The organism is Nocardioides acrostichi (assembly GCF_015319165.1).
GTDB classification, from domain to species: domain Bacteria; phylum Actinomycetota; class Actinomycetes; order Propionibacteriales; family Nocardioidaceae; genus Nocardioides; species Nocardioides acrostichi.
The window spans coordinates 56,532-113,057 of record NZ_JADIVZ010000007.1 but is presented as its reverse complement, the minus strand read 5'-3'; the positions used below and the strand labels follow the sequence as shown (position 1 = coordinate 113,057).

Annotated in this window: 51 protein-coding genes (1 of these 51 cut by a window edge); 30 read left to right on the top strand and 21 right to left on the bottom strand. The window is 71.9% G+C overall.

The annotated features are described in order from the left end of the window. On the top strand, window positions 1–1,466 hold the 3' portion of the coding sequence (locus ISG29_RS13955; protein WP_194504059.1) for an HNH endonuclease signature motif containing protein. Its footprint begins 484 nt before the window's first position; only the last 1,466 of its 1,950 coding nucleotides appear in the window; its start codon lies beyond the left edge, outside the window; the stop codon is at window positions 1,464–1,466. A 54-nt stretch (window positions 1,467–1,520) separates the two neighbouring features. Here the strand turns inward: ISG29_RS13955 and nucS are convergent, their stop codons facing one another. Then, window positions 1,521–2,264, bottom strand: coding sequence for an endonuclease NucS (nucS, locus tag ISG29_RS13950; RefSeq protein WP_207793127.1), 744 nt, complete (start codon window positions 2,262–2,264; stop codon window positions 1,521–1,523). 51 nt (window positions 2,265–2,315) lie between these two features. Between nucS and ISG29_RS13945 the strand changes: the two genes are divergently transcribed. From ISG29_RS13945 to ISG29_RS13875, 15 genes are all read left to right on the top strand, one after another. Further along, window positions 2,316–3,887: an alanine/glycine:cation symporter family protein gene (locus tag ISG29_RS13945; RefSeq protein ID WP_207793126.1), complete on the top strand. Its 1,572-nt coding sequence runs from the start codon at window positions 2,316–2,318 to the stop codon at window positions 3,885–3,887. 41 nt (window positions 3,888–3,928) lie between these two features. After that, on the top strand, window positions 3,929–4,453 hold the full coding sequence (locus tag ISG29_RS13940) for a GNAT family N-acetyltransferase (protein ID WP_194504056.1): 525 nt from the start codon (window positions 3,929–3,931) through the stop codon (window positions 4,451–4,453). A gap of 33 nt (window positions 4,454–4,486) precedes the next feature. Next, window positions 4,487–6,301: a 3-hydroxyacyl-CoA dehydrogenase family protein gene (locus tag ISG29_RS13935; protein ID WP_194504055.1), complete on the top strand. Its 1,815-nt coding sequence runs from the start codon at window positions 4,487–4,489 to the stop codon at window positions 6,299–6,301. 92 nt (window positions 6,302–6,393) lie between these two features. Then, window positions 6,394–7,884, top strand: a complete 1,491-nt coding sequence (locus ISG29_RS13930; RefSeq protein ID WP_194504054.1) for an MFS transporter — start codon at window positions 6,394–6,396, stop codon at window positions 7,882–7,884. 29 nt (window positions 7,885–7,913) lie between these two features. Continuing rightward, on the top strand, window positions 7,914–9,254 hold the full coding sequence (locus ISG29_RS13925; protein ID WP_194504053.1) for a glutamine synthetase family protein: 1,341 nt from the start codon (window positions 7,914–7,916) through the stop codon (window positions 9,252–9,254). Between the two features lie 23 nt (window positions 9,255–9,277). Then, window positions 9,278–9,976, top strand: coding sequence for a type 1 glutamine amidotransferase (locus ISG29_RS13920; protein ID WP_194504052.1), 699 nt, complete (start codon window positions 9,278–9,280; stop codon window positions 9,974–9,976). Then, a complete protein-coding gene (locus ISG29_RS13915) occupies window positions 9,973–12,945 on the top strand; it encodes a bifunctional [glutamine synthetase] adenylyltransferase/[glutamine synthetase]-adenylyl-L-tyrosine phosphorylase (RefSeq protein WP_194504051.1) in 2,973 nt (990 codons plus the stop codon). Before ISG29_RS13920 ends, ISG29_RS13915 begins: the two co-directional genes overlap by 4 nt. A 3-nt stretch (window positions 12,946–12,948) precedes the next feature. After that, window positions 12,949–15,726: a DEAD/DEAH box helicase family protein gene (locus ISG29_RS13910; RefSeq protein WP_194504136.1), complete on the top strand. Its 2,778-nt coding sequence runs from the start codon at window positions 12,949–12,951 to the stop codon at window positions 15,724–15,726. Window positions 15,727–15,806: 80 nt separating this feature from the next. Beyond that, complete coding sequence (locus tag ISG29_RS13905) at window positions 15,807–16,322, top strand: hypothetical protein (protein WP_194504050.1); 516 nt, start codon at window positions 15,807–15,809, stop codon at window positions 16,320–16,322. A gap of 79 nt (window positions 16,323–16,401) precedes the next feature. Continuing rightward, window positions 16,402–17,034 carry a hypothetical protein gene (locus ISG29_RS13900; protein WP_194504049.1) on the top strand — a complete coding sequence of 211 codons (633 nt, stop codon included), beginning with the start codon at window positions 16,402–16,404 and terminating at the stop codon, window positions 17,032–17,034. Further along, on the top strand, window positions 17,031–18,473 hold the full coding sequence (locus ISG29_RS13895) for a ferredoxin reductase family protein (RefSeq protein ID WP_328829168.1): 1,443 nt from the start codon (window positions 17,031–17,033) through the stop codon (window positions 18,471–18,473). Before ISG29_RS13900 ends, ISG29_RS13895 begins: the two co-directional genes overlap by 4 nt. Window positions 18,474–18,481: 8 nt before the next feature. Beyond that, window positions 18,482–18,922 carry an FMN-binding protein gene (locus ISG29_RS13890; RefSeq protein ID WP_194504048.1) on the top strand — a complete coding sequence of 147 codons (441 nt, stop codon included), beginning with the start codon at window positions 18,482–18,484 and terminating at the stop codon, window positions 18,920–18,922. A 10-nt stretch (window positions 18,923–18,932) separates the two neighbouring features. After that, window positions 18,933–19,682, top strand: coding sequence for an FAD:protein FMN transferase (locus ISG29_RS13885; RefSeq protein ID WP_328829165.1), 750 nt, complete (start codon window positions 18,933–18,935; stop codon window positions 19,680–19,682). Window positions 19,683–20,056: 374 nt separating this feature from the next. Continuing rightward, the gene (locus ISG29_RS13880) at window positions 20,057–20,332 is read left to right on the top strand and encodes a hypothetical protein (RefSeq protein ID WP_194504047.1); all 276 of its coding nucleotides are present in this window, start codon (window positions 20,057–20,059) and stop codon (window positions 20,330–20,332) included. After that, window positions 20,325–20,759, top strand: a complete 435-nt coding sequence (locus tag ISG29_RS13875) for an Hpt domain-containing protein (RefSeq protein ID WP_194504046.1) — start codon at window positions 20,325–20,327, stop codon at window positions 20,757–20,759. The genes ISG29_RS13880 and ISG29_RS13875 overlap by 8 nt, the downstream gene beginning before the upstream one ends. Here ISG29_RS13875 and ISG29_RS13870 read toward each other — a convergent pair. After that, complete coding sequence (locus ISG29_RS13870) at window positions 20,735–21,466, bottom strand: response regulator transcription factor (protein ID WP_194504045.1); 732 nt, start codon at window positions 21,464–21,466, stop codon at window positions 20,735–20,737. The two genes, ISG29_RS13875 and ISG29_RS13870, sit on opposite strands and share 25 nt — an antisense overlap. A gap of 136 nt (window positions 21,467–21,602) precedes the next feature. Between ISG29_RS13870 and ISG29_RS13865 the strand changes: the two genes are divergently transcribed. After that, on the top strand, window positions 21,603–21,764 hold the full coding sequence (locus tag ISG29_RS13865) for a hypothetical protein (RefSeq protein ID WP_194504044.1): 162 nt from the start codon (window positions 21,603–21,605) through the stop codon (window positions 21,762–21,764). Between the two features lie 3 nt (window positions 21,765–21,767). Here ISG29_RS13865 and ISG29_RS13860 read toward each other — a convergent pair whose 3' ends face one another. Beyond that, on the bottom strand, window positions 21,768–22,637 hold the full coding sequence (locus ISG29_RS13860) for an SDR family NAD(P)-dependent oxidoreductase (protein WP_194504043.1): 870 nt from the start codon (window positions 22,635–22,637) through the stop codon (window positions 21,768–21,770). Beyond that, the gene (locus ISG29_RS13855; protein WP_194504042.1) at window positions 22,634–23,782 is read right to left on the bottom strand and encodes an acyl-CoA dehydrogenase family protein; all 1,149 of its coding nucleotides are present in this window, start codon (window positions 23,780–23,782) and stop codon (window positions 22,634–22,636) included. The genes ISG29_RS13860 and ISG29_RS13855 overlap by 4 nt, the downstream gene beginning before the upstream one ends. A gap of 62 nt (window positions 23,783–23,844) precedes the next feature. Between ISG29_RS13855 and ISG29_RS13850 the strand changes: the two genes are divergently transcribed. After that, a complete protein-coding gene (locus tag ISG29_RS13850) occupies window positions 23,845–24,585 on the top strand; it encodes a MerR family transcriptional regulator (protein WP_194504041.1) in 741 nt (246 codons plus the stop codon). 23 nt (window positions 24,586–24,608) lie between these two features. Here ISG29_RS13850 and ISG29_RS13845 read toward each other — a convergent pair whose 3' ends face one another. After that, complete coding sequence (locus ISG29_RS13845; protein WP_194504040.1) at window positions 24,609–25,637, bottom strand: alpha/beta fold hydrolase; 1,029 nt, start codon at window positions 25,635–25,637, stop codon at window positions 24,609–24,611. A 233-nt stretch (window positions 25,638–25,870) separates the two neighbouring features. Between ISG29_RS13845 and ISG29_RS13840 the strand changes: the two genes are divergently transcribed. Next, entirely contained in the window at window positions 25,871–26,635 is a 765-nt protein-coding gene (locus tag ISG29_RS13840; protein ID WP_328829158.1) for an ABC transporter permease, read from the top strand. Here ISG29_RS13840 and ISG29_RS13835 read toward each other — a convergent pair. From ISG29_RS13835 to ISG29_RS13815, 5 genes are all read right to left on the bottom strand, one after another. After that, the gene (locus ISG29_RS13835) at window positions 26,613–27,941 is read right to left on the bottom strand and encodes a sensor histidine kinase (protein WP_194504039.1); all 1,329 of its coding nucleotides are present in this window, start codon (window positions 27,939–27,941) and stop codon (window positions 26,613–26,615) included. The two genes, ISG29_RS13840 and ISG29_RS13835, sit on opposite strands and share 23 nt — an antisense overlap. Further along, entirely contained in the window at window positions 27,938–28,603 is a 666-nt protein-coding gene (locus ISG29_RS13830; RefSeq protein WP_194504038.1) for a response regulator transcription factor, read from the bottom strand. Before ISG29_RS13830 ends, ISG29_RS13835 begins: the two co-directional genes overlap by 4 nt. Before the next feature lie 17 nt (window positions 28,604–28,620). Beyond that, complete coding sequence (locus ISG29_RS13825; RefSeq protein WP_194504037.1) at window positions 28,621–29,121, bottom strand: DUF2231 domain-containing protein; 501 nt, start codon at window positions 29,119–29,121, stop codon at window positions 28,621–28,623. A 48-nt stretch (window positions 29,122–29,169) separates the two neighbouring features. Next, a complete protein-coding gene (locus ISG29_RS13820) occupies window positions 29,170–30,678 on the bottom strand; it encodes a hypothetical protein (protein WP_194504036.1) in 1,509 nt (502 codons plus the stop codon). A 147-nt stretch (window positions 30,679–30,825) separates the two neighbouring features. Then, the gene (locus ISG29_RS13815; RefSeq protein WP_194504035.1) at window positions 30,826–31,119 is read right to left on the bottom strand and encodes a putative quinol monooxygenase; all 294 of its coding nucleotides are present in this window, start codon (window positions 31,117–31,119) and stop codon (window positions 30,826–30,828) included. Window positions 31,120–31,185: 66 nt separating this feature from the next. On the opposite strand from ISG29_RS13815, the gene ISG29_RS13810 reads away from it, so the two are divergent. Together ISG29_RS13810 and ISG29_RS13805 are read left to right on the top strand one after the other, a co-directional pair. Next, window positions 31,186–31,704, top strand: coding sequence for a SigE family RNA polymerase sigma factor (locus ISG29_RS13810; protein WP_194504034.1), 519 nt, complete (start codon window positions 31,186–31,188; stop codon window positions 31,702–31,704). Next, window positions 31,701–33,752 (top strand): beta-propeller domain-containing protein, encoded by a 2,052-nt coding sequence (locus ISG29_RS13805; RefSeq protein ID WP_194504033.1) that lies wholly within the window; start codon window positions 31,701–31,703, stop codon window positions 33,750–33,752. Before ISG29_RS13810 ends, ISG29_RS13805 begins: the two co-directional genes overlap by 4 nt. 10 nt (window positions 33,753–33,762) lie before the next feature. Here ISG29_RS13805 and ISG29_RS13800 read toward each other — a convergent pair whose 3' ends face one another. Then, window positions 33,763–34,266 (bottom strand): DUF4232 domain-containing protein, encoded by a 504-nt coding sequence (locus tag ISG29_RS13800; protein ID WP_235959849.1) that lies wholly within the window; start codon window positions 34,264–34,266, stop codon window positions 33,763–33,765. A 142-nt stretch (window positions 34,267–34,408) separates the two neighbouring features. On the opposite strand from ISG29_RS13800, the gene ISG29_RS13795 reads away from it, so the two are divergent. Then, window positions 34,409–35,440, top strand: a complete 1,032-nt coding sequence (locus ISG29_RS13795) for an intradiol ring-cleavage dioxygenase (protein ID WP_194504031.1) — start codon at window positions 34,409–34,411, stop codon at window positions 35,438–35,440. Here the strand turns inward: ISG29_RS13795 and ISG29_RS13790 are convergent. Beyond that, entirely contained in the window at window positions 35,434–35,850 is a 417-nt protein-coding gene (locus ISG29_RS13790; RefSeq protein WP_194504030.1) for a Fur family transcriptional regulator, read from the bottom strand. The two genes, ISG29_RS13795 and ISG29_RS13790, sit on opposite strands and share 7 nt — an antisense overlap. A 198-nt stretch (window positions 35,851–36,048) precedes the next feature. Here ISG29_RS13790 and ISG29_RS13785 point away from each other — a divergent pair, with 198 nt between their 5' ends. After that, complete coding sequence (locus tag ISG29_RS13785; protein WP_194504029.1) at window positions 36,049–37,563, top strand: DEAD/DEAH box helicase; 1,515 nt, start codon at window positions 36,049–36,051, stop codon at window positions 37,561–37,563. A 415-nt stretch (window positions 37,564–37,978) separates the two neighbouring features. Further along, window positions 37,979–40,840, top strand: a complete 2,862-nt coding sequence (locus ISG29_RS13780; protein ID WP_194504028.1) for an AAA family ATPase — start codon at window positions 37,979–37,981, stop codon at window positions 40,838–40,840. Here ISG29_RS13780 and ISG29_RS13775 read toward each other — a convergent pair. Beyond that, entirely contained in the window at window positions 40,804–41,400 is a 597-nt protein-coding gene (locus ISG29_RS13775; RefSeq protein ID WP_194504027.1) for a hypothetical protein, read from the bottom strand. The two genes, ISG29_RS13780 and ISG29_RS13775, sit on opposite strands and share 37 nt — an antisense overlap. A gap of 463 nt (window positions 41,401–41,863) precedes the next feature. Here ISG29_RS13775 and ISG29_RS13770 point away from each other — a divergent pair, with 463 nt between their 5' ends. From ISG29_RS13770 to ISG29_RS13760, 3 genes are all read left to right on the top strand, one after another. After that, window positions 41,864–42,319, top strand: a complete 456-nt coding sequence (locus ISG29_RS13770; protein ID WP_207793125.1) for a hypothetical protein — start codon at window positions 41,864–41,866, stop codon at window positions 42,317–42,319. After that, entirely contained in the window at window positions 42,309–42,746 is a 438-nt protein-coding gene (locus tag ISG29_RS13765) for a nucleotidyl transferase AbiEii/AbiGii toxin family protein (protein WP_194504026.1), read from the top strand. Before ISG29_RS13770 ends, ISG29_RS13765 begins: the two co-directional genes overlap by 11 nt. 70 nt (window positions 42,747–42,816) lie before the next feature. Next, window positions 42,817–42,981 (top strand): hypothetical protein, encoded by a 165-nt coding sequence (locus ISG29_RS13760; RefSeq protein WP_207793124.1) that lies wholly within the window; start codon window positions 42,817–42,819, stop codon window positions 42,979–42,981. A gap of 337 nt (window positions 42,982–43,318) precedes the next feature. Here ISG29_RS13760 and ISG29_RS13755 read toward each other — a convergent pair whose 3' ends face one another. Then, a complete protein-coding gene (locus ISG29_RS13755; protein WP_194504024.1) occupies window positions 43,319–44,560 on the bottom strand; it encodes a DUF6880 family protein in 1,242 nt (413 codons plus the stop codon). Between the two features lie 549 nt (window positions 44,561–45,109). Here ISG29_RS13755 and ISG29_RS13750 point away from each other — a divergent pair. Beyond that, window positions 45,110–46,495 (top strand): FAD-binding oxidoreductase, encoded by a 1,386-nt coding sequence (locus ISG29_RS13750; protein WP_194504023.1) that lies wholly within the window; start codon window positions 45,110–45,112, stop codon window positions 46,493–46,495. Between the two features lie 32 nt (window positions 46,496–46,527). On the opposite strand, the gene ISG29_RS13745 is transcribed toward ISG29_RS13750, so the two are convergent. From ISG29_RS13745 to ISG29_RS13735, 3 genes are all read right to left on the bottom strand, one after another. Further along, the gene (locus ISG29_RS13745; protein WP_194504022.1) at window positions 46,528–48,165 is read right to left on the bottom strand and encodes a dihydroxyacetone kinase subunit DhaK; all 1,638 of its coding nucleotides are present in this window, start codon (window positions 48,163–48,165) and stop codon (window positions 46,528–46,530) included. A gap of 21 nt (window positions 48,166–48,186) precedes the next feature. Next, window positions 48,187–48,702 (bottom strand): VOC family protein, encoded by a 516-nt coding sequence (locus ISG29_RS13740; protein ID WP_194504021.1) that lies wholly within the window; start codon window positions 48,700–48,702, stop codon window positions 48,187–48,189. Window positions 48,703–48,837: 135 nt separating this feature from the next. Then, window positions 48,838–49,401 carry a TetR/AcrR family transcriptional regulator gene (locus tag ISG29_RS13735; RefSeq protein WP_194504020.1) on the bottom strand — a complete coding sequence of 188 codons (564 nt, stop codon included), beginning with the start codon at window positions 49,399–49,401 and terminating at the stop codon, window positions 48,838–48,840. A gap of 52 nt (window positions 49,402–49,453) precedes the next feature. On the opposite strand from ISG29_RS13735, the gene ISG29_RS13730 reads away from it, so the two are divergent. Beyond that, window positions 49,454–50,458, top strand: coding sequence for an ABC-2 transporter permease (locus ISG29_RS13730; RefSeq protein ID WP_194504019.1), 1,005 nt, complete (start codon window positions 49,454–49,456; stop codon window positions 50,456–50,458). 125 nt (window positions 50,459–50,583) lie between these two features. Here the strand turns inward: ISG29_RS13730 and ISG29_RS13725 are convergent, their stop codons facing one another. Together ISG29_RS13725 and ISG29_RS13720 are read right to left on the bottom strand one after the other, a co-directional pair. Continuing rightward, window positions 50,584–51,573: a hypothetical protein gene (locus tag ISG29_RS13725; protein WP_194504018.1), complete on the bottom strand. Its 990-nt coding sequence runs from the start codon at window positions 51,571–51,573 to the stop codon at window positions 50,584–50,586. 50 nt (window positions 51,574–51,623) lie between these two features. Then, window positions 51,624–53,135: an MFS transporter gene (locus tag ISG29_RS13720; protein WP_194504017.1), complete on the bottom strand. Its 1,512-nt coding sequence runs from the start codon at window positions 53,133–53,135 to the stop codon at window positions 51,624–51,626. A 318-nt stretch (window positions 53,136–53,453) separates the two neighbouring features. Between ISG29_RS13720 and ISG29_RS13715 the strand changes: the two genes are divergently transcribed. Further along, entirely contained in the window at window positions 53,454–55,631 is a 2,178-nt protein-coding gene (locus ISG29_RS13715) for a glutamine synthetase III family protein (RefSeq protein WP_194504016.1), read from the top strand. On the opposite strand, the gene ISG29_RS13710 is transcribed toward ISG29_RS13715, so the two are convergent. Both ISG29_RS13710 and ISG29_RS13705 read right to left on the bottom strand, forming a co-directional pair. After that, window positions 55,619–56,083, bottom strand: coding sequence for a PIN domain-containing protein (locus ISG29_RS13710; protein ID WP_194504015.1), 465 nt, complete (start codon window positions 56,081–56,083; stop codon window positions 55,619–55,621). The two genes, ISG29_RS13715 and ISG29_RS13710, sit on opposite strands and share 13 nt — an antisense overlap. After that, entirely contained in the window at window positions 56,080–56,313 is a 234-nt protein-coding gene (locus ISG29_RS13705) for a ribbon-helix-helix domain-containing protein (RefSeq protein WP_194504014.1), read from the bottom strand. The genes ISG29_RS13710 and ISG29_RS13705 overlap by 4 nt, the downstream gene beginning before the upstream one ends. Between the last annotated feature and the right edge of the window lie 213 nt (window positions 56,314–56,526).

Sequence of the window (56,526 nt, the reverse complement as noted above, 5' to 3'; positions counted from 1 at the left end):
ACAAGACCGGCCTGCGCGCCCTGGACGGTCTCGTCGCGGACGCGATCGCCCGCTACGAACCCGAAACGCACGAGGCCGAGATCGCCGACGCCCACGCCGCCAAGCACGTGACGATCGAGCTCGACCAGTCCGGGCGATCGACTATCCAGGGGGCCATCTGCGCGTTCGACGGCCTCGTGCGGCTCGACGGGCTCCTGGACCGTGCCGATGCCGAAGACCTCGACCACGCCCTACGCCACCTCGCCGCCGAGCAGTCCGCGCTCGGCTCACCGCTGGACCTCGGCGAACGACGTGCCGCCGCCCTGGGCCAGCTCGCCCGGAACCAGACCATGCTCGACCTCGCTGGTCAGGTCACCGGCGGCGTGGTTTCGACGCGCTCGGCCGTGGACGGCCTCACGGCTCAACCACCAGGCTCGGTGGTGGTTTCGACGCGCTCGGCCGTGGACGGCCTCACGGCTCAACCACCAGCCCCGCCGGTGGTTTCGACGCGCTCGGCCGTGGACGGCCTCACGGCTCAACCACCAGCCTCACCGGTGGTTTCGACGCGCTCGGCCGTGGACGGCCTCACGGCTCAACCACCAGCCTCACCGGTGGTTTCGACGCGCTCGGCCGTGGACGGCCTCACGGCTCAACCACCAGGCTCGGCGGTGGTTTCGACGCGCTCGGCCGTGGACGGCCTCACGGCTCAACCACCAGGCTCGGCGGTGGTTTCGACGCGCTCGGCCGTGGACGGCCTCACGGCTCAACCACCAGGCTTGCCGGTGATGGACGGCCTCACGGCTCAACCACCGGGCTTGCTGGTGGTTGAGCCGCCGGATGCCGAAGGCGAAGGCGTGTCGAAACCACCCCAACCCACCACGCTCCCCACCACGGTCCCCGCAAGCGTGCCCGCCCGCCAACTCGTGCTCCACGTGCGCCTCTCCAGCGAAGCCATCACCAGCACACCTGGCATCGACCCCGCGACCGGTGCCCTGGGCATCCACCTCGCCCGCGTGTCCACCGCCACCGGTGCACACCGGGCGACGGTGACCGCCGCCCAGGTCGCGACCTGGGCCGGCAACCCCGACACGAAGGTCATCGTCAAGCCCGTCGTAGACCTCGCCGAGACCGTGAGCGTGGATGCCTACGAGATCCCCGACCGCATCGCCTACCGAGTCACCGAGCAGCGCCAGACCTGCGCCTTCCCCCTCTGTCCCAGGTCGGCGATGCGCGCCGATCTGGACCACATCGACGAATACGTCTCACCATCAGAAGGCGGGCCGCCCGGCCAGACCGGCACCGACACCCTCGCCCCGCTGTGCCGCACCCACCACCGCGCCAAGACCCACCCCAGCCCCAGCCACCAGGCAGGCCGATCCGAGAGACGCTGGCGCTACCGCCGCATCCGCCCCGGGCTCTACCTCTGGACCAGCCCCCACGGCCGGCACTTCCTGGTCGACCCCGACGGCACCGAACACCTCACCTGACCCACCACCCCGGTGAACGAGCGGGTGACGCGCGCTGCCCGCCCACCGGGGCGGTCAGAACAGCCGTTCCGTCGGGTCGTCGAGCCCGCGGAGCGCGTCGTAGTCGACGACCGCGCAGGTGATACCGCGGTCCTCGGCGAGCACGCGCGCCTGCGGCTTGATGGCCTGGGCGGCGAAGATTCCGCGCACGGGCCCCTTGGTCGTGAGGATCGCGTCGCGGTTGAGCAGGTCGAGGTAGCGGGTCAGCTGTTCGACGCCGTCGATCTCACCACGTCGCTTGATCTCGACCGCGATGCTGAGCCCGTTGCCGTCGCGGCACATCAGGTCGACGGGGCCGATGGCGGTGGGGAACTCGCGCCGTACCAGGGTGAGTCCCTCGGCGAGGGTCGTGGGGTGGTCGGCGAGCAGCTCTTGGAGGTGCTTCTCGACGCCGTCCTTCTGCAAGCCCGGGTCGACCCCGAGTTCGTGAGAGGAGTCGTGCAGCACCTCGGCGAGCAGGATGCGCAGCGTGTCGGCGGGCCCCTTGCCCGAGGCGGTGCTGGTGACGACCCACTCGACCTGGCCGTCGTCGGTGGTGCCTTCGCGCAGCGTGCAGGGCGGCGACATCCAGTTCAGCGGCTTGTAGGAGCCGCCGTCGGAGTGCACGAGCACGGAGCCGTCGGCCTTGATCATCAACACCCGCGTGGCCATCGGGAGATGGGCGGTCAGCCGCCCGGCGTAGTCGACCTGGCACTGCGCGACGACGAGTCTCACGCCGCCGCAATCTACCGGCCGGCCGCGTCGCGCCCGACACGCCATATCCGTAGGGGTGATCGCTGAGGATTCTCAGGTTCCTCATACTTGATGCGCATGAACCCCGTGGAAGTACATCCCTGGCTCGTGCCCCTGGCGGAGAAGGCGTCCGACTCCGGTGGTGGCTGGATCGCCCACCTCGAGGAGGCCATCAACTCCGGCTTCGACCCGATCGCGACGGCCGTGACGTCGGTGGTGTTCTGGAAGCTGCCCCTCGGCGTCTACTCGTTCCCAGCGATCGTGCTGTGGCTCGTGGTGGCCGCCGCGGTGTTCACGGTCTACTTCCGTGGCATCCAGTTCCGCTCCATGCGGGTGTCGCTCGACCTCGTGCGTGGCAAGTACTCCCGGGCCAGTGACCCCGGCGAGGTCACGCACTTCCAGGCGCTCGCCTCCGCGGTGTCCGGAACGGTGGGCCTCGGCAACATCGCGGGCGTGGCCGTGGCGGTCACCGTCGGTGGGCCCGGGGCGATGTTCTGGATGGTGCTGGCCGGGTTGCTGGGCATGTGCACCAAGTTCGTGGAGTGCACGCTCGGGGTGAAGTACCGCGAGGTGCACGACGACGGCACCGTCTCCGGCGGGCCGTTCCGGTACCTGCCGGTCGCCTTCGAGCGGTTCGGCCCCGTGGTCAGCAAGATCGCGGTGGGCATCTTCGCGGTGGCGCTCATCCTGTTCGGTGCCCTGGGCGGCAACGCCTTCCAGTCCAACCAGACCTACGCGCAGGCGGTCAACGTGACCGGCGGCGCCGGAGAGAGCTTCTTGGACTCCGACCTGATGTCGTTCGTCTTCGGCCTGGTGCTGGCCGGCCTCGTCGGTGTCGTCATCATCGGCGGCGTCAGCTCGATCGCGAAGGTCACGAGCAAGCTCGTGCCGATCATGGCGTTCATCTACATCGGGGCATGCCTGCTGGTCATCGGGTTCAACGTGACTGCCGTGCCCGAGGCCGTCGCGCGCATCCTGGCCGGCGCGTTCGGCGCCGACGGCATCACCGGAGGCGCGATCGGCGTGCTCATCGTGGGCTTCCAGCGAGCCGCGTTCTCGAACGAGGCCGGGGTGGGGTCCGCGCCGATCGTGCACTCGGCCGTCAAGACCAAGCACCCAGTGAGCGAGGGCTTCGTGGCGCTTCTCGAGCCGTTCATCGACACCGTCGTGATCTGCTCCATGACCGCCCTGACGATCGTCATCGCCGCCGACGGCACGAACTACGACGAGCTGATCGGCTCCGAGATCAGCAACGACAACGGGGTCACCTTGACCTCGGACTCCTTCGACACGTTCCTGCCCGGCTTCGACAACGTACTGGCGGTGGCCGTGGCGTTGTTCGCCTTCTCGACGCTCATCACCTGGTCGTACTACACGATGCGCGCGTGGACGACGCTGGTCGGCAAGACACGGTTCAACGAGAACTTCTTCAAGGTCATGTTCTGCGTCTTCACCGTGCTCGGTGCGGTCGTCGACCTGGGCTCGGTGCTCGACTTCGCCGACGCCATGCTCTTCGTCTGCGCCGTGTTCAACCTGCTCGCCTGCTACATCCTGCTGCCGAAGGTGAAGGAGGAGGTCGTGAGCTTCCTGCGCGGCATCCGAGAAGGAGAGATCGCCGAGGTGCCGGTCGAGGAGCGGGCCACCACCTGACGCCCGAGACGGGATCCGACCCGCGTCCGTAGGGTCGCGACATGCGACTGCGTTCCGCCCGGCCCTCCGACCTGCGCCACCTGGCGCCGATCGAGGAGTCGGGCGGAGCACTGTTCGTCGAGCACCTGGGAGAGCAGCGGGCGGCACCGCTGCTCGGAGATCCCCCGAGCGGTTTCGAGCGCGCCGACCGCCCCGGCGAGATCGTCGTGGCGGACGACGAAGGCACGGTGGTCGGGTTCGTCCATGTGCTCTGGCTCGAGGACGCCGAGGGAACCCATGCCCATCTCGAGCAGCTCTCGGTGCTGCCCTCGCGCGGGCGCCGGGGGATCGGCCGTGCGCTGGTCGGTCAGGCCGTCGACGAAGCCCGTTGGGCCGGGCACGACGAGCTGACGTTGTGCACGTTCCGCGACGTGCCGTGGAACGGCCCGTTCTACGCCCGGTCTGGGTTCGAGGAGGTGGTGCGCCCGACCGGTCACCTGGCGGCGATCAGGGAGGCTGAGCGCGTGCTGGGACTCGACGAGTGCGGGCCGCGTCTCGCCATGCGGCGCGTAGTTACCCGTTGGTAGCAGGAGGCCTCCGGTCATGTCATGATCTGCCCCATGACGAGCACCGCAGCACCTGAGCAGACCGTCTCGACCCGCGACTTCTCGACCATCGGTGTGGTCGGGCTCGGCACCATGGGCGCAGGCATCGCCGAGGTCTTCGCCCGTCACGGCCACCGGGTCGTCGGCGTCGAGCTCGACGAGGCCGGCATCGAACGCGGCAAGCGTCACCTGGAGGCGTCGACCGGTCGTGCCGTCGAGCGCGGCAAGCTCGAGCAGGCCGACGCCGACGCGTTGCTGGGCCGCATCAGCTTCACCACGACGCTGAAGGATCTCGCCGAGGCCGGGCTCGTCGTCGAGGCCGTGGTCGAGTCGCTGGAGACCAAGCGCGACATCTTCCGCCAGCTCGACGACATCGTGGGCGCCGAGACCGTGCTGGCCACCAACACCTCGTCGCTGTCGGTGACCGAGCTCTCCACCGCGACCTCGAAGCCGGGCCGCGTGATCGGCGTCCACTTCTTCAACCCGGCTCCGGTGCAGAACCTGGTCGAGGTCGTGCGCACGGTCGTCACCGAGCCGAGCGTGCTCGATGACGTGCAGGCAGTGCTCGGCACCCTGGGCAAGAGCCCGGTGGTGTGCGGAGACAAGGCCGGCTTCATCGCCAACACCCTGCTGTTCGGCTACCTCAACCACGCCGCCTCGATGTTCGAGGGCAAGTACGCCAGCCGCGAGGACATCGACGCCGCCATGCGCTTCGGCTGCGGCTACCCGATGGGTCCGCTCGCGCTGCTCGACCTCATCGGCCTCGACACGGCTTATGAGATCCTCGAGACGATGTACCGCCAGGGCCGCGACCGGCTGCACGCGCCCACGCCGATCCTCAAGCAGATGGTCACCGCGGGCCTGCTCGGGCGCAAGACCGGCCGCGGCTTCTACACCTACGAGCAGCCGAACAGCTCCAAGATCGTGGCCGACGCGGCGACGCCGTCCGCCGACGACCAGCCGCGGCTGCGCCACCAGATCGCCCAGGTCGGCGTCGTCGGCACCGGCACCATGGCGGCCGGCATCGTCGAGGTCTTCGCCAAGTCCGGTTACCCGGTGCTCTACGTCGGCCGCAGCCAGGCCAAGGTCGACGGCGTCGTCGCCCTCATCACCAAGAACTTCGACAAGCAGATCCAGCGCGGCCGCGCCACCGAGGAGCAGAAGGCCGAGGTGCTGGGTCGCCTCACCGGCTCGACGAGCCAAGACGACCTCAAGGACGCCGACATCGTCGTCGAGGCCATCGCCGAGGATCTCGCGATCAAGAAGACGCTGTTCGAGAACCTCGACGAGATCTGCAGGCCCGGCGCGATCCTCGCGACCACGACGTCCTCGCTGCCGATCATCGAGTGCGCCCAGGCGACCTCACGGCCGGAGTCCGTCATCGGCATGCACTTCTTCAATCCCGCGCCCATCATGAAGCTGGTCGAGGTCGTCTCGACCGTCTCGACCGACGAGGCCGTCACCGAGACCGTCACCGCGCTGTGCGGCCAGGTGGGCAAGGTGCCCGTGTCGTGTACCGACCGCGCCGGCTTCATCGTCAACGCGCTGCTCTTCCCCTACCTCAACGACGCGGTCAAGATGCTCGAGGCGCACTACGCCACCGCCGATGACATCGACACCGCGATGAAGCAGGGCTGTGCGCTGCCGATGGGGCCCTTCGAGTTGCTCGACGTCGTGGGCAACGACGTCTCGCTGGCCATCGAGCGCGAGCTCTACCTGGAGTTCCGCGAGCCCGGCTTCGCGCCGGCCCCGCTGCTCGAGCACCTTGTGACCGCGGGCTACCTGGGCCGCAAGACCGGCCGCGGCTTCCGCGACTACAGCCGCCGCTGACCGTCCCGGCCGGGCTGCGGGCGCGGCCCCTGGTCAGGAGAGGGTGAGGCGAGGGTGTGGCGTCCCCCGGTGACGGGGCGTAGTCCGGGAGCATGAGCTCCTCGCAACGGTCGGTCGAGACCGGTCGCATCACCACCGACATCCCTGCGCGCATCGACCGCCTGCCGTGGGCGCGCTGGCACTGGCTGGTCGTCGTCGGCCTGGGCACGGTGTGGATCCTCGACGGCCTCGAGGTCACCATCGTGGGCTCGATGACCGACGCCCTCAAGCCGAGCGACACGGGCCTGGGGCTGAGCAGCTCCGACGTCGGCCTGGCCGGCGCGGTGTACGTCGCGGGCGCCTGCGTGGGGGCGCTGTTCTTCGGTCAGCTCACCGACCGGCTGGGCCGCAAGAAGCTCTTCCTGCTCACCCTCGGCGTCTACACCGTGGCCACCGTGCTCACGGCGTTCTCGATGAACCCGATGTGGTACTTCGCCGCCCGCTTCCTCACCGGCACCGGCATCGGGGGTGAGTACGCGGCCATCAACTCCGCGATCGACGAGCTCATCCCGGCGCCCTATCGGGGCCGGGTGGACGTCGCGATCAACGGCTCCTTCTGGGTCGGGGCCGCCGGTGGCTCGCTGTTGACCATCCCGCTGCTCGACCCGAGCGTGATCGACCAGGCGTGGGGCTGGCGCCTGGCGTTCGGCCTCGGCGCCGTCTTGGCACTGGGCATCTTGTTCGTGCGGCGCAACGTGCCCGAGAGCCCGCGCTGGCTGTTCATCCACGGCCGGGAGGACGAGGCCGAGCAGATCGTGCGCGACATCGAGGGCACCGTGGTCGACGAGACGGGAGCCGACCTCGACCCGGTCGACGAGACCATCACGATCCGCCAGCGCCGCAGCATCGGCATCCCGCTCATCGCCCGCACCGTCTTCACCCTCTACCCGCGCCGCACCATCGTGTGCTTCTCGCTGTTCGTCGGGCAGGCGTTCCTCTACAACGCCTTCTTCTTCACCTACGGCGACACCCTCTCGACGTTCCTCGGCGTCGAGCAGGTCGGCTGGTACGTCGCGGTCTTCGCGGTGAGCAACTTCGTCGGCGCCCTCGTGCTGAGCCCGCTGTTCGACAGCATCGGTCGCCGGCGGATGATCTGCGGCACCTACGTCGCCTCCGGGGCACTGCTGCTGGTCACCTCGTTCTTCCTCGGCTCGTTCTCAGCCGTCACGCTCACGCTCATGGGAGCGATCGTCTTCTTCATGGCCTCGGCCGGCGCCAGCGCCGCCTACCTCACCGCCAGCGAGGTGTTCCCGATGGAGACCCGGGCGCTGTGCATCGCGTTCTTCTACGCCGTCGGCACCGCGGTCGGAGGCATCAGCGGCCCGCTGCTGTTCGGCTGGCTCATCGACCGCGCCACCGAGGGCAAGGACATCTCTCAGATCTCCATCGGCTACGTCATCGGCGGCGTCCTCATGATCGCCGGCGGCATCGTCGAGGCCTTCCTCGGCGTCGACGCCGAGGGCCAGTCGCTGGAGAGCATCGCCAAGCCCCTCACCGCCGAGGACGCCGACACCCCGGGCAACGCGGCACCCGCCCCCGCCTGAGCGCCCACGCCGACCTCTAGGCTGCCCCCATGGGCAAGCAAGAGGACTTCGTGCTGCGTGCGCTCGAGGAGCGCGACGTTCGCTTCGTGCGGCTGTGGTTCACCGACGTCTTGGGGTCGCTGAAGTCGGTGGCCGTGGCGCCGGCCGAGCTCGAAGGTGCCTTCGAGGAGGGCATCGGCTTCGACGGTTCCTCGATCGAGGGATTCGCCCGGGTCTTCGAGTCCGACATGCTGCTCAAGCCGGACGCCGGGACGTTCCAGATCCTGCCGTGGCGCAGCGGCGACGGTCCGGCCACGGCGCGGATGTTCTGTGACATCGAACTGCCCGACGGCTCGCCCAGCTACGCCGACCCCCGGCACGTGCTCAAGCGCACGCTGGGCAAGGCCGCCGACCAGGGCTTCACCTTCTACACCCATCCCGAGATCGAGTTCTACCTCTTCAAGGACCTGCCCGGCGCGGGCGCCGAGCCGGTGCCCGTCGACCGCAGCGGATTCTTCGACCACACCGCGCAGAGCCAGGGCGCCGACTTCCGGCGTGAGGCGATCACGATGCTCGAGGCGATGGGCATCTCGGTGGAGTTCAGCCACCACGAGAACGGCCCCGGCCAGCAGGAGATCGACCTGCGCTACGCCGACGCGCTCTCGACGGCTGACAACATCATGACCTTCCGCACCGTCGTGCGTGAGGTGGCGCTCTCCCAGGGCATCTGGGCCAGCTTCATGCCCAAGCCCTTCACCACCCACCCCGGCTCGGGCATGCACACCCACGTCAGCCTCTTCGAGGGCGACGAGAACGCCTTCTACGAGGCCGGCTCGCAGTACCAGCTCTCCCAGACCGCGCGACGCTTCATCGCGGGCGTGCTCGTGCACGCACCGGAACTGTCGATCGTGACCAACCAGTGGGTCAACTCCTACAAGCGCATGATGTTCGGTGGCGAGGCGCCCTCGTACATCTGCTGGGGTCACAACAACCGGTCGGCGATGATCCGGGTGCCGATGTACAAGCCGAACAAGGGTCAGTCCACCCGCGTCGAGCTGCGCACCATCGACCCCGCCTGCAACCCCTATCTGGCCTACGCGGCCGTGCTCGCGGCCGGCATGAAGGGCATCGAGGGCGGCTACGACCTGCCGCGTGAGGCCGAGGACGACGTGTGGTCGCTGTCGGAGCGGGAGCGCTCGGCGCTCGACATCACGCCGTTGCCGAAGAACCTCAACGACGCCATCGCGATCGCAGAGGAATCCGAGCTGCTGGCCGAGACGCTCGGGGAGCAGGTCTTCGACTTCCTGCTGCGCAACAAGCGCGCCGAGTGGGACGAGTACCGCGGCCAGGTCTCCGCCTTCGAGCGCGACCGGATGCTGCCGGTCATCTGAGCGCGGCGTCGGGAGTCGGGGGCATGAGCGCGAAGTGCGTGCTGGTGGTGCAGCACGAGGATCCCTGCCCGCCGGGCATGGTGGGCGACTGGCTCCGTGAGGCGGGCTGCGACCTCGACGTGCGGCGTGCCCACCTGGGCGACCCGCTGCCCGACGACCTCACCGCGCACGCCGGGTTCATGGTGCTCGGTGGTGCGGCCAACGCCGACGACGACGTCGCCTGGTTCCCGCAGACCAAGGCGCTGGTGCGTGCGGCCGCGGCCACGGGTGTGCCGGCGCTCGGCATCTGCCTGGGCCACCAGGTGTTCGCCTCGGCGCTCGGGGGCCGGGTCGTGCGCAATCCGCAGGGGGCCCAGCACGGCCTGCTGCCGGTCGGCTGGCTGCCGGAGGCGACCGACGACCCGCTGGTCGGTGGTCTCACCGGGACGACCCGAGACGGCGCCCGGGTCGGCGTCCACTGGAACGGCGACATCGTGGCGCAGCTGCCCGAGGGCGCCGTGCGGCTCGCCTCGGCACCGGGGGGCGAGGTGCAGGCGGCGCGCTTCGCGGCGTCCGTGTGGGGCGTGCAGTGGCACCCCGAGGCCGACGCCGATCTGGTGGCCGGCTGGCCGGGCACGAGCGCCTTCGTGCCCACCGCCCGCCGCGTCCACGAGCGGCTGGTCGCGTCGTGGCGGCCGCTCGCGCAGTCGTTCGTCGCCCTCGTCGAGCAGAGCCGTCGATGACCGGCGTGAGCCGTGGCGCCCTCGTGCGCTACGGATTCGCCGACCCCGACGAGGCGCTGCGGATCGTGGAGAGCCTGGGCGAACCGGCCCCGGAACTGCTGGCGATCCTGGGCCAGACCGCCGACCCCGACCTGGCGCTGGCAGGGCTGGGGGAGCTCGTCGCCGCGCAGGGTCACGAGGTGCTGGAGTGGCTGGCAGCCGACGACGGCACGGCGATGCGGCTGCTGTCGGTGCTGGGCGCGAGCGCGGCCCTGGGCGACCACCTGCGCCGCCACCCCGAGCACTGGCGCGAGCTGACCGATCCGAGTCTGGGCTGTACCCGGCCGGCCGCCTACGCGGTGCGGCAGGCCATGCTGCGGGTGGTGGGCGCCGACCCGCACGCGGAGGTGCCGGTCGCCTCGGTGCCCCACGGCGACGCACTCGACGCGATGCGGGTGGAGTACCGCCGCGTGCTGCTGCGGCTCGCCTCGCGAGATCTCGCCCACCATCTCGGAGTCGACGACGCCGCCGCCGAGCTGAGCGACCTCGCGGCCGCCACGCTCGACGCGGCACTGGCCGTGGCGCGGCAGCGCGTGGGGGAGCAGCACGCTCTCGCCCGGCTCGGGATCGTCGCGATGGGCAAGTGTGGTGGCCACGAGCTGAACTATGTCTCCGATGTCGACGTCATCTTCGTCTACGAGCCGACCGCGGCGGCCGGCGAGCGCCACGACGCCGCCAACCGGGCCGCCACCCAGCTCGCTTCGCACCTGATGCGGATCTGCTCCGAGCCGACGGGCGAGGGCGAGATCTGGCCCGTCGATGCCAACCTGCGCCCCGAGGGCCGGCAGGGGCCGCTGGTGCGCACCCTGGAGAGCCACCGCGGCTACTACGAGCGATGGGCCAAGACGTGGGAGTTCCAGGCGCTGCTCAAGGCACGAGCCGTGGCCGGCGACCTCGCCGTCGCCCAGGGTTTCGTCGACCTCACGCGGCCGATGGTCTGGCAGGCCGCGGAGCGCGCCGGATTCGTCGAGGACACCCAGGCGATGCGCCGCCGCGTCATCGACCACATCCCGAGCAAGGAGGCCCCACGCCAGCTCAAGCTCGGCTCCGGCGGGCTGCGCGACGTCGAGTTCGCCGTCCAACTGCTCCAGCTCGTGCACGGTCGCACCGACGAGTCGATCCGCTGGCCCACGACGCTGTCGGCCCTGGCCGCACTGACCGAGGGCGGCTACATCGGCCGTGAGGACGGCACCGCGCTCGGTGAGTCGTACGAGTTCTTGCGCACGTTGGAGCACCGCATCCAGCTCTACGGGTTGCGCCGCCTCCACGTGGTGCCGGACGACTCCGACGAGCTGCGGCGCCTGGGCCGCTCGATGGGCTACCTCCAGCGTCCGGCCGCGACCTTGGAGTCGCACTGGAATCGGCACCGGATCGAGGTCAGCCGGCTGCACCAGAAGCTCTTCTACCGGCCGTTGCTCGCGGCCGTCGCGCGGATCCCCACCGAGGAGGCCCGGCTGACCCCCGCGGCCGCTCGCGATCGGCTCGCGGCCCAGGGGTACGCCGACCCGAGGGCGGCGCTGCGCCACCTCGAGGCGCTGACCGCCGGTGTCACCCGCTCCGCGAGCATCCAGCGTGCCATCTTGCCCGCCATGCTGGAGTGGTTCGCCGAGGGACCGGACCCCGATGCGGGGCTGTTCGGCTTCCGCCGCATCAGCGACGCCCTCGGGCGCTCGCACTGGTACCTCTCGATGCTGCGCGACGAGGGCGAGGTCGCCAGCCGCCTGGCCCACCTGCTCGCCACGTCGCGCTACGCCACCGACCTGCTCGAACGTGAGCCGCAGGGCGTGCGGCTGCTCGGCAGCGACCTGGCGCCACTCGGGCCCGACGCGCTCACCGAGGAGATGGGGGCCGGGGCGGCGCGTCGCGACACGCCCGAGGCTGCGGTGAAGGCGGTGCGTGCGGTGCGGCGCCGCGAGCTCTTCCGGCTGGCCGCCGGTGACGTGCTGGGCCTCGTCGACGTCGTCGACGTCGGGGCGGGGCTCTCGCGCATCACCGACGCCACCTTGGAAGCCACGGTCGCGGCCGTCAGTGCCGCCTGGTGCGCCGAGCGCGACCTGGAGCGGCCGCCGAGCCGCTTCGCCATCGTCGCGATGGGCCGCTACGGCGGCTTCGAGCTCTCCTACGCCAGCGACGCAGATGTGCTGTTCGTCCACGAGCCCGAGCCGGGTGCCGATGCCCAGGAGGCCGCGGGCTATGCCCAGCACGTGGCCAACGAGGTGCGACGACTGCTCAACTCGCCCGGTTCCGACCCTCCGCTCGCGGTCGACGCCGACCTGCGGCCCGAGGGCCGGCAGGGCCCACTGGTCCGCACGCTGGAGGCCTACGCCGCCTACTACGCTAAGTGGTCGAAGGTGTGGGAGGCCCAGGCGCTTCTCCGCGCCGACGCGGTGGTCGGCGACGAGGGCCTGCGGCAGCGCTTCGCCGACCTCATCGACCCGCTCCGGTTCCCACACGAGGGGCTCGGCGACGACGATGTGCTCGAGGTGCGCCGGATCAAGGGCCGGGTCGAGCGCGAGCGGCTGCCGCGCGGCGCCGACGCGTCGTCCCACCTCAAGCTGGGGCGCGGCGGGCTGGCCGACATCGAGTGGACCGTGCAACTGCTCCAGATGCGCTTCGCCGGCGAGGTGCCGGGGCTGCGCACCCCGCGCACCCTCGCCGCCCTCGAGGCCGCGGTCGAGGCAGGGCTGCTGGCCGCGGACGACGCCGCCGTGCTCCAGAACACCTGGCGCCGCGTCAGCCGGATGCGCAACGCGGTGACCCTGGTACGCGGCAAGTCCAGCGATCAGGTGCCCAGCGACGTGCGCGAGCGGGCGGCCGTCGCGAGCATCCTGGGCTATTCCGACGGCGCCTCGGAGGCGATGTTCGACGACCACCTACGGCACATGCGGATGGCGCACACGGTGGTCGATCGCGTCTTCTGGGAGGACTGAGCCATCGGTGCCGAGAGTCCGCCACCGCTGCGACGGCACCAGGGTCTGGCGCTGGAGGCGCTGCGACGTGCGTGGTCGGACGGCGCACGCAGGGCCTGGGTGGTGCTGCCGCCCGGGGCTGGCAAGACCCGGGTCGGGCTCGAGACGGCACTGGCGATGCGGCGCGAGGCGGTGCGTACGGTCGTGCTGTCGCCCAACACCGCGATCCAGTCGCAGTGGGCGGCCGCGGCGGGGGCGATCGGCCTCGACAGCGGCACCGAGCGCGACCTCGCGGCCGACCTCACGTCGCTGACCTACCAGGCCGTGGCCGTCTTCGACGCCGATGCCGAGGCGGACGAGGCGGGTGAGGAGTCGCCGCTGATGTCGCGGCTGCACGAGAACGGCACCGCGTTCGTCACGGCGATGCGCGAGGCGGGGCCGCTGCTGCTGGTGCTCGACGAGTGCCACCACCTGCTCGAAGTGTGGGGTCGGCTGCTGGCCGAACTGCTCGACCTACTGCCCGACGCACGCGTCCTCGGACTCACCGCCACCCCGCCGGAGGCGCTCGATGCCGAGCAGGCTGCGCTGGTCGAGGAGTTGTTCGGGGCGGTGGCGTTCGAGACCTCGATCCCGGCCGTCGTCCGCGAAGGCGACCTGGCGCCGTTCGCCGAGCTGGTCTGGCTCGTGCGACCCACCCCGAGGGAATCGGACTGGGTCGACGGGAGCGCCGTGCGCTTCCACGAGCTCGTGACGGCGCTGACCGATCCCGCCTTCGGGTCGGTGCCCTTTCTCACCTGGTGCGACCGGCGCCTGGTCGAGCGTCGCCCAGAGACCGGGCCCTCCGTGTCCTGGCCAGCCGTGGTCAAGGCCGAGCCCGCGCTGGCCGCCGCCGCGCTGCGGCTGCACCACGCCGGACTGCTCGCGCTGCCGCCCGGCGCTCGCCCGACCGAGGAGCACCGGCGCGAGCCGACCGCCGACGACTGGGTCGTGCTCGTCGACGACTGGGTCACCGGTCACCTCGCACGCTCCCAGGAGCCGGGTGACCGGCAGGCGCTGGAGCGCGTGCGTGCCACCTTGCCCTCGGTGGGCTACGTGCTGACCCGCGGCGGCGTGCGCCGCGGCCGCTCGCCGGTGGACCGGGTGCTGGCCCGCTCGGAGGCCAAGACCACCGCGGTGGTCCAGATCGCGCAGCACGAGCTGATGGCGTGGGGGGACCACCGCCGGCTGCTGGTGCTCTGCGATCACGAACGCGCCACGGCGACGCTGCCGGTCGACCTCGACGGCGTGCTCGCGCCCGAGGCGGGCTCGGCCCACGCGGTGCTCCAGGCGCTGGTGGCGGACCCTGCCGGCGAGGGCGCGGTGCTGGTGACCGGCCGCACGGTGGCGGGTGCTCCGGCGACGATGGCGGCGCTGCGCGAGCGGGTGCGCGCCGTCGACCCGGCCCTTGCCGGCCGGCTCGAGGTGGCGGGTGCCGGGCACGGCACCGCCGTGCTGACCGGTCCATGGAACAGCCGCACCTGGGTGCCGCACGTGACCCGTTTCTTCGAGTCCGGCCGCACCCAGGTGCTGGTCGGCACCCGAGGTCTGCTCGGCGAGGGCTGGGACGCCCGAGCCGTCAGCGGACTGGTCGACCTCACGTCGGTCACGACGACGACCGCCGTCGTCCAGACCCGGGGCCGGGCGCTGCGCACCGACCCGGCCCGACCCGACAAGGTCGCGGTCAACTGGTCGGTCGTGTGCGTCAGCGACGCGCACCCGCGCGGCGACCGCGACTGGCAGCGGCTGGTGCGCAAGCACGCCGGCTACTTCGGCGTCGACGAGGCGGGCGAGGTGGTCGACGGTGTGGCCCACATCGACCCGGCGTTCTCGCCGTACGTGCCCCCTGCCGACGCCGACCTCGACGCCGTCAACGCGCGGATGGTCGTGCGTGCCGAGGACCGTGCCGGCATCCGAGAGCGGTGGCGCGTCGGCGAGGCGTACGACGACCGCCCGCTGCGCACGCTACGGGTGCGGCCACGCCGCCGGGTGGAGGCCGCCGGCTCGTTGTCGCCCGAGGCGGCGGCGGTGGTGGTGCGGGGCACCGGCCTGGAGGAGCGGCGCGACCTGGTCGGCTCGGCTCCCTCCGCGCTGGCGTCCCGGGCGGGCGCGGCCCTTGCCGCGCTGGTCGTCGTCGGTGCGGCAGCGGCCGTGGCGTGGCCGCTGCTCGGCGTCCTGCTCGTCGTCGCCCTCGGGGCCGGTTGGGGTGAGTGGCGCACCCGAGCGGCGCAGATCGCTCGGGGGCGCGCGCTGCTGGAGCTCGCTCGACACCAGCCGGACGTCGCACAGATGGCGGCCGCGGTGGCCGATGCCCTGCACGCGTGCGGCCTGGTGTCGGTGGCCGCAGGCGCGGTGAGCGTGGTCGTCGATCGCGATGGCGTCTACCGGTGTCGCCTCACCGGCGTGCCCGAGGCGGAGTCCGAGGTGTTCGCAGTGGCCCTGGACGAAGCGCTGTCGGCGATGGTCGCGCCGCGCTACGTGGTGCCGCGCCACGTCGTGACCGGGCGGGAGCGCTCCGCCGACGAACTGCTGGCCTTGGCTCGTGGGGGAGTGCTCGGCCCGGATGGCGTCGTGTGGCACGCCGTCCCGACCGTCCTGGGCACGCGGGCCGCGCGTGCGCACGCCTATGCCCGCGCGCTCGATCACTGGGTCGGCTGCGGCGAGCCGCTGTACACCGGATCCCCCGAGGGCGCGGGCGTGCTGGCGGCGCAGCAGGGATCGGACCCCTTCGACGTCGCCACCGTGATGCGCCGCGGTTGGGAGTGAGCCGGTCGAGGCGCTCCCTCCCAGGCGCCGCTGACCCGCGAGGTGAGGCGACACCGGGCCCGACATGATCCGATGCGCCCGTGGACCTCGTGCGGATCGGCTACCTCGCGACCTTCGGCATCGTGGTGCTCGCCGCGCTCTCGCTCGGAGTGCGGCGCCTCGCCGGGCTCGCGCGCGGGGATGCGGCCGAACAGCGGTGGATGGACGAGAGCCACCAGCTCGACCGGAGCGACCGGTTCGCGATCGTGCGGGCCGTGATGCGTGGCCGGGCTGCACCCGAGCGGCTGGTCTGCTCGGCGGTGATCTTCTCCGAGGCGACGCAGGCGCAGTTGGAGCGGCGGCTCCACGACCGGGGGGCCCGCTGGTCGCGCGGGTTGGGCGTCGCCCTGCTGGTGCTCTTCGCGGTGCCGCAGCTCGTGCAGGCCGTCACCGATCCGGCGCAGCGTACCCATGCCCTGGTCGTCGTCGCGGTGCAGGCCGGTCTCGTCGCGCTCCTCGTCGTCAGCGGTCTCCGGCAGCGCCGCACCCTGGAGCGGGTGCAGGCGAGTCGCGACGCCAACGAGCAGCTCTGCCGGGCTGCGCGGGCCGCCGACTGACCACCGGGGAGTCCTCGTTCACAGGTGCGGCACAGGGTGAACCGAGCAGCGCCCCAGCCTGGCTTCGGACAGTGTCGCCATGGCAGACCACGGCAACACCCCCGAGAACACCCAGTACGGCTCCCACGACGACACCCGTCCGCTCGGTGCGAGCGGGTCGCGCTGGGAGCCGCAACCGGGCACCACCGGCGCGGCCGGGGCCGAGGATCCCAGCACCGTGCCCGGGGCCCGGGCCGATGCGCCCCCCAGCGGTGATGCCGCGACGCCCCGCTCCTGGCGCGAGAAGGTGCCGACCGCAGCGCGGGGGCGCGCCGGCATCGCCGGGGCTGCCGCGGGGCTGCTCGCCGTGGGCGGTCTCGGCGGATTCGCGATCGGTCACGCCACCGCCAGCAGCGGCGACGAGTTCCAGCAGGCCGGCTTCACCACCAGCCAGAACGGCCAGAACGGCCAGAACGGCCAGCAGTTCGGCCAGCCGGGCGGCCAGCAGTTCGGCCAGCCGGGCGGACAGACAGACAGTGAGAGCGGCGTCCCGGGCCAGGGCAGCCCCGGCTTCGGCACGCCCCCGGACCTCGACGGCGACCACGACTTCGGCGATCACCACGACTTCAGCGGTGACGGCGCCGGTCGCGACGGGTTCGACCAGCAGGCTCCGCAGCAGGAGTCGCAGCAGCCCTCGTCCGGCTCCGACTCCAGCACCAGGTCGAACACGTGACCACCGTCGCCCCGGCCGACGGACGGACCCAGCTGCCGCCCCTGCTGCCCGTGACCCGCAGCCGGGCCCGGGTGGACCACGTCACCCGCTTCCTGAGCGGCATGCTCCTCTACGGTGCGCTGGCTCTGGTCGCCTGGTGGTGGATCGGCGACGGCGGCATCGGTGATCTCGCAGACGGTCACCAGGCCCTCGTCTCGCTGGGACGCATCAGCGGCCTCGCGGCGTCGGTGCTGCTGCTCACCCAGGTGCTGCTGATGGCCCGGATCCCGGTGCTCGAGGGCGCGTGGGGGCAGGACCGTCTCGCGCGCATCCACCGGGTGGTCGGCTTCACGTCCTTCAACCTGATGGTCGCGCACATCGTGCTCATCAGCTGGGGCTACGCCGCGGGTGACCTGCTGGCCACTCCGGGCCTGGTCTGGTACCTCATCCGCGACTACCCGGGCATCCTGCTCGCGACCGCAGGCGCGCTGGCCCTGGTCATGGTGGTCCTCACCAGCATCCGCGCGGCGCGCCGCCGGCTGCGCTACGAGTCCTGGCACCTGCTGCACCTCTACGCCTACCTCGGCGTCGGCCTGGCCCTGCCGCACCAGTTGTGGACGGGGCAGCAGTTCACCGGCTCGGCGGCTCGCACCGCCTTCTGGTGGACCGCGTGGGGCGCGACCGCGGTCGCCGTCGTCGCCTTCCGCCTCGGCGTCCCGGCCTACCGCACCTGGAGGCACGACCTGCGGGTCACCTCCGTGGTGCGTGAGCCGTCGGCGGCCGACGACGAGGTGTGGTCGGTCTACCTCTCCGGCCGAGACCTGCACCGGATGCCGGTGCGCGCCGGTCAGTTCCTGACCTTCCGCTTCCTCAACGGGGCCGGCTGGTCGAGGGCGCACCCGTACTCGCTCTCGGCCGCACCCGACGACCGCAGCCTGCGAGCCACCGTGCGGGTGGTCGGCGACGGCACGCGCGCGCTGCGGCACGTCACGCCAGGCACCCGGGTGGTCGTCGAGGGCCCCTACGGGCGCCTCTCGAGCCGTCCGCGCACGCAGCGCAAGGTCGCCTTCATCGGGGCGGGTATCGGGATCACGCCGCTGCGGTCGCTGGCCGAGGGTCTGGACTACGCGCCGGGCGAGGCCGTGCTGCTGCACCGCTGCACCTCCGCGCCGCTGTTCGCAGCCGAGCTCGACCTGCTCGCCGCCGAGCGCGGCCTGCGCGTGGTCACGTTGCCCGGACGACGTCGTGCCCACGACTCCTTCATGCCTCGTGCCCACGGCGCCGACGAGGCGTTCAACCGCGTCAACGACGTCACGGCGCTGCTGTGGCTCGTCCCCGACCTGACCGAGCGTGACGTGTACCTGTGCGGCCCGGACACCTGGGAGAAGCAGGTCGTGTCCGCCGCCCTCGCCGCCGGGCTGCCGTCCAGCCAACTGCACTCGGAGAGCTTCCGGTGGTGAGACGGGGCATGACGCGGATCGTGCTCGCCGGGGTGGCGACGGTGACCGGGGTGGCCTTCCTGCTCGCGTACCCGACCTCGACGAAGACCGGGACCACGGTCGCCGCCACCACCGCGCCCATGTCGGCGGCGACGGCGGGCGACAGCCCCAGCCTGGTCGAGGGCGCCTCCGGCAGCCGGACCGTCGACGGCGACGTCGCCCAGACCCAGTGGGGCCCGGTGCAGGTCGAGCTGGCGCTCGAGGGCGACACCATCACCGGTGTCACCGTGCTCCAGTACCCGGACAGCACCCCGCACGACGCCCAGATCAACGCCTACGCGCTGCCGATCCTGGTGCAGGCCACCGTCGAGGCGCAGAGTGCACAGATCGACATGGTGTCGGGAGCCACCGTCACCAGCCAGGGCTACCTCTCCTCGCTCCAGTCCGCCCTCGACACGGCGGGAATCTGAGGCACTCGACGTGCGCGCGGTCGAGCACGTCATGGGCATGCCGGTGAGCGTCGCCCTGCGGGGTCGGCACGCGGACGACGACCTGGGTCGCGGCGCGTGGGCCGAGGCGATCGCCGCACTGCGCGACGTCGACCGCGTCTTCAGCACCTACCGTCCGGACTCGACCGTCTCGCGGCTCGCCGACGGCGACCTCGCGCTCGACGACTGCCCACCCGAGGTGCGTGAGGTGTTGGACATCGCCGAGCGCGCGAGCGCGGCGTCCGGCGGTGCCTTCGACGTCCGGGCCACGGGGCGCCTGGACCCCAGTGGTGTCGTCAAGGGCTGGGCCGTCGAGCGCGCCGCGCGACCCCTGCTGCATCTCGACGACACCGACGTGTGCCTCTCGGCCGGCGGCGACATGGTGTGTCGGGTGGCCTCGCTGGATCGGCCCGCCTGGCGGGTCGGCATCGAGGATCCGCGAGCGCCGGGCGCCGCGGGCCGGCTGATCGGCACGGTGTCGGTGCGCGACGGGGCCGTGGCGACGTCGGGTTCGACGCATCGCGGCCAGCACGTCGTGCACGCTCGCTCCGGCAAGCCGCCCGCGCACGTGCTCCAGGTCAGTGTGGTCGCCGGCGACCTGGTCACCGCCGATCTCGACGCCACCAGCGCGCTCGCCCTCGACGATGCCGCACCGGCCTGGCTGGAGCGGCGGCGTCGGCAGGGCCACCTGGTCGCGGCGCTGGTCGTCTGGCGCGACGGGCGCACCTTGCGGATTGCTTGAGCAACCCGAGAGTCACCCCTGAGACGACCTCGCGGCGCCCTTGAGGCCCGGGCGACACAGTTCCGATCATCACCGGGAAGACCCAGGCACGGTACGCGGGGCCACGACGTCCCCGCCACCGACCTGCTCCCCGGTGACACCAGGCAGCGCGCTGGCGAGCACCGCTGGTCCAGCACCCCTGGTCCAGCACCGCTGATCCGTCCGAGCACGACCCGGGGCCGGTCCTTCCGTAAGGGGGGCGGGCCGTTCCCGGGACCGAGACCCCAGGGGAGGGGCGCGATGAGCGAGCAGGGGGGCGTTCGCGGGCTCGCTCGCACGAGGCGGGTCGGCGGGCTGGTGACCTCGGTCGCCACCCCGCCGGCCTGCTGGCGGCCGTGGCTCTGGTCGTCTTCTCGGGCATCGGACCGCACGTGCTGGGCTACCGCACCATGACCAGGCTCACGGGGAGCACGGTGCCGGGCATCGAGCCGGAGGACGAGGGAGCGCCCTTCGGGGCAGTCTTTGCCCGCCGCGACGTTTCAGATCCGCTGGCGGTGCGGAACCCTGGGGAGGACAATGTCTCGGACGACGAGTGTGTCGAGATCCTTACCGTGCTCGAGGGGGAGCCGGTGCTCGACTCGCCGTCTGCCGATGGAGTTGCTCATGGATGACCCGCTGCTCGATGCACCGTTGCCCGCCTATCTCGTCGACCCGGCGCACGCCGGGGTGCTCGAGCCGGAGGTGCTCGTACGGCTCGGTCGCGATGTCGGGGATCCCGACTACCCGTGGCGCCTGGTCGGTCTCTTCCTCGAACTGCTGCCGGGGCGCGTCCAGCGGGTGCTGCGCGAGGTCTCGGCCGGTGACGATGCCGCGGCCGACGACGCGCTGTTGAGCCTGAAGGTCTCGGCCACGGCCGTGGGCCTGCCCGAGCTGTCCTCGCTCGCCCGCCGGCTCGAGAACCTGCTGCGCACCGGCAACCGGGCCGAACTCCTTCCGGCCCTCGACGCCCTGCCCGCCACAGCGGCGCGCGCCGAGGTCGCACTCGGAGACCTCCTGCGCCGCGCAACGAGTGATCAGGCCTCTCTCTCCAAGCGGTAGCCGACGCCGCGCACCGTGGTGATGCGCGTGGCGTCGTCGCCGAGCTTGCGACGGAGGTTGCCCACGTGCACCTCCACGAGGTGCGTGTCGGTGGCCCACTCGGTGTCCCAGACCGACCTCAGCAGGGCCTCTCGGGTCCACACGCGACCCGGGGTGCGCATCAGTTCGCACAGCAGGTCGAACTCGGTGCGGGTCAGGGCCAGTTCGTCGGCTGCTCGGAACGCTCGACGCCCCTCCACGTCGACCCGCAGCCGGCCGCTCTCCAGCACCTCGTGGTCGAGAGGCTGGGGAGCCTGGTTGACCGCCGAGGCCGCGACTCCTCGCCGGTCGAAGCCGCGCGGACGTCGGAACAACGCGTTGACCCGGGCCTTCAGCTCGCGCACCGAGAACGGCTTGGTCAGGTAGTCGTCGGCGCCGGTCTCGAGGGCGAGCAGGCGGTCGATCTCGTCGTCGCGTGCCGTGATCATCACGATGTAGGCGTCGCTGAACTCGCGGATCTGACGGCACGTCTCCGTGCCGTCCTGGCCGGGCAGGCCGAGGTCGAGGGTCACGAGGTCGGGCTGGAGCTCGCGCATCAGCCGCACCCCCTCGGTGCCGGTCTCCGTGCAGGTCACGGAGAACCCCTGGGTGCGCAGGGTGAACTCGATCAGCGAGCTGGTGTCGGGATCGTCCTCGACCACCAGGGCGGATCGGGTCGGTTGGGTCATGGGGCTACTCGTGTCGACTCGTTGGGATGGGCGTCGAGCTCTTGAGAAAGTCTTGCGGCCGGATCGGGTGGTCCGCGAGCCGCGTGGGGGCCCTCGGATCGTCCGCTGGCCCAACCTAGCCGCCCGGGAGCCTCGCATGCAGCATCGCGTCGTGCGCGTCGGCTCCGCCGGGGTGCTGCCCAGCGGTGCACCGTGGACCTATGTGCTGCTGCGCGAGTCGAAGGTCACGGGCTCGGTCACGACCACGGCCACCTCGATCACCTGGCCGGTGGCAGCGAACGGAGGCGGCGCACTGTGACGCTCACGCGTGCAGATGGGCGTGTACCTCCTCGAGGGTGTACGGGGGCTCGACGTGGTGGTCACGCCAGGTGATCATCGACTCGGCCGGGTGCGGGAAGCGGCCCAGGTAGCCGCCGGCCGCCACGAGCACCTGACCGGTGAGGTCGGCTGCGGCGTCGGTGCCGAGGTAGAGGTAGAGCGCCGCTGCGTGTGCCGCGGAGCCGGGGTCCAGGGCGCCCAGCTTGGTCATGTCGTCGAGCAGTCCACGCCGGTGCAGCCGCTCGATCTGCTCCTCGTAGGCGCTGCCCGTGGAGAGGCGGGTGGTGGCGCCGGGGGAGACGCTGTTGACGCGCACCCCGTGCTCGCGCAGCTCGGCCGCCAGGGCGTAGGTCAGGCTGACCACGCCCCCCTTGCCCGCCGCGTAGCCGGTGCCGCCGTAGCTGCCGGTGAAAGCGTGCGAGGTGGTGGTGACGATCGAGCCGCCGCCGCGCTCCACGAGCACGGGCGCGACGGCTCGGCACGCCAGGAAGGTCGAGGTCAGGTGGGCGTCGATCAGCTCGTGCCAGTCGTCGACCGAGACGTCGAGGATCGAGGAGCCCTCGGGCTCGGCGGTGCCGGCCACGCACACGAGCGTCGCGAGGTCGCCGGCGCTGCGGGCAGCGTCGACCATGAGGGCGACGATCTTGGGGTCGGCCGCCGACCCTGCGACCGGGAGCGCGAGGTCGCCGATGCTGGCCGCGGCCTCGCGCACGGCGTCCGGGTCCCGTCCGTTGACGACGACGGCCGCGCCGGCTGCGGCGTAGGCCCGAGCGACCTCCAGTCCGATGCCGCGGCTGGATCCGGTCAGGACGACGCTGCGCCCCGCGAGCGGCTGCGGGTCGGGTTGGCTCACAGGCCGAGGCTACGGCCGATGATCTCCTTCTGGATCTCGGTGGTGCCGCCGTAGATCGTCTGGATCCGGCTGTCGACGAACGCCTTGGCGATCGGGTACTCGCTCATGTAGCCGTACCCGCCGTGCATCTGAACGCCGGTGTCGACGATCTTCTTCTGGAGTTCGGTGGTCCACCACTTGGCCATCGAGGCCAGCGAGGTGTCGGCCTCGCCGGCGTTGAGCTTGGTGACGCATTCGTTGACGAACGTGCGGGCGACGTAGACCTCGGTGGCCATCTCGGCGAGGGTGAACCGGGTGTTCTGGAAGGCCCCGATCGGGCGTCCGAAGGCCTGGCGCTCCTTGACGTAGGCGAGCGTCATGTCGAGCACCTGCTCGCACGCGGCGACGGCGATGCATGCGATCGAGATGCGCTCCTGCGGCAGGTTCTGCATGAGGTAGATGAAGCCCATGCCGGGCTCGCCCAAGGTGTTCTCCTTCGGCACCACGACGTTGTCGAAGAACAGCTCGGCGGTGTCTTGGGCCTTGAGGCCGATCTTGTCGAGGTTGCGGCCGCGCTCGAACCCCTCCATGCCGCGCTCGACGACGAGCAGGCTGAAGCCCTTGTGGCCGGCGTCGGGGTCGGTGCGGGCCACGACGATGACGAGGTCGCTCATGATGCCGTTGCTGATGAAGGTCTTGGAGCCGTTGAGCACCCAGTGGTCGCCCTTGTCGACCGCGTGGGTCGAGAGGCCCTGGAGATCGGAGCCGGCGCCGGGCTCGGTCATCGCGATGGCCGAGATGATCTCGCCCGAGACGAGCCCGGGCAGCCAGCGCTTCTTCTGCTCGTCGTTCGCGATGGCGGAGATGTAGGGGACGATGATGTCGGTGTGCACCGGGAAGCCGGGGCCGTTGGCGCCGACTCGTGCGAGTTCCTCGCTGACGATGGCGTTGTAGCGGAAGTCCTTGATGCCCAGGCCGCCGTACTCCTCGTCGACGTCGAAGCAGAGGATGCCGGCCGCGCCGGCGCGCTGCCAGAGCTCGCGGCTGACGTGGCCGTCCGCCTCCCACTGCTCGTGGTGGGGCGCCACCTCCTTCTCGACGAAGGCGCGGACCATCGCGCGGAAGTCCTCGTGCTCGGCGGTGTTGATGGAGGTGGGAGTGGCCATGCCAGAACTGTTACAGCAGAACTGTCACACTGCAAGGGGAAGCGTGGGTCTAGGGTGGCCTCATGAGTGCCTCCGACCTCGTCAGCGACTCCCTCGGTGACCCGGGCGAGCCGCTGCTGACCGTCGACGAGCTCGCCGGGCAGGCCGGGTTGACGGTGCGTACGACGCGCTACTACGCGACGCTGGGCCTGCTGCCGCCGCCCGAGCGTCGCGGCCGGCTCGCCTACTACGGACCCGTGCATCGCGCCCGGCTCGAGCTGGTGACGGCGTTGCAGGAGCACGGTTTCACCCTCCAGGCGATCGAGCGCTACGTGAACCGGCTGCCTGCCGACGCCGGTGTCGAGGAGCTCGCCCTCCAGCGGGCGATGCTCACGTCGTGGACCTCGCAGCCGCCGGCCGAGGTCGACGTCGAAGCCCTCGACGAGCTCGCCGGCCGCCCGCTGACCGACGACGACCGCACGCTGCTGATCGGGCTGGGGCTGCTGGAGGAGCTCGACGGCGGCACCTGGTCGGCCATGCCCAACCTCCAGATCGGGCTGGACCTGCTGGCCCTCGACATCCCGCACGTCGGACTGGTCGCAGCCACCGAGGCGATCGGACGCCACATGACGGCCCTGGCCGCCGAGCTCACCGAGGTGCTGCGCGACGACGTGCTGGCGCCGTATCGGGCCGAGCACAGCCCGGCGGAGGCCGAGCGGCTCCAGCGCACCCTGCCGCAGCTGCGGCGGCTCACCCTCGAGGCGGTCGTCGCCTCGTTCCAACGCGCCGCGAACGACGTCATCACCCGCTCGCTGGCCCGCTGACCGCTGGGCCACATCCCGAGGGCTCAGGCGGCGCGGAGGGTGCCGCTGCGGAAGGAGTCGAGGAGGGCGATGTACTCGCCGGGCTCGGAGAGCATGAGCGCGTGCCGGCGGTCACGCAGGATCGCGCCCCGCCAGTCCGGGCGGGCGCGCAGGATCTCGCGGAGGGTGCGGGCCGGGATGATCGGGTCGGCGGTGCCGCCGACCAGCAAGGTGGGGCACTCGATCGCGCGGATGGCGCGCCAGGTCACGCGCGGATCCATCCACGCCAGCGTGAGCGAGCGGGTGCAGCTGCGCATCGCGTGGGCGCGGTCGCGCAGCTGCTCGTCGCTGATCGGGACGACGTCGTGCGCCATCGCCTCGAGCAGCGCCGGGCGCACCGCGTCGGGGTCGCTGAAGATGATGCGCATCATGGCGCGACGACGCCCGTCGTCGTCGCCGTGGCCGCTGGCGGTGGAGAGGAAGCCGCCTCCGAGACTGGGCACGGCCATCGGCAGGATGCCCACCAACGTGGTCAGGGGGAGCGGCAGCAGGCGGACGGGGCACGACGGAGGCAGGGCGGGGGAGACCAGAGCCAGGCTCGCCACGCGCTCGGGATGCCGCGCGGCCAGTCGGGTCGCGACGAGTCCGCCCATCGAGTTGCCGTGCAGGTCGAAGCGTTCCCACTCCAGCGCGTCGGCCACCGCGACCACGAACCGCACGTAGCCGCCCACGGTGATCCGGTCGGCGTCGGTGATCGGGGTGTGGCCGAAGCCGGGCAGGTCGATCGCCACGACGGTGCCGTGGTGGGCCAGGTCGGTCATCACGTCGATCCAGTTCGACGCCGAGCCGCCCAGCCCGTGCACGAGCAGCTGCGGCACGCCGCCGTCGACGGCGGCCGTGCCGCAGGCGTCGACGCGCAGAATCCGCACGTCGCGGCCCTCGACGTCGAGCCACTCCTCACGGACGGCGGACCAGGCGGGGTCGGCCAGCAGCCAGTCGGCGTCCTCGTGGACCGGCTCGTGGACTGGCTCGTGGACTGGCTCGTGGACCGGCTCGTGCGGGTGCGTGGGCATGTGGCCACTGTCGCAGAACGGGGGTTATGCAGACCGTGGCGGGCGTGGGAGTGGCAGGTTGGGCGCGTCGTAGCGAGGACGACCCACGTCGCGAGGCGGCACGAGCGGACCCAGGAGGCAGCATGGCGTTCCGGCGTGCGGTCGGCGTCCCGGTCGTGCCGGCGACACCGCCATCTCAGGGCTGGTTGCGCTGCCTGCGCGGCTGAGAGAGCGCCGTGGGCGAGACTGGCGTGGTGTCCTCGGTGACCTCGCTGCTGCTCGCGCTGGCGGGTCTGCTGCTCGTCAGTGGCACCACGGTCGCGGTGCTGCGCCTCGACGGCGTGGCGCTGGGGCTGCTGCCGGTGCGCGCGCTGCTGCGGGCCACCCTCCAGCTGAGCGTCGTCGCGCTGGTACTGCGTGGCGTGCTCGCGGCTCCGCTGACCGTGCTGGCGTTCGTCGCGCTGATGCTGCTCACGGCGTCGATCACCTCGGGTGGTCGGCTGCGCGAGCTGCGCCACGGGCGGCGGCTGGCGACGCTGGCGATCGTGGTCGGCGCAGGGCCCGCGATCGGGTTGGTGCTGGCCCTGCGGCTGGTGCCGCTCGAGCCGCGCTACGTGGTGGCCGTCGGCGGCATCCTGGTCGGCAACGCGATGTCGGCCTCCACACTCGCGGGGCGTGGCTTCCTGCGCACCACGCGCGTGCGGTCGGGTGAGATCGAGGGCTGGCTCGCACTCGGCGCGACCCCGGTCGAAGCCCACCGCGACATCGGGCGCGAGGCGGTGCGTGATGCCGTCGTCCCGTCCTTCGACCAGACCCGGTCGACCGGGCTGGTGACCCTGCCGGGGGCGTTCGTCGGTGCGTTGTTCGGTGGCGCGAGCCCCGTCGAAGCGGCTCAGTTCCAGCTGGTGGTGCTCGCAGGCATCGGCCTCGCGATGAGCATCACCGCCGTCACGTTGACCCGCCTCGCGGGCCGCAACCCGCAGCTCCCGGCGGCCCTCAGCGGGCCAGGGGGAGCCTGACGCCGAGGCAGGCACCCTGGTGTGACTCCTCGACCGTCACGTCGCCGCCGACGCTGCGGGCGACCCGCCGTGCCAGGGAGAGTCCGAGACCGGACCCGGTGGTGCTGGCGCCCGGGGTGAACAGCCTCGCCGCGACGGTCGGATCGATGCCCGGACCGTCGTCGCCGACCAGCACCATGGCGGTGTGCGCGGAGCCGTCGTCGACCCGTGAGTCCAGCGTGACGTGCTCGGCGTGGCGCAGGGCGTTGTCGAGCAGGGGTGACAAGGCACGCACCGCGACCGTGGTGGGCACCGCCAGGGTGAGGGTCGCGGGCACCCGGACCTCGACCCGCGACCAGTCGTCGCCGACGGATGCGCACAGGGCGGCGGTCAGGTCGGCGCCGGTGCAGCTACCGCGGGTGGCGCCCTGGCGGGCGAGCTCCAGCAGCACGGTGATGGTGTCGCTCATCGTGCGACACGCCGCCACGATGTCGTGCACGTCGGTCGCGATCTCCGGGTCGAGATCCTCGCGGAGCGCCATCAGGTCGGCCGTCGCGCGGGCCGCGGTCAAGGGCGTGCGCAGTTCGTGGGCGAGCTCGGCGGTGAGTCGCTGCTCGGTGCGGATGGCGCGGGCCACCTTCTCCAGCAGGTCGTCGAGGGTGTGCCCCAAGGCCCGGATCTCGTCGGTGGGAGGCCCGAGGTCGAAGCGCCGGGTCAGGTCGTGCTCGCTCCACTCCTCGGCCGTGATCGCCATCTGGTGCACCGGCTGGAGCGCCCGTCGGGTGATCCAGGCGGCGAGGGCGATGGCCAGCGCGACCATGACGAGGCCGGCGGCGATCGAGACGGCGAGAGCGTCGTGCTCGTCGTCCTCGTAGGGGCGCAACGGCTCCGCGACGACCACGACCCCGGCTCGACCGCCCTCGGTGGTGAAGGGGCGTGAGGTGACAGCCCACTCCTCGTCCACCTCGCGGGTGCCCTCGGACTCGCTGTCGGAGTAGCGGGTGAAGGCCTCGCTCAGGGAGGGCGGCACCGTGCCGGCCACCGGCGCTCGGGCGGCGTCGTAGACCACGACCCCCGGGTCGAGTCGTTGGTCCGGCACCTGGATCGAGCCCTGGCCGCTGGCCTCGCGGGTCGCGGAGATGACCGCGCTCGCGCGCTCGTCGAGCACCTGGGTGACGGCGCTGGTCGAGGCACGCTCGACCATCAGGCCGACGACGCTGACGAGTGCGATCGCGACGAGGGCCGACGCGGCGCCGGTGGTGAGCACCAGGCGCCGCCGCAGCGAGCCCGCGCTGGCGGCGGTGAGCCGGGGAGAGAGCCGGATCATCGGGGCGAGGTGGTGAAGCCGACTCCGCGCACGGTCTCGATCACGGTCGGCGACTCGATCTGGTCGAGCTTGGAGCGCACCCGGCGGATGAAGGAGTCGATCGTGTTCTCGCTGACATGTGCGCCGTCGGGCCACGCGGCGGCCACGACGCTGCGACGGCGTACGACCTCACCGGGGCGGCTCACGATGGAGGCGAGCATGCGGAACTCGGTCGGCGTGAGCAGCACCTGGCCGTGCTCGGTCCGGGCCGCGTGGGCCACCGGATCGAGGGTGAGCCCACCCGCGTCGGTGGGAGGCACCCCGCGCCGCGCGAGGGCGTCGACCCGGGCCAGCACCTCCTTGATCTCGAACGGCTTGACGACGTAGTCGTCACCGCCGGCGGCGAAGCCGGCGAGCAGGTCGTGGGTGCCGCCGAGGGCCGTGAGGAACAGGACGGGCGCCCGCTGGCCAGCCGACTGGAGCGCCGCGACGACGTCGCGACCATCGGCGTCGGGGAGTCCGATGTCCATCACGACGACGTCGATGCCCTGGTCCGGCCCCAGGGCCACCAGAGCCTCGCGGCCGTCGTGGGCGGTGACGACCTCGTGTCCGGAGCCTCGCAGGGCGCGCACCAGCACACGGCGGATGGGCTCGTCGTCCTCACAGACACCGATGGTCGCCATGACGAAGGAGACCCGCGTCAGCCGGCGTCGCCGTCGGTGTCGCCGCCGGACGCCGAGCTGTGCACCTGGTAGTACCACACGGCCTTGGCGCCGGAGTCGCCCACGCGGTAGACCTGCACGCCGGCGGCGACGGCTGCGAGCACCGCAAGCACCGCGAGCACGGTGGGCAGCAGGGTCGAGCCGGTCTCGCCGGCCGAGGCCGCACGTCGGGCCACGAAGACGAGGGCGGCGACGAGGACCAGCAGCGGGATGGCGAACCAGATCATCTGGTCGCCCTTCTCGGCGTGGTCGTAGGCGGGCTCACCGACGTGCTTCTCGAGCGCCTCGCCGCTGGAGGTCGCGACCGGGATCAGAGCGGTCGCCACCACGGCGAAGGCGAGCACGAGGGGCCCGTAGCTGACGCGCCACGCGGGGCGCACGGCGATGAGGATGGTGCCCAGGATGGTGAGCGGCAGCAGCACCACCACGGCGTGCACGACGAGCGGGTGGACGGGGATGCCGTTGATGAGGTCGAACATCGGGAGGACTCCTCGAAGGGTCAGAGACGATCGTGTCGTCGTGACGTGTCACGCTAACGGTCGCGGGTTCCGCCTGCCGACAACCTGACCGGCGGGCACTCGCTCCAGCACCTGGACGGCGCCGCTGGTGAAGACGACCCGGTAGCGGCGCGCCACGATCTGGTCGGCGGTCGTGGCGTCCAGGCCCCAGCTGCCGAGGCTGTCGCCGACGCGCACGAGCCAGGTCGGCGCGCGGGGCGAGCGGAGCAGGTGGGTGAAGTGCGTCAGCTGCGGATCGCGCACGCGCACCGGCAGGCTCCACAGGTACGGGTAGGGACTCGCGAGGCCGGCACCGTCGAGCACTTGCGGGCCGCCGAACGCGACCACGCCGGTGTCGCCGGGGCGATCGTGCTGGCGGAGGTAGTCGATGGTCAGCGCGACATCGCCCGGTAGGTGGGGCGGGTCGGCGGCGGCGACGCCGACGCCCACCACCGCGGAGCACGTGAGCGCCGCGACGACGATCGTCGGCGCACGCCACCGGGCCCGCTGTGCCGGCCGACTCCCCAGGCCCTCGCGCGCGGCTCGCCCGGCGAGTACCCACGCCACTCCCGGCACCAGACCCACGAGGTAGTGATGCCAGTAGCTGCCACCCGCGGCCACGGCCACGGCCTCCCATGCCAGCACCACCCAGGGCAGCGGATCGCGCCACGGCACGGGCAGGAGGAGCAGCACGAGGGGCAGGCCCGCCAGCACCGCGGCGAGCAGCAGTCCTTGTGCGCGGTGGTCGGTGGCCTGCGACGCCTGCTCGGCGATGACGCCGGACGCGTGCAGCCGGAAGGTCACGGCGGCGTGCCACAGCTGCACCGGCTCGGTGCCGCGCGAGGCCGCCCACCCGACGGTTGCGCCCGTGGCCGCGGCCGCGCCGGTGAGCACGCCCCCCGCGAGCACCGCGGCCCGACGACGCGTGCCCGACGTGCGGAGCAGGGCCAGCGTCACCACGCCGGAGGCGAGGAGCACGTCGACTGCGTTCTGCTTGACCAGGGGGCCCATAGCGCCGACAGCGCCCGTCGCCACCGCCAGCCACCACCTCGCGCGGCCGCGCTCGGCCCGGATCGCCTCACCGAGCAGCACGAGCCCGAGCAACAGTGCGGGCAAGGTGAACAGCTCACCGTCGACGATGAAGGAGTCCAGCCGCGGATTGGCCAGCAGCGCCGCGGTCGCGGTCGCCGTCGCGGGTACGGCCCACCGGGAGCCCGGCGCAGTGCGCCACGCGAGCAGGGCGGCCAGCAGCACGCTGACCACCGCGGTGGTCAGTCCGACCGCGCGCAGGGCGGTCGGCGTCCCACCGAGGGCGCCGGCCAGGTGGTCGGCGAGGCCGTAGGGCACGAGCAGCAGTGGTGGCCGGTCGACCCAGTAGTCGCCGTAGAGGCTCGAGCCGGGTGCCCACTGGCGCGCCAGCATCGAGAAGCCGGCCTCGTCGTTGGAGAGCGGGACGCCGAACAGCGGCAGCCTCCCGGCCACCACGAGCACGACCGGGAGCAGCACGCCTGCCGCGCGTTCGAGCCTGGTGGCCACCACGAGCGACATTGTGCGCGATCGCGCCTGACCCGCACCTGATCGGCGCCCGGCCGCCGTCGTCCGCGGTGCCCGCCCGATGCATGAGTCAGCAACCGAGTCGTGCGCGGAAGGTTGCTCACGCACCGCCTTGGCGGGCACCGGGCACGGTCACCGAACGGGAGTCAGCGGGTGGATGCCCACCTCGCCGGCGAAGGCGTCGCCGGCCTCGGCGAACGCAGTCGCGATGTGCGGGCTCTGCATGTGCGCGTCCAGGGCCTCCTGACCGGTCCACTCCTCGATCGTCACGAAGGTGCCGGGCGCGGCCGCGGACTCGAAGAGGTCGTAGGCCAGGCAGCCCTCCTCCTCGCGGGTGGCGGCGACGAGCGTGGTGAAGACGCCGCGCAGGCGCTCGACCTCCTCGGCCTTGACGGGGATGGTCGCGATGACTTTCAAGGTGCTCATGGTGCGAACCTAGCCCGGTGAAAAGGTCGAGGGAACCATCCGCTCGTCGGCTCACGTCGTAACGCCGTGGACACCCAGGAGGAGGCCGCCTACGCCGCGTTCGTCGACGCGTCGTGGCGCGACCTCGTGCGCGCCGCCGTGTTCCTCGGTGCCGACCCGCACGAGGCGCAGGATCTCGCCCAGACCACCCTGGTGCGCTGCTACGACAAGTGGGCGCAGGTCGACGGCGCCGAGCGCCGCGAGGCCTACGTCTACCGGATGCTGGTCAACGCCTTCCGTGACAATCGCCGCTCGCGGTGGTGGAAGCAGCGCAGCGAGGCCGACCCTGCCGACCACCTCGACGACCATCCCGCGCGCGACCGCACCGACCAGGTGGCAACCGCCGACGCCGTGCACCGGGCGTTGGCCGGACTCTCGAAGACCCAGCGCGAGGTGGTGACGCTGCGCTACTTCGTGCAACTCAGCGAGGCGCAGACCGCCGCCGCGCTCGGTGTCCCGGCCGGCACCGTGAAGAGCCGCCTCTCCCGCGCCCTGGCCGCATTGGCCCGCGACCGGCACCTCCTCGACATCGGAGACCCCTCATGAGCGACCTCGAGAACCTCTGGAACGACCTGGACGCCGGTAGCCCGCCGACCGCTGAGGTGCTGCGCTCCGCTCGGCGCCGGCGGCGCGCCCGGAGGCTGCGACCCCTGGTCGCCGTCGGCGCCGTGGCCGCGTTGAGTGCCGCGTTCGTGGCCGGGGGGCAGCTCACCCGCCCGACCTCGGACGACGGGCCGGTCGTCGGCGGGACGACTCCGGTGACCGACCTGGCGCCGGTGGCCTTCCACGCCGACCTCCAGCCGGCGGATTCCTGCGGCGATCTGCTCGCCACCTACCGCCAGCGCGCGCTGGGTCTGGTGGGGCCCTACGGCTGGGATGGCCAGATGTCGCCGTACCTTCACCGGCTCTACCCGGCTGCAGAGCTCGCCGACAATGCGCGGGCCCCGGCCCCCACCACCGCGCAGCAGGGCATGGCCGACGCAGGCTTCGGCGTGCAGCGCCGCACCGCCAGCGGCACGGGCACCAACACGCAGGAGGCCGCGGTCGACGAGCCCGACACCGTCAAGACCGACGGGTCGTTGCTGGTGCGACTGCGCGGCAGCCAGCTGGTCGCCTACGACGTGACCGGCGAGCACGTGAAGCGGCTCTCGACGCTGCCCGTCGACGGCGTGCGCGAGGGCGAGCTGCTGCTCGACGGTGAACCGGGCAGCGAGCGCGTGCTGGTGATCGGTGCCGATCCGACCAGTCCCCGCGACCCGATGACCGGCGAACGACGCGGCAGCCGGGTGCTGAGCGTCGACCTCTCCGACCCGACCGAGCCGGCGATCACCGACGAGGTGACCTACTCGGCCCGGGTCGAGGCGGCGCGGCAGACCGGCGCGGCGGGCGAGGGCGTCGTCCGGCTCGTGCTCGACAGCGGGCTGCCCGACCTCGACTTCACCCACCCGCACCGCGGGGTCACCACGAAGCAGGCGGCCGAACGCAACCGTCGCGCCGTGCGGCGCAGCACGCTGGCCGACTGGCTGCCGACCTATAACGCGGGCAACGCGGGCAACGCCCGAGGCGGCAGGGCCGACCTGCTCGACTGCGACACGGTCGCCGTCCCGCAGCGCGAGGTGCCGCTCGACACCACCACCGTCGTCACGTTCGCCACGGCCGACCCGGCCGCTCCGCGCGCATTCGGGCTGGCCGGCGACACGACCATCAGCTACCAGTCGGCCGATGCCCTGTTCCTCGCCTCCAGCGGGGGAGGAGGGGGCGGCTGCTTCGGCTGCCCGATGATCGACACGATCCGCCCCGTCAGCGGTGGCACGACCTACCTCTTCGAGTTCGACCTGACCGACGACCAAGCCGTGAGTGTCGCCTCGGGTGAGGTCGAGGGGACCATCCGCGACCGTTGGTCGATGGACTACTCCGGCCACGAGCTGCGCGTGCTCGTGCGTCCGTCGTCGGAGACCGCGCGCACGAACTCGATCGTGCTCTTCCACCGCCGCGACGACCGGCTCGTCGAGACCGGGCGGCTCGACGGCGTGGGTCACCGCTTCGAGGAGGTGAGGTCGGTGCGCTGGCAGCGCAACCTCGCGCTCGTGGTCACCTACCGCCAGGTCGACCCGCTCTACGTGATCGACCTGCGCGGCAAGAACCCCAGCATCCACTCGGAGTTGACGCTGCCCGGCTACTCCGGCTTCCTCCAGCCGTTGGGTCGGTTCCGCCTCGTGGGGGTGGGCGAGGGTCCGCGACCGAAGGCGGACGGCGGGGGCTGGGGCGCGCAGCTCGGTCTCTTCGGTGTGCACGACCTGAGCGAGGTGAAGCCGCTCGACACCATCCACTACGCCCGCAACACCTATCCGCAGGCGGAGTCCGACCCGAGGGCGCTCACGTGGCTGCCCGAGCACCGGACCGTCGTCACGCTCATCCGGCACGGTGACACCGGGTACCTCTCGATCGACGAGCTCGCCGACCAGCGGTTGCAGCACCGCATGCTCGAGGTCGAGCACGGCTCCGACGTCGCGGCGGTGCGAGTGATCGGTCTGCCCGACGGCAAGGTCGCGCTCGTCACCGGCGAGGACGTGCGTTTCCTGCGGCTCGACTGAACGCCGCCGGTCACTGCCAGACGCCGAAGTCGGAGGAGCGGACGCCGCACCCCAGATCGAAGCGCTGGCCTCGGCGCAGGTGCAGGGCGACATCCCCGTCGGCCAGCGAGATCTCGATGCTGCGTATGGGCCGTCGGGGGTGCCGACAGCTCGTGTCGGTCTCGACCACCAGCGTGGCAGGGGCACCGCCTGGCGCGAGGGTGTCGAGCCGGACCATGGGGAAGGACGAGCCCGCCTCGGCGCGGACGTCGCCGCCCGCGGTGGTCGTGACGGTCACGGCGTCCGGGGATCGGGGGAGTCGGCAGGGCGTCTCACCGGTCGGCGTCACCCGCACCAGGTGCGCGAGGTGGCCGCCGGCTCCCTCCTGGCCGGCGAGGGTCACGCGGAGCTCGGAGGACGTGCAGGACGCGGTCGCACGGGCCGTTGCGGGTCTCGGCGCCGGTGGTGGGTCCGCGTGACTCGTGCACGCCGCCACTGCGGGCAGCACGAGCAGGGTGGTCACCACGCGTCGCATGTGCATGAGACGCCGCCGGGGCGCCAGGGGTTGCGGTCACACCGGCCCACCAGGGTGTTCACATCGAACGCACAGTCAGTATCGCCACGGTGGTCCCATCGGCAACCGACACGCCGTGACCCCGAGACCGAGAGGCCACGACATGAGCAACTCACCCGTTCCCGACCCGTCCCCGCAGGGGCCCGCGTACGAGGGCCGGCTGCTCCCGCGCCCCGACGACGAGGTGATCGACCAGGGGGCCGGCTTCGATGCGACGACGATCCTCAGCCGCCGCCGGATCCTCGGCATGGTGGGTCTCGGGGTCGGCGGTCTCGCGCTCGCGGCGTGCGGCAGCTCCGACACCAAGGTCATCGACGCCGGCTCCTCGACCAGCGCGTCGTCCGGTGCGGGCGGCGCGGGCTCCACGAGCGAGGGGGAGATCCCCGAGGAGACCAACGGCCCCTACCCGGCCGACGGCACCAGCGACCTCAACGTGCTCACCGAGTCCGGCATCGTGCGCAGCGACATCACCACCAACCTCGACGGCTCGGGCGCAGTGGCCGGCGTGCCGCTGGCGCTCACGTTCAAGCTCATCGACATGGCAGGAGACGACGCGCCTTTCGAGGACGCGGTGCTCTACGCCTGGCAGTGCAATGCGCAAGGCGAGTACTCGATGTACACCTCGGGCGTCGAGGACGACACCTTCCTGCGCGGCATGCAGGTCGCCGACGCCGACGGCGAGCTGACGTTCCAGACCATCGTGCCCGGCTGCTACCAGGGCCGCTGGCCGCACATCCACTTCGAGGTCTACCCCGACCTCGACTCCGCCACCGACGTCTCGAACGCGATCGCGACCTCGCAGCTCGCCTTCCCGCCGAAACTGCTCGAGCGCGTCTACCAGCTCGACGCGTACGCCGGCTCCACCGAGAACCTCGCCGGTGTCGGCACGAAGATCTCCGACGACGGTATCTTCGGCGACGGCGACTGGAAGCTCGAGGTGCCGACCTTCACGGGCAACCCGACGAAGGGCTACACCGCGACCCTCGACGTGGCCATCGACACCACCACCGACTCGAGCTCGGGTGGCACCGGCGGTGCGCCCGCCGGGTCATCGAGCGGGGACGCCGGTGGCCCGCCTCCGGGCGGGGGTACGCCGCCGTCGGGTGCACCGGAGGGCACGCCGCCGGGTCAGTGACCCGAGCAGGAGGCGCAGCGGCCGAAGAGCTCCACGACGTGCGTCACGTCGGTGAAGCCGTGGTCCTGTGCGGCCTGCGTCGCCCAGCGCTCCACGCTGGGGCCTTCGATCTCGACCGTCAGCCCGCAGTCGCGGCAGATCAGGTGATGGTGGTGGGCGGTGCCGCACATGCGGTACATCGCCTCGCCCTCGTCGGTGCGCACGGTGTCGACCTCGCCGGCGTCGGTCATCGCCTGGAGCGTGCGGTAGACGGTCGCTAGGCCGATCTTCTCGCCGTCCGAGCGCAGGCCGTCGAAGAGCTGCTGGGCGCTGGCGAAGGAGTCCGAGGAGGCCAACCGGTCGCGCACGAGGCGGCGTTGCGGGGTGTCGCGGCGCGGTTCGGACGTGGCGGACGACACGGGCTCGGACATGTCGGCGATGCTAGCCGGGCGGCAGCGCTGGGCTAGGGTGGAACCACAGTTCGCACCGGTTCCCACCGCGAGCTGTCCGCGCGTCCCCCGGCCTCGGCAGGGGTACAGCAGCAGCGTCACGACCTGCTCCGCGCGTCGCCGTCCCGCAACCTGCGGGCCCGACGGTTCGGTGGGACACCCGATCGATTGCGACCTCTCTTGTCTTCCTTCAGCGACCTCGGCGTGCCCGCGCGCCTGGACTCCGTGCTCTCCGGTCTCGGTATCACCGACCCCACCCCCATCCAGGCGGCGACGCTGCCCGACGCCCTCGCCGGGCGCGACGTGCTCGGCCGCGGCCGCACCGGGTCGGGCAAGACCTTCGCCTTCCTGCTGCCGCTGGTGGCCCGCCTCGAGGGTGGACGACGCGCGCAGGCCACCCGGCCCCGCGCGCTCATCCTGGCCCCGACGCGCGAGCTGGTCGGCCAGATCGACGACTCGCTGCGCCCGCTGGCCCAGGCGGCCGGTCTCTCGACGCGCACCGTGTTCGGCGGCGTCGGCCAGAACCCGCAGGTGCAGGCGCTGCGCCGCGGTGTCGACATCGTCGTCGCCTGCCCCGGCCGGCTCGAGGATCTCATCGGCCAGGGCCACTGCTCGCTCGCCGACGTCGAGATCACCGTGCTCGACGAGGCCGACCACATGGCCGACCTCGGCTTCCTGCCCGGCGTGCAGCGCCTCCTGCGGGCCACGCCGGACGCCGGCCAGCGACTGCTCTTCTCGGCCACCCTCGACCGCGGCGTCGACAAGCTTGTGCGCGAGTTCATGCGCAAGCCGGTGACCCACGAGGCCGACTCCGCCCAGTCGCCGGTGGCCACGATGACCCACCACGTGCTGCACATCGACCACGAGCACCGGCTGCCGATCCTGGTCGACCTGGTCAGTGCGCCGGGTCGCACCGTGGTGTTCACCCGCACCAAGCACCGCGCCAAGGCGCTGGCCCGCCAGCTCAACCGCGAGGGCGTGCCGGCCGTCGAGCTGCACGGCAACCTCGGCCAGAACGCCCGCACCCGCAACATGGACGCCTTCCACTCCGGCCAGGCGACCGCGCTGGTGGCCACCGACATCGCGGCCCGCGGCATCCACGTCGACGATGTGTCGCTCGTCGTGCACGCCGACCCGCCGACCGAGCACAAGGCCTACCTGCACCGCTCGGGGCGCACCGCCCGCGCCGGCAACGAAGGCACGGTCGTGACGCTGATGACCTCCGAGCAGCGCCGCGACGTGCAGCAGCTCACCAAGGCCGCCGGCATCAAGCCGACGACCACGCGCATCGCCGGCGCCTCGCACGCCGTCCTCGCCGAACTGGCGCCGGGGGAGCGGTCGCGGCCCGGTGCGTTCGTCGCGCCGACCCAGCAGGCCACCCAGAAGAGTGGCCAGAAGTCGGGTCAGAAGAGTGGCCAGAAGTCGGGTCAGAGGAGTGGCGGTGCGCCGAAGTCCGGCCCGAGGTCGCGGGGCAACGAGCCGGGCTCGACCAAGCCCGGTGGTGGCTCCCCGCGCAAGCGCAATCGTCGCCGCGGCGGCAACGGTGGCGGCGCACCCCAGGGTGGCCAGGGTGGCCAGGGCAACGGCGGCAACCGCTCGCAAGGCGGCAACCGCAGTGGCCGGTCGCGCAGCGGTGCCTCGTCGGCGTCGTCCCAGCGCGGCCACAGCGCCGCGTCGTTCAGCCGGGGTCGCTGACGCGCGACCGCATGCGCGGGATCGCCTCTTCCAGACGGGGCAGGTCGTTGTCGATGACCGCCTAGATCACGCCCGGGTCCGTGGCCAAGTAGTGGTGAGCGAGAAGATCCCGCATACCGGCGATGTCGTCGAGAGCGCCGGCGTCGGAGCGCTTCATACGGCGATCCGGTCACGGGTCGCACGCGCCCGAACGCGCTCCTCGAGGCCTGGGCGAGGAACCAGGTCGACGTGCACGCCGAGCAGATCCTCGAGCTCGTGCTGGATCCCGATGATGTCGATGAGGCTGGTTCCTTGGCGGAGGTCGGCCCGGCGAGTGACGTCGTGGCAGCCCCGCCTGAGTCGCGGCGTCCGTCTCGAGCAGGAGCGCGTGGACTGGGCATGGGCCCTGAGTCGTCTGAGGCAGTAACCTCCCGTCGTGGCAGGCCGCGCGTACCCGGAGCTGCTGGAGCGTGAGCGCCAGCTGGAGGTGCTCGCTGCACTGTGCGACTCGGTCGCCGCCAGTGGCGCGCCGACCGCGGGAGGCGGCGGCCTCGCCGTCGTCGTCGGTGCCCCTGGTGTGGGCAAGACGACGCTGCTGCGGCGTGCGGCCGAGCTCGGCCGCGAGCGCGGCCTGGCCGTGGCCACGGCCACCGCGGGGCAGTTGCGCGGGAGCCAGCCCTACGACCTGGTGCGACGACTGCTCGACCGACACCTGATGGCGCTCGGCGGCGAGCAGCTCGAACGTCTGCGGCAGGGCCCCGCCCGGTTCGCCCTCGCCGTGGTGCTCGGCGACGCCAGCACGGCCCCGCCGGTCGACGACGTGGCGTTCAGCCTGTTCTGGCTGCTCGACGCCCTCGCCGCGCGAGGGCCGATGGCCCTGATCCTCGATGACGCGCAGTGGGCCGACGAGCCCTCGCTGCACCTCATGGCCTCGCTCGCCCCGCGACTGCACGATCTGCCCGTCGTGGTCGTGGTGGCCACTCGTGAGGTCGCCGCGATCGACCGGGGGCCCGCGCTGGCCGAGCTCCTGACCGACGGGGACGCCGTGCGCGTGCGACTCGCGCCGCTCTCGCCCGACGCCGCGGGCCTGCTGCTCGAGCGACGGTGGGGGCGCGAGGTCGTGCCCGAGGTGGCCGCTGCGGCCCACGCGGCCACCGACGGCAACCCGTTCCTGCTGGTCGCGCTCAGCGAGTTGCTCGATCCCGATCAGGTGCCGACCGCAGCACAGGTCGAGGCGTGCGTGCCAGACGACGTCGTCGACGCCGTGGTGGCGCGGCTGGGCGCGATGTCGCCCGCATCGCGCACGCTCGCCGAGGCGGTGGCAGTGCTCGATCTGGCCCCATGGCACGTGGCCCTCGCCCTGGCCGGTCTCTCGCCCGAGGTCGGTGCGAGGGCAGCCGATGCCCTGCGCCGAGCCGCCCTTTTCGCCGAGGGTGCCGCGCCGGCGTTCCGGCATCCGCTGTTGCGTGCTGCCGCCTACGCCTCGATCGAGCGCGGCGCCCGTGACGCCCTGCACCGTTGCGCGGCCGCACTGCTCGCCGAGAGCGACCCCCAGGGTGCGGCAGCGCACCTGCTGCACAGCCAGGGTGTGCGCGACCCGGCGGCCGTGCAGATCCTGCGCCTGGCCGCCGACCAGGCGTTGGCCGACGGTGCCCCTGCGCAGGCGATCGCGCTGCTCGAGCGGGCTATCGCGGAGCCGCCGACGGCCGCGGTGCTGGCCGCGGTGCTGGTCGAGCTGGGGCTGGCCCAGCTCCGGGCGGTCGACCCGCGCTGTGTCGACACCCTGCGCCGGGCCGAGGAACTGACGTCCGACCCGGGCGAGCGGACGCGTGTCGCGGAGGCGCTGGCCTCGGCGTACGCCTACGCCGGCTTCCACGAGCTGGCTGCCGACACCTTCGAGCGCGCCTTGGCCGTGGTGGGCGGCGCCGACCCGGAGGCCGATCTCGTGCTCGAGGCCGGTCTGGTCTCCTCGAGCCTCATGGTGCCCGAGCGCGTCGCGGCGGCGCGGGCGCTGCTGGCCCGCCGTCCCGCGGTGGCCGGAGCCACCCGCGGCGAGCGGCTCTTCGCCATCCAGCAGATGAGCGATGCGGCCGGTATCGGTCGACCTGCCTCGGAGATCCGGCGGCTCGCCCACCTGGCCATCGGGCCGTGGGACACCCCCGAGCAGTCACCGGAGACCACGGAGTGGGTCTGGGCGCGGCACATGCTCTCGGCGCTGGGCGACTACGAGGAGGTGCGGCGTCTCACCGACGAGGGATTCGCGAAGGCGGCGGCATCCGGCTCGACCGTGGGCCTGGTGACGACCAGCTTCGTGCGCGGGTTCGCCGAGTGCTGGGGCGGACGGTTCGTCGAGGCCGAGGAGCACTTCCGCGCACTGCTCGACCACGGCGCCTCCCTCAACGGCGGCATGCTCGCGCGCATCCTGGGCAGCGGCGGACTGGCGCACTGCCTGGCCATGCAGGGCCGGGTGGAGGAGGCGCTGGAGGTGCTCGAGCCGTTTCCCGAACAGCTGCCGGCCGACGCGCCCGCCAACGGCGCCGCCACGTTGTGGATCGGCCGCGCGGTGGCGCGCGAGGCGAGCGGCGACCACGCCGGAGCACTCAGCGCGGCCGAGGCGGTGCGCGACCTCGTGCGGCGCATCGATGTCGACACCCCGACCTGGGCGCCGTGGCGGGTCTACGCGATCCCTGCGCTGCTCGGCCTCGGTCGGGTGGAGGAGGCGCGGGCGATGGCCGCGGAGCACCTCGCGCTGTGCGAGCGCTCCGAGGTGGCGCCCCTCATCGGCGAGGCGCTGCGGCTGAGCGGACTCGTCGCCTCGGACGCCGACACGGCGATCGCGCTGCTCGAGCGCGCCGTCGAGGTGCTGAGCGCCTCGGAGAACCGGTTCCGCGAGGGGCTGGCCCGGGTGGCGCTGGGGTCACTCCTGCGGCGCCGCGGACGCCGGGTCGAGGCGCGCACCCAGCTCACCCAGGGCGCCGAGCTGCTGGTCGCCGCGGGGGCGACCGGCCTGGCGGCGCAGGCGGACGCCGAGCTCGCCGCCGCGGGAGCGCGGCGAGCCCGTCGTCCGGTCTCCGGGGCGGCCTCGCTCACCGTGAGTGAGCGCCGGGTCGTCGAGCTGGCGGCCCAGGGACTGCGCAACCTCGAGATCGCCCGCCGCCTCGTCGTCAGCCCCAAGACGGTCGAGACGCACCTGACCCGCAGCTACCGCAAGCTCGGCATCACCTCGCGCGAGGAGCTGGCCGGCGCGCTGTCGCTTGCCGCTCAGCTCGACGTGGCGCAGAGCCCGACCAACGTGTAGTTGTTGACGGTCCCGGCCAGGTTGCGCACCCGCACGCCGACCTTCTGCGGCAGGCCCCCGGCGTTGTAGACGTACTTCGGGGCGCCGATGAGGTTGTCGTGGTTGTCGCTGGGGGAGAACGCCCACTCGAGGATCACCTTCGAGCCGCAGTCGACCCAGGTGGTGGTCTGGGCGTTGCCGACCACCGAGTCGGCCACGGTGACCTTCGAGAGGCCGAGCACCCCGCTGGGCCCCTGCGGACCTTGCGGGCCCTGCGGTCCGGTGGAGCCCTGACCACCCGTGGCGCCCGTCGCGCCCGTGGCGCCGGTGGCTCCCTGGGGGCCCGCAGGCCCGGCGGGACCGGTAGCACCGGTCTCGCCGGTCTGACCCCGGAGCGAGGCGCGGGCTGCGTCGGAGAGGTCGGCGGCGCTGAGCGATCCGTTCTTCACGTGCTTGCTGACGATGGCGTTCTTGGCGATCTGGGCGCCGGTGATCTTGCCGGCCGCGAAGGCCGTGCCGCTCGTGGCGACGACCAGCGCGAGGCAGGCGACGACGAACGACGGCGTGATGCGTGACTTCATGTGGGTTTCCTCCCTCAGATGTGACTCGATCGTCGGGCGGGTGCGCGTGCGGGGGCGTCAGGGTCGGACCCTGAATGTTGGCGTCTCCGTTGGTGTGCGGGAGTGACGGGGTCACCCGTTTCGTGTGGAGACTCCTCGCGTCGAGCGTGGATCGTGCAGGTGAATTCGGGGCCAGAGGCATCGAAGGTGTCAGCCCGTACATGTTCCGCCGCACCGTCGCGACGGTGTTCAACGAGCAGGTGAACCCGCTGACTGCCGAGCTCCTCGACCAGGCGTCCGCCCGGGAGGACGAAGGCGGGGCACCGTGAGTGCCACGGCAGTAGTGTCACGATTCCGTGATACTTCTGCCATGGCCGGGAAGACGCTGGCGCGTAACGAGCTGTGGGACATCGCCACCACACAGCACGGCTTCGTGACCGCTCGGCAGGCCACCGAGATCGGGATCGACAAGCACGCGCTCTAGATGCTCGTCCACAGGGGCACGCTCGAACGGGCCGCCCACGGCGTCTACCGGTTCCCGCAGTACCCGGTCGGAGAGCACGACAACCTCATGCTCGCGGTCCTGTGGACGCGGGTGCCCGAAGCCGCGTTGTCGCACGAGACCGCCCTGGACGTGTCCAGCATCAGCGACGTGCACCCCAACCGCATCCACCTCACCGTCGGCAAGCGCCGCCGCTTCCGCAGGGCGGGTGGAGACGACTACGTCGTGCACTACGAGGATCTCGCCCCCAAGCAGATCGGCTGGTGGCAGGAGATCCCCACGGTCACGCCGGCGACGGCCATCGCCCAGTGCCTGACCTACGGCACGCCGACGTACCTGCTGCGCCAGGCGATCGAGCGCGGCCACGCGCAGGGTCACCTTCAGGCAACCGAGCGCGACGAGCTCGCGGCAGCGTTGGAGGCTCGCCGTGAGCGATGAGCACCTCGGCTCACGGCTGGCCGCACTCCTCCGCACGCTGAAGCCGAAGACCAAGGAGCCGATCTCGGCCAAGGTTCTCAACACTTGGATCGCCCAGGCCGAGGGCAAGCTCGGCAACGAGGCGCGAGGCGGTCGACTCGGCTGGCTCGTCGCGTCGTCCGTGGCGATCGCGGCCGTGCAACGAGCCATCGATGCCGAGGGCCGGAACTTGTTCCTGCCCAAGGGTGGCACCCTGCTCCAGCACCGGCTGCCGGCCACGGCTCGCACCACGAAGGACGTCGACGGGCTGATCCGCGGCGACCTCGATCGATTCATCTTCGCCTTGGACGAGGCGCTCGACGAGCCATGGGGGCCGCTCACACTTCGCCGCGGCGAGGTCGAAGTGGTCAACGTGCCGACCAAGATCATCAAGCCGCGTCGCCTCTGACATCATCCTTGAACTCCGAGGTGTGACCTGGCGCCGCATCCGGTTCGAGGTGTCACCCGATGAAGCCGGCGTGAGCGATGAGCACGAGACCATCGAACCGCCACCGCTCGCCGGCTTCGGGCTGCCCGACCCCGATGCTCTCGTCGGAATCGCGATGCGCTTCCAGATCGCCTTGAAACTCCACGCTGTCTCTGACCCACACGAGCCGCCGGACTCGATCAACGACCGCGCGTGACGTCGTCGACCTCCTCCTGCTCCGCGACCTCGCCGCCTCGACCAGGAGCCCGGCACTGGCCGAGATCCGGGAGGCCGCGATGGCCGTGTTCACCGCTCGGGCCGATGAGGCGGTCCAGCTCGGCCTCGCGACTCGTGCTTGGCCTCCGACCCTCGTGGCTCATCCACACTGGGCCGACGACTTCGTCCGAGCCGCCACCTCCGGCGATGTCGCACTGTCTCTCGACGAGGCGAGGGCAGCGGAGGAGGCCGAGGAGAGCAGCGACCCGAACGAGCCGTTGCCGCCCCATGTCAAGGTCACGCGCGGCAGGTCGAGGGCTGACGGAGACTGACGCTGCTCAGGGAAGTCCGGCGCGGTCGAACTCCTGCTGCAAGCGCGGACGACGCCGGTGGAGCTCGCGCAGGTCCGCGATGAGGGCGTTGACGTCGGGTGCCTTGTCGGACCCAGCGCTGAGCTTCCGCATCTTCGCCAGCTTCCGCGCTGCCAGTCGGTAGTGCTGGGCGCCGGCCTCGACCAACTCGTTTTCGACGAGGCGCTGGTGGATCGGGAGCGTGGCGATCGGGTCGACCTTCTCGTAGGCCTTCACCAGCTCGCTCCAGGTGTGGTCGCTGTCGAGCGCCAACGAGTGCGCAAGGTTCCACGCGAACTCCGGCTCCTTCAAGGTGAGCAGTGCGAACAGGACCGCGTCCCGCGGACTCGCTGCGAGAGTCGCCACGACCTCGTCGCGATAGGCCGGCCAGGACTTGCCCGCCGCCTTGTGCAGCCGCGCCGCCGAGGTCGACGAGGGCCACTTGCGGAATACCGAGAGCCGCGCGCTGAGCGCCTCGGCTGGCCGATGCGCCTCCAGCAGCCCGCACCAGTAGTCCGCCGCCTTGAGCGACTGGTGCCCACGGTCGAAGTCGGTCGCTTGCTTGGCCCAGTCGATGGCGTGGTCGATCTCGCCGATCTCCTCGAAGGCTTCGGCCGTGTCCTCCAGCCAGGCCGCGACCTTCCGGTCCTTCGCGTGGGTCCGGATGATGGCGTCGATGTCGTGGTCGAGGACGGCCAGCCGTTGGGCGTTCCAGTCCAGCGTGAACCACTCATGTGAGTGCCCCGACGTCCATCGATCGTCTTCCGATGGGCGGGGACCGAGGCTCGCCTCGACCTCGGCGAGGCGCTTGCGGTAGGCCTTCATGCCGGTATCGCCGAGGGCCGGCGCGTAGGCAACGGGGTCGAGCTCGAAGTAGTCGACCTCGTCGTCATCGAACTGGAACTTCATCATCCAGTCGATCAGCTTCGCGACCGGCGTCTTGGCAGCGGCCGCCGCCCTGGGGTGGAGTTCTAGTAGGCGACGACAGGCATCGCCGATGATGCCGCTGGAATCATCCGCCCGGGCGATCACCTTCAGCGACGACGCCAGCGCCTTGTGCGTGACCGAGTAGACCTCTGCAGGCTCGGTCCTGGGGATCGCGGCCTCAAGGATGTCGATCGCCTCGTGCATGTCTCGGCCGTGCGCGTTCGCGGCGCTGTACCGGTGAAGGTCGGACCGCGTGCGAATCAGCGGGAGTACGGCGTCAGCCAGGGTGCTCACGCGCGTCATTCTTCCCTTCCACCGTCCACTACCGACACTTCAGCCACCTTCCTGCTCTATTCCGTCCTCATATTGCTCTTCGCCTTCTTCTTCCTCCTCCTCCACCTGCTGCTGTCTTCTCTCCTCACACCGACCCACCTTCCCTTCACGCTTCTTGCAACCGAGGCCGAGACCTCCGCCCGTCCACTCTGAGTTGACGCCCGCCAACCGGTCCCGCCCGCACACCTACCTCCTGGATGGAGGTGGTCGCGGTGACCGTCACGATCAAGTCGATGCGCGCCGGGCAGGGGGTCGATTACCTGCTGCGCACGGTCGCGGCGGGCGGCGGGGACAGGTTCCCGCGGGATCCGCTGACGCGCTCTTACGCCGAGGAAGGCGCCCCACCCGGCTACTGGCTCGGCTCCCGATTCCGCACCTACAAGCAGCACGCGACGGGCAAGCCGTCGCTGCACCACCCGACCGTTGCAGAACTCGACGTCGACTATCAGGTCTGGCTCCAGCAGCCGCAGGAAGGCCGCGTTCGCACGCGGCTCGCGGGCGGGGCCGTACGGTGGCGACATGACCGTCCTGCTGGAGGCGCTGGGCCGCGAGATCCCCGCGGAGCGGCTGGTGACCGACCCCGACGTGGTCGCCTCGCTCTCGCACGACGAGGCGGAGTGGGCGCCGGTCGAGCCCGCCGCCGTGGCGCTGCGGGCGCGCAGCGAGGCCGAGGTGGCGTACGCCGTCGGCGTCTGCGCCGAGCTCGGCGTCCCGGTGGTGCCCCGCGGGGCCGGGACGGGCCTCTCGGGTGGCGCGAACGCCGTCGCGGGCTGCCTCGTGCTCGACCTCGCGCGGATGAACGCGGTGACCGAGATCGACGTCGACAACCTGGTGGCGCGGGTGCAGCCCGGCGTCGTCAACGACGACCTCAAGGCCGCCGTCGCCGAGCACGGCCTCTGGTACCCGCCCGACCCGGCCAGCGCGCCGTGGTCGACGATCGGCGGCAACGTCGCCACCAACGCCGGGGGGCTGTGCTGCGTGAAGTACGGCGTCACCCGCGACTACGTGCTCGGCCTGCGCGCCGTCATGGGCGGGCCCGCCGGCTACGGCAGCGTGGTCGAGCTGGGGCGGCGGACGGCGAAGGGCGTGGCGGGCTACGACCTCACGGCGCTGATGGTGGGCTCCGAGGGCACCCTCGGCGTGGTCACCGAGGCCACGCTGCGGCTGCGCCCGGCCCCGCGCGGGCTGCCGCGCACGGTCGTCGGCGCGTACTCCAGCCTCGTCGACGCGGGCACCGCGGTGGCCGAGGTGACCCGGCGCGGCCTCACCCCCTCGGCCCTCGAGTTGCTCGACCGTCGCTGCCTCGAGGCGGTCGAGGACTGGAAGCACCTCGGACTCGAGGCGGAGGCCGAGGCGCTGCTCCTCGCCCGCGTCGACACCCCGGGCGCGGGTGGGGACGACGAGGCGCGGGCCGTCGTCGACGCGTTCGGCGTCGGCGACCCGCTGTTCGCCCTGGTCTCCACCGACGACGACGAGGCCGAGGCGCTGTTCGCGGCCCGCCGGCTGGCCTACCCGGCCTTGGAGCGGCTAGGCCCGGTGCTCACCGAGGACGTCTGCGTGCCGCGCTCGACCGTGCCCACCATGCTGGCCCGGCTCGTGGACATCGCCGCCCGGCACGGGGTCACGATGGCCACCATCGCGCACGCCGGCGACGGCAACCTGCATCCGCTGCTCATCACCCCGCCCGGCGACGACGTCGCCCGCGCCGCCGCCCAAGAGGCATTCGAGGAGATCCTCGACGCCGCCATCGAGCTGGGCGGCACGGTCACCGGCGAGCACGGGGTCGGCCTGCTCAAGCGCGACGGCATGCGCCGCGAGCTGGACCCCCTCGCCATCGAGGTGCAGCGTGCGATCAAGCGCACCCTCGACCCCCTCGACGTCTTCAACCCCGGCAAGGTGCTCTGACTCCCTCGCGGCGAGGACGGCGGTGCGTCGGGTCAGTGGACGGCGCCCGCCCAGCCCGCGAGGAACCGGGCGACGGCCTCGGCGCCGGGGTCGACCACGCCGTCGAGATCCTCCGGGCGCAGGTAGCTCGAACGGCCGGCGATGGTGCGGGTGACCGAGGCGGTCGTGTCGGCGCCCTCGCGACCCGCGCGGGCCGCGGCGACGGCGTCGCCACCGTCGGCGAGGGCTTGGCGGGCGGGGGCGAGGGCGTCGAGCAGGGTGCGGTCGCCGACGTGGGCGCCACCGTGCTCGGTCACCCGCTCGATGCCGGCGGCCAGGGCGTCGGCGAGAGGAGCGTCGTCCGCGAGACGGGCGGCGGTCGCGGTGGCGAGGATCGAGAGGACCACGCCGCTCGAGCCACCCATGGTGCGCGCGACGACGGCCGCGAGCTCGGTGGCCAGCCGGTCGGGGGATCCGGTGGAGAGTCGGTCGGCGTCGAGCGCCTCGAGCACGCCCCGGGCGCCGGCCTCGAGGGTGGCGCCGGCGTCGCCGTCCCCGACCCGCGCGTCGAGGGCGTCCAGGTCGGCGCGCGCGTCCACGACGGCTTGGGCCCCGGCTCGCAGCGCGGCCGCGACGGCGTCGTCGCGCTCACCGGTACCCCACTCGGGCTCGTCGGCGGGCCGCGGAGTGAAGGTGGTGATGGGTCGAGGGTGCTGGACGGCCGGCCAGTCCGGGACGCCGACCGGGCTGGTCAGCGCGGCGTCACGTTCTTCGCTCCACACAGCGAGGGTCACCGAGAAGCCGTGCATGTCGACCGACGTCATGAGCGGCGCGGGACCGACGAGGAGGCGCAGTCGGTCACCGAGGGCGGTGAGCAGCTCCCCGGCGAGCACGGTGAGCTCCTGGGTGGAGCACGAGCCGGTGTCGTTGAGCAGGGCGACCAGGGGCGTCTCGGGGCCATGACGCTCGTCGACCACGGCGAGGAGGGGCTCCAGCACCTCGCTCATCGCCTCGTGTGCGCCGGCGGGGTCGATGGCGCGGGCGCCGGGCTCGTTGTGGATGCCGAGCCCGAGCTCGGCCGTGCGGCGCTCCTCGCTCTGCCCGGGCAGCAGGGCCGAGGTGAGCGAGAGGCTGAGGGTGGCGACGTCGTCGGCGATCGCACGTGCCGCGGTGGCGACCTCGGAGAGCGGCGCGCCGGCGCGCGCGAGGTCGCCGGCGACCTTGTGCACGAGCACGGTGCCGGCGAGCCCACGGGGTTGCGGGTTGTCAGGCAGGGCGATGTCGTCGGCCACGAGCACGACCTCGACGGCGAGCCCCTCGGCGCGGGCGCGCTCGGCGGCGAGCCCGAAGTTGAGCCGGTCGCCGGTGTAGTTCTTCACCACCAGCAGACACCCGCCGGTGCCGGTGACCTCGCGGATCACCGCCAGCACCGCCTCGACGGACGGAGAGGCGAAGAACGCCCCGCACACCGCAGCCGTGAGCAGGCCGTCGCCGACGAGGCCGGCATGCGCCGGCTCGTGCCCGGATCCACCGCCGGAGACCACCGCCACCCTTCGCGGGTCGTGGTTCTCCGCCACGACGGCCTGCACGCCGTCCCCGTCGCTGCGACGCAGCGGCCGGCACGATGCGAGCGCGTCGAGCATCTCGGCGACGGTGTGCTGGGGATCGTTGAAGAAGCGCGAGGTACTCATACCGCGAACCTAGTGGGGCGCTCAGCCGCCCGTGGGGGCTCCCCGATCGAGCTCGTGCGCGGTGCGGACGCCCGACCACCGGTCGAGATCCCCGGCGAGGTCGAGCCGCTCGATGGGGGCGGAGTTCTCGAAGGCTCCCCACTCCTCGCGCGGCAGCATCCACATGACCTCGAACTCGTTGCCGTCGGGGTCCGCGGCGTAGACGCTCTTGGTGGCGCCGTGGCTCGACTCGCCGGTCAGAGCCCCGAGCTCGGCCAGGGTGACGCGGGCCCGATCGAGATCGTCGAGGGTGTCGACCTGCCAGGCCAAGTGGTAGAGCCCGATCGCGCCGCGGGGCCGCGGCGGCTGCGTGCCGACGCCGAAGAGGCCGAGGTCGTGGTGGTTGCCCGAGAGCGGCAACCGCAGGAAGGCGGCGTTCGCCCGGGGCTCGCGGGCCACGACCTGCATGTCGAAGGCGGCGGAGTAGAAGGCCAGGCTCCGCTCGAGGTCGGCGACGAAGAGCACTGCGTGGTTGAGGCGTACGGCGGGGACAGACATGGCTCACTCCATCTAGTTCGATATTCAACTAGATCCTAGCGCGAGATGTTCGTCGTGGGCACGGCGGGCTACGACCTCGCGGCGCCGATGGTCGATGCCCGGGGTGGTCGCGTCGCCTGGCGATGTGCGCTGGACTCAGCGGTCGACCAGGCCCGTGACGATGCGGGTGACCCTCTCGGCGTCCTCGGCGGTGATCTCGCCGTTGAGGGCGAGCCGGTGCAGCAGGGTGCCGACCACCAGGTCGACGGCCAGGTCGACCTCGCCCGGCTCCAGGCCCCAGCGGTCGACCAGTCGCTCGGCGACCGGGTCGCGCAGTCGACGGCGCAGTGCGCGCCGCACGTCGTCGTCGACTCCGGCCTCGGCCACCAGGCCGACGAGGAGTCGGCGCACTTCGAGATCGCGCACCCGTTGGGCGAGCCAGTCGACCGCACGGTGGATGTCGTCGGCGGCGTCGACTCCGCCGACGGGCGGCGCGCCGAGGGTCGTCGCGAGCGCGTCGACGGCCAGGGCGCCCTTGGAGGGCCAGCGTCGATACAGCGTGGTCTTGGCGACACCGGCCGTGCGTGCCACGGCGTCGAGGTTGGTACCGGCGTAGCCGTGGGTGGCGACCAGTCGCACCAGGGCGGTCACCACGGCGTCGGAGACGCCCTCGCGGCGCGGCCGCCCGCGAACCGCACCGGTCGACGACGGGGGACACATCGTGGTGCACCTCTCCTTCCCATCGGTTGCTGCGCATCGTATTATCGAAACCATGAGTAGCGCTACCGATAGTATCGAAAAAGGTCGACGCGGCCCTCTCGCGCCCGTTCTCCTGGTCGCGGCCGTGCTGTTGCTGCAGCTGGGATTCATCGCCTCCTACGTCGGTGCGTTCCATGCGCCGGCCGCGCACGACCTCCAGGTCGGCGTCGTGGGGCCGTCCGCGGCCGCCCAAGAGGTGGTGGCGCAGGCCGACGCCCTCGACGGCGACCCGCTGGGGGCCCGCGCCGTCAAGAGCCGGGCCGAGGCCGTGCGGCTGATCGAGCACGATCACCTGGTCGCGGCCCTGGTGATCGACGCCGACGGCAGCACCGATGAGCTGCTGATCGCCTCGGGCGGCGGATCCTCGCTGGTGACCGCCGTCGAGCAGGTCGCGACCAGCGTGGAGACTCAGCAGCAGCGCACCTACACCACCACCGATGTCGTGCCGCTCCAGTCGGGCGACGCCCGAGGCCTCACCGGGTTCTACCTCGTGCTCGGGCTGCTGGTCGGCGGCTACCTGATGTCGGCGGCGCTCGGCGTCATGACCGGCACCCCGCGCGGGGTGCGGGAGGTGGCCTCGAGGCTCGCGCTGCTCGTGCCGCACGCGTTGCTCGGCGGGCTGGGCGGAGCCCTGGTCGTGGACACCTGGCTCGGCGCGCTCACCGGTCACTTCTGGGCGCTCGCGGGCATCGGCGCCCTCCTCGTGCTGGCCGCCTCGTGCGTCACCTTGGCCCTCCAGGTGCTCTTGGGCACGATCGGCATCGGGGTCACGATCCTGCTCTTCGTGGTGCTCGGCAACCCCAGTGCCGGCGGCGCCTACCAGACCCCTCTGCTGCCCGCCTTCTGGCGCGGCATCGGACCGTGGATCCCGAACGGGGCGGGTACCGAGGCGATCCGGCGCATCGTCTACTTCGACGCGGTCGGTGTGGCGCCACGCGTGGCGCTCGTCGCGGGATACGCCGTGCTCGGTGCCGCTGTCGCACTGCTGGGTGCCGCGCTGCGACGTCGCCGCGCGTGACCCGGCTCGCCCGCCCGGTTCACGGCCGTGCTCAGTGCGCCTCCCCGACGAGGGTCGTGCGCGTGGAGCCGACACTGGAGGTCGGACGCCGCTAGCTCAGGCCTCGAGCGTCATGGTCACCGGCGTCAGGCGTCCCGGCTCGATTCGGTCGTCGAGCGCGCGAAGGCCCGCACTCGTCGCCACTGCACCACCAGCAGGAGCCACGCGAGTGGCAACAGCACCCACGCCAAGACGAGCATCACGAAGTTGAAGGTGTCGGGCTGGTCGAAGAGTCTCGAGGTCGCGTTGAGGAGAACCCAGACGAGCAGTGGCGAGATGGCGAGGGGTTGGAGCATCAGCTGCGTCTCGGCCGCCGGAGCCCACCTCCTCGCCACCTCCTGCTGCTCACGGCTCAGGCGCGAGACCCTGCCCAGGGTGATCGCCCGCAGGATCCGGCGGATGTCGGCCTGAGGCGCATCGGTGACCGCGGAGACCCGGCGTGCTGCTGCCAGCCACAGTCCCCAGGAGCCGAGGCCGACGACGCTGGTCGCGACGACCAGCAGCACCGCCCCGCCCGCGAGCAGTCCAGAAGCGATTCCCGACCCGTGGGTCGACACGAGCACCGCGACGGCCGCGCCCGCGCAGAGGCCCGCGACGACGCCGATCCGAGCGCGTCGCAGCAGGGCCGTGTGCACGGCCGCCGGGGCCAGCCGCTCCTCGTCGCCCGGCAGCAACTGCCCGGTGGGGTAGCGACGTGCGGTGGCATCGGCGTACCGATCGAGAGCCACGGTGAGCGCACCCACGACGACGAGGACCACGATGGTCACGAGCAGGGCGGCCACGGGGCGCCACGCGATGAACACGCCGGCCGTCACCAGGCCCGCGCCGACCACCAGTGCCACGAGCGTCAACCGCGACCGCGTGCGGCGCTGACGGCGCCGCCGCTCGGCGTCCTCTGGTCGCACGGAGGCCAGCAGCGAGGCTCGCGTGGTCAGCGTCAGACCCAGCACCAGGAAGCCGAGCAGCGCGACCCCTGGCGCTCCGTGCCGTTCCCGGCTCAGCAGCAGCACGAGCAAGGGAACCAGCGCGACGAGGGCGCCGACCGCGGCGTTGACGACGATGAATCGCAGGTGCATGGCGCCTTTCCGGAGGCAAGCGTGAACGCCCGACCCTAGTGATCGCCGAGTCAGTGCGCCTCCTCCACCGAGTGCGAGTCGGTGAGGGTGAGGGCGCCGTACCCGGCCACGAGGCCGACGACGACGGCGAGCACACCGAAGGTGAGGCGCTCGCCTGCGAAGAAGGACTCCACGAGACCGGAGGTCCAGCGGCCGGTGGGTAGTTGCGCGGTGACGAGCGCGGCCACCAGCGTGCCCACCAGGGCGGTGCCGAGGCTCGAGCCGACCTCCTGGGCGGTGTCGTTGAGCGCGGCGCCCAGCGAGGTGCGGTTGGCGGGCATCGCGTCGATGAGGGCGACGGCGCAGATGGTCCAGATCGTGCGCATGCCGACGGTGAACGTGACCATGAACAGCGCCATGACGAGGTACCCGTGCTCGACACCCCAGGCGAGACCGGCCATCGATCCGGCGAGGAGGCCGGTGCCGATGAGGCAGGCGATGCGGTGCCCGAACCGCTTGCCGAACCACTCGGAGATCGGCGAGGCGAGCAGCATGGAGGCGATCATCGGCAGGTTGGCCAGTCCGGCGCGCAGGGGAGACCAGCCGTAGGCGTACTGGAAGTGCAAGATGAGCGCGAACATCACGCCGGCCATGGCGACCGAGGTGCCGACCTGGGCGATGGCGGCGCCGCGCACGACGCCGTTGCCGAAGAGCCGAAGGTCGAGCATCGGCTCCGGCGCACGGCGTTCGCGTGCCACGAACCCGGCCAGTGCGAGCAGGGCGCCCAGCGCGGAGGCGACGGTGGCGAGCGACGTCCAGCCGTGATCGACGCCGGCGGTGGCGGTGTAGCAGGCCAGACCGATGGCGGTGATGGAGAGCGCGGCGCCGGGGAGGTCGAGTCGGTCCTTCGTGAGCCCCTCGGGGGCGTCGGTCGGCACGCCGAGCCGCACCCCGATGAAGGCGACGAGCGCGATGGGGGCGTTGACGAGCAGCAGCCACTCCCAGCGCACGTGCGTCAGGGCGGTGCCGCCGAGTAGCGGCCCGAGGATGAACCCGCTCATGCCCACGACGATCATCACCGTCATCGCCCGCATGCGCAGGGCCTGGTCGTCGAAGAGTCGGAAGACGAGCGAGTTGGTGATCGGCGCCATCATCGCGGCGGCGATGCCGAGCGTGGCGCGGACGGCGATGAGGTCACCGGTGGACTGCACCAGCAGCACGCCGAGGCTGATCACGCCGAACAGCGCGAGGCCCACCTGGAGCACGCGGCGTCGTCCGAACCGATCGGCGATGGAGCCGGCGGTGAGCAGCAGCCCGCCGAACACGAGCGAGTAGGCACCGCTGACCCATTGCAGGGCCGTGGTGGAGCTGCCGAGATCGCGCCCGATGGTGGGCAGCGCGATCATCATCAGCGTGTTGTCGACCATCTCGACGAAGAACGCGAGGCAGAGGGCGAACAGGGGGATCCAGGCCGCGCGCAGCGAGGGGTAGGTGCCGGCGGCGGATTCGACGGCAGGCCCGGTGCTAATCCCGGTGGGGGAGTCGGGGGTGGACTGGGGTGGGGAGTCCGGTGAGGCAGTCATGGTGACCTCCAGGGAGTCGAACGCCGTTCGATCGAACGGCGTTCGACACTCTAGAACGTTGTTCGAGAAAAACGCAAGACCCGTCGTCGCGGGCAGCGACGGCGGGCTTCAGCGACCTCGTGAAGCTGGCCGACTTGTCCGGGGAGCGGGGTCGGCGGCTCGACCACCGGTCGGGGAGGCTCCTGGTGGCTCGACCACCGGTCGGGGACGTCGTCCACCGACACCACAGCGAAACGCCGCCGTCACGCGCCGGCCCTAGCGTGCGCAGCAGTCCGTCTCGGGATGACGCGCTGCGCGCACAGGCACGAGGGAGCCACCATGACGTCGAACCCAGTCCGGATGCAGGCCATCACGTCGGTGGAGGCGTACACGCCGCCGCCGTTCACCTTCGACCCGGGCGAGGAGCCGGGGGAGGTGTTCGGCGAGAACGTCTTCAGCCTCACCGTGATGCAGAAGCGGCTGCCGAAGTCGGTGTACAAGTCGGTGGTCTCGACGATCGAGAAGTCGACGCCGCTCGACCCGGCGGTGGCCGACGCCGTGGCCTCCGCGATGAAGGACTGGGCGCTGGAGAAGGGCGCCACGCACTACGCGCACGTCTTCTACCCGCTCACCGGCCTGACCGCCGAGAAGCACGACTCCTTCCTCGACCCGGTCGGCGACGGCACCGCGCTGGCGTCGTTCTCGGGCAAGACGCTGGTGCAGGGCGAGCCCGACGCCTCGTCGTTCCCGAACGGCGGGCTGCGCAACACCTTCGAGGCACGCGGCTACACCGGGTGGGACGTCATGAGCCCGGCGTACGTGCTGGAGAACCCCAACGGCAACACGCTGTGCATCCCCACCATCTTCATCTCGATGACCGGTGAGGCGCTCGACCACAAGACGCCGGTGCTGCGCAGCCAGCAGGCGATGTCGGCGCAGGCCAAGCGGATCCTGACCCTCTTCGGCCACGACGACCCCGAGAACGTGGTGGCCTACTGCGGCCCCGAGCAGGAGTACTTCCTGGTCGACAGCCACTTCTTCCTCGCCCGCCCCGACCTGCTCAACGCCGGTCGCACCCTCTTCGGCGCCAAGCCGCCCAAGGGCCAGGAGTTCGACGACCACTACTTCGGCGCCATCCCCGAGCGCGTGCTCGGCTTCATGATGGACACCGAGCGCGAGCTCTTCAAGCTCGGCATCCCGGCCAAGACCCGCCACAACGAGGTCGCCCCCGGGCAGTTCGAGGTGGCGCCGATGTTCGAGCGCGCCAACGAGGCCTCCGACCACCAGCAGCTGCTCATGACGACGTTCAAGGCCGTCGCCAAGAAGCACGGCATGGAGTGCCTCTTCCACGAGAAGCCGTTCGCCGGCGTCAACGGTTCGGGCAAGCACGTGAACTTCTCCATCGGCAACTCCGAGCTCGGCAGCCTGCTCGTGCCCGGCGACAGCCCGCACGAGAACGCCCAGTTCCTGGTGTTCTGCGCCGCGGTCATCCGGGCGGTGCACCTCTACGGCGGCCTGCTGCGCGCCTCGGTCGCCTCGGCGTCCAACGACCACCGCCTCGGAGCCAACGAGGCCCCGCCGGCGATCATCTCGATCTTCCTGGGCGAGCAACTGGCCGACGTGTTCGACCAGATCGCCAAGGGCGGTGCCACCGGCTCGAAGGAGAAGGGCACCTTGATGATCGGGGTCGACACGCTGCCGACGCTCTCGAAGGATCCGGGCGACCGCAACCGCACCAGCCCGTTCGCCTTCACCGGCAACCGGTTCGAGTTCCGTGCCCCCGGCTCGAACCAGACGGTCGCGGCGCCGATGGTCGTCCTCAACACGATCATGGCCGAGGCGCTCGACTACTGCGCGAGCAGCATCGAGTCCGCTGTCGCCGAGGGCACCGGCTTCGACGAGGCCGTGCAGGCGCTGCTCTCGACGATCGTCGCCGACCACGGCACCGTCATCTTCAACGGCAACGGCTACTCCGAGGAGTGGCCGATCGAGGCCGAGCAGCGCGGACTCAAGAACCTGCGCACCACGGTCGACGCCCTGCCCGAGCTGATCAGCTCCGAGGCGATCGAGCTGTTCAGCAAGTACGGCGTGTTCAACGAGCGCGAGATGCACAGCCGCTACGAGATCGGTTGCGAGCAGTACGTGCTCTCCGTGGGCGTGGAGGCCAACCTCACCCTCGAGATCGGCACCACCACGATTCTGCCCGCCGCGCTGCGCTACCAGACCGAGCTGGCCCAGAACGTCGTCGCCCTCGAGGCCGCCGGCGTCACCGCCGACACCTCCTCGCTCACCGCGGTCACCGAGCAGATCACCGCGCTGCGTGCCGGTCTCGCCGACCTCGCGAGCGCCGTCGGGCACGAGCACGACGAGGACCTCCACGTCACCGCCAGGTTCTGCCGCGACTCCGTGCTGCCGGCCATGGCCGCCGTCCGGGCCGCCGCCGACGAGCTCGAGGGCCTCGTCGCCGACGACCTGTGGTCGCTGCCGACCTACCAGGAGATGCTCTACATCCTCTGAGGCGGTCGGCCCGGCGCCTCAGGAGGGTCGTCGCCGTCGAAGGGGAGCAGTCGAAATGCGTCAGCACCCCAGCGAGGTGCGACGGCTCGGAAGTGCCGCTGGTCGACAGTGAAGAGGTCGACCGTCCGCAGGTCGTGAGCATGCACGACGAGGCTGGCGTCGGTGAGCCCCAACGGGAAGTCGCCGTAGAGTCCGGCGACCTCGGCGGCCCGCGAGGCCACGTCGGAGTCGAACGGGACGACGTCCATGACGTCGAGGACGTCGGCGATCACGGTTGCTCGTGCGCCTTCTCCGAGCCTGGCCCCGACGAGGTGGTCGAGTTCGGCGAGGACGAGCGCCGGCACCTGAGGCCTCCCATCGAAGGCACGCATGAAGGCAGCTGCCGCGACATGGTGGGCATCAGCGCGGTCGTAGCAGGCGTAGATCGCGCCGGTGTCGGCGATGAGGGTCATGCGATGCCGAAGCCGGTCTCGGCCAGCACCTCGTCCACCTCGGTCGACGTGGTGGTGACGCCGCTGTCGAAAAGACCGAACCGCATCTGAGCAGACGTCGTGCCCGCACCCAGGAGCTTGTCGGCGAGCGCCTCGCGAATGAGGTCTGACTCGGTGCGACGGTCGGCCCGAGCGCGAGCCTCGAGCGCAGCCTTGAGCTCTTCGGAGAGGTAGATCGTCGTGCGGACCATGCCTATACCCTACGCCATACGCATATGGCGTTGCGTCAGACCGAGCGACCCACGAACGCCGCGAGGCGCTGGTAGGCGTCGGCGCCCTCGGGTGCGCTCTGCTCGGCGTCGAAGGCGCTGCTGCGACGCTCGGGGGTGAGGTTCTCGCCCATGAACGCGTGCCCGGCCTCGACGACCGCCGGGTCGAGGTGGGCCGTGTCGCGCCCGAACGCG

Excerpts from the sequence above, each read along its gene's own strand:
- nucS (WP_207793127.1), bottom strand. The coding sequence starts at position 2,264 with ATGGCGTGTCGGGCGCGACGCGGCCGGCCGGTAGATTGCGGCGGCGTG.
- ISG29_RS13830 (WP_194504038.1), bottom strand. The coding sequence starts at position 28,603 with ATGGCGACCATCGGTGTCTGTGAGGACGACGAGCCCATCCGCCGTGTG.
- ISG29_RS13875 (WP_194504046.1), top strand. The coding sequence starts at position 20,325 with ATGGATGACCCGCTGCTCGATGCACCGTTGCCCGCCTATCTCGTCGAC.
- ISG29_RS13735 (WP_194504020.1), bottom strand. The coding sequence starts at position 49,401 with ATGTGTCCCCCGTCGTCGACCGGTGCGGTTCGCGGGCGGCCGCGCCGC.
- ISG29_RS13705 (WP_194504014.1), bottom strand. The coding sequence starts at position 56,313 with ATGGTCCGCACGACGATCTACCTCTCCGAAGAGCTCAAGGCTGCGCTC.
- ISG29_RS13920 (WP_194504052.1), top strand. The coding sequence starts at position 9,278 with ATGAGCGCGAAGTGCGTGCTGGTGGTGCAGCACGAGGATCCCTGCCCG.
- ISG29_RS13755 (WP_194504024.1), bottom strand. The coding sequence starts at position 44,560 with ATGACGCGCGTGAGCACCCTGGCTGACGCCGTACTCCCGCTGATTCGC.
- ISG29_RS13815 (WP_194504035.1), bottom strand. The coding sequence starts at position 31,119 with ATGAGCACCTTGAAAGTCATCGCGACCATCCCCGTCAAGGCCGAGGAG.
- ISG29_RS13740 (WP_194504021.1), bottom strand. The coding sequence starts at position 48,702 with ATGTCTGTCCCCGCCGTACGCCTCAACCACGCAGTGCTCTTCGTCGCC.
- ISG29_RS13930 (WP_194504054.1), top strand. The coding sequence starts at position 6,394 with ATGAGCTCCTCGCAACGGTCGGTCGAGACCGGTCGCATCACCACCGAC.
- ISG29_RS13770 (WP_207793125.1), top strand. The coding sequence starts at position 41,864 with ATGCTCGTCCACAGGGGCACGCTCGAACGGGCCGCCCACGGCGTCTAC.
- ISG29_RS13730 (WP_194504019.1), top strand. The coding sequence starts at position 49,454 with ATGAGTAGCGCTACCGATAGTATCGAAAAAGGTCGACGCGGCCCTCTC.
- ISG29_RS13775 (WP_194504027.1), bottom strand. The coding sequence starts at position 41,400 with ATGAAGTCACGCATCACGCCGTCGTTCGTCGTCGCCTGCCTCGCGCTG.
- ISG29_RS13825 (WP_194504037.1), bottom strand. The coding sequence starts at position 29,121 with ATGTTCGACCTCATCAACGGCATCCCCGTCCACCCGCTCGTCGTGCAC.
- ISG29_RS13900 (WP_194504049.1), top strand. The coding sequence starts at position 16,402 with ATGGCAGACCACGGCAACACCCCCGAGAACACCCAGTACGGCTCCCAC.
- ISG29_RS13835 (WP_194504039.1), bottom strand. The coding sequence starts at position 27,941 with ATGATCCGGCTCTCTCCCCGGCTCACCGCCGCCAGCGCGGGCTCGCTG.
- ISG29_RS13870 (WP_194504045.1), bottom strand. The coding sequence starts at position 21,466 with ATGACCCAACCGACCCGATCCGCCCTGGTGGTCGAGGACGATCCCGAC.
- ISG29_RS13940 (WP_194504056.1), top strand. The coding sequence starts at position 3,929 with ATGCGACTGCGTTCCGCCCGGCCCTCCGACCTGCGCCACCTGGCGCCG.
- ISG29_RS13800 (WP_235959849.1), bottom strand. The coding sequence starts at position 34,266 with ATGCGACGCGTGGTGACCACCCTGCTCGTGCTGCCCGCAGTGGCGGCG.
- ISG29_RS13850 (WP_194504041.1), top strand. The coding sequence starts at position 23,845 with ATGAGTGCCTCCGACCTCGTCAGCGACTCCCTCGGTGACCCGGGCGAG.
- ISG29_RS13745 (WP_194504022.1), bottom strand. The coding sequence starts at position 48,165 with ATGAGTACCTCGCGCTTCTTCAACGATCCCCAGCACACCGTCGCCGAG.
- ISG29_RS13795 (WP_194504031.1), top strand. The coding sequence starts at position 34,409 with ATGAGCAACTCACCCGTTCCCGACCCGTCCCCGCAGGGGCCCGCGTAC.
- ISG29_RS13855 (WP_194504042.1), bottom strand. The coding sequence starts at position 23,782 with ATGGCCACTCCCACCTCCATCAACACCGCCGAGCACGAGGACTTCCGC.
- ISG29_RS13935 (WP_194504055.1), top strand. The coding sequence starts at position 4,487 with ATGACGAGCACCGCAGCACCTGAGCAGACCGTCTCGACCCGCGACTTC.
- ISG29_RS13790 (WP_194504030.1), bottom strand. The coding sequence starts at position 35,850 with ATGTCCGAGCCCGTGTCGTCCGCCACGTCCGAACCGCGCCGCGACACC.
- ISG29_RS13865 (WP_194504044.1), top strand. The coding sequence starts at position 21,603 with ATGCAGCATCGCGTCGTGCGCGTCGGCTCCGCCGGGGTGCTGCCCAGC.
- ISG29_RS13945 (WP_207793126.1), top strand. The coding sequence starts at position 2,316 with ATGAACCCCGTGGAAGTACATCCCTGGCTCGTGCCCCTGGCGGAGAAG.
- ISG29_RS13710 (WP_194504015.1), bottom strand. The coding sequence starts at position 56,083 with ATGACCCTCATCGCCGACACCGGCGCGATCTACGCCTGCTACGACCGC.
- ISG29_RS13915 (WP_194504051.1), top strand. The coding sequence starts at position 9,973 with ATGACCGGCGTGAGCCGTGGCGCCCTCGTGCGCTACGGATTCGCCGAC.
- ISG29_RS13715 (WP_194504016.1), top strand. The coding sequence starts at position 53,454 with ATGACGTCGAACCCAGTCCGGATGCAGGCCATCACGTCGGTGGAGGCG.
- ISG29_RS13890 (WP_194504048.1), top strand. The coding sequence starts at position 18,482 with ATGACGCGGATCGTGCTCGCCGGGGTGGCGACGGTGACCGGGGTGGCC.
- ISG29_RS13805 (WP_194504033.1), top strand. The coding sequence starts at position 31,701 with ATGAGCGACCTCGAGAACCTCTGGAACGACCTGGACGCCGGTAGCCCG.
- ISG29_RS13720 (WP_194504017.1), bottom strand. The coding sequence starts at position 53,135 with ATGACTGCCTCACCGGACTCCCCACCCCAGTCCACCCCCGACTCCCCC.
- ISG29_RS13925 (WP_194504053.1), top strand. The coding sequence starts at position 7,914 with ATGGGCAAGCAAGAGGACTTCGTGCTGCGTGCGCTCGAGGAGCGCGAC.
- ISG29_RS13845 (WP_194504040.1), bottom strand. The coding sequence starts at position 25,637 with ATGCCCACGCACCCGCACGAGCCGGTCCACGAGCCAGTCCACGAGCCA.
- ISG29_RS13725 (WP_194504018.1), bottom strand. The coding sequence starts at position 51,573 with ATGCACCTGCGATTCATCGTCGTCAACGCCGCGGTCGGCGCCCTCGTC.
- ISG29_RS13750 (WP_194504023.1), top strand. The coding sequence starts at position 45,110 with ATGACCGTCCTGCTGGAGGCGCTGGGCCGCGAGATCCCCGCGGAGCGG.